Origin of the sequence: Paenibacillus sp. 7541 (genome assembly GCF_002276395.1) — a bacterium.
Lineage (GTDB): Bacteria > Bacillota > Bacilli > Paenibacillales > Paenibacillaceae > Paenibacillus_AQ > Paenibacillus_AQ campinasensis.
Window position 1 is genome coordinate 1 of the sequence record NZ_NQLZ01000039.1, and the last position, 55,582, is coordinate 55,582.

The following is a 55,582-nucleotide window of genomic DNA, read 5'->3' on the forward strand; positions in this document are numbered from 1 at the left end:
GGCGAACAACCGAATAAAGCCCGTTATCGAATATTCGATAACGGGCTTTATTATTTACAGCATGAATGGTTAAGGAAATGAAATTCATGTAGTCAGTCTAATTATTATTGAGTATGGAGTAGTCGGCTCAAATTTTTGCATGAAGAATATGGGGGAACTCTGCCGCCAGACAGGTATAAACTAAGTTCTCTCGGCTGGTGTCCGTTGACCGTAAGGCAAGACGGTGAGCGTCGTCTGCATCGGCTGTCCGTTTCTGATCCATGTTAGCGTGATAGGATCCCCGGGCTGCATAGAGGTTACTTTTTCCTCGAGTTGGTCATAGTTCTGGATACAATGATCATCCGCCTGCACTATGACATCACCTGCCTCGATAATGCCATCTGCAGACGTATTAGGAATAACCTCGAGGACCTTGGTGCCAGACACTTCGTGATCCTGGTATGTATAATGCTGAACACCGATCCAACTAGTCCAGAAGGAAGAGCGGATGTCTTTGCTATCCTCAAGCACATATTTCATATTCTGCATAAAACGATACGTACCAAACGCCATATTGTCCATCATCATATACTCTTGTTCACTGGCCCAGTGTCCAGTGTATTCAATCGCGACCAGTGTTCCATCAGCATGCTCTTCGAGCGTCCATATTGTGAACTCTCCGGCTTCGTTCTGAAGGGCCAGCTTCTTGTATGGAATCAGCTCAACGATCTTACCTCGGTAAGAGACGCCCCACCCATAATCCAGTTCGACAATCCCTCCTACGGTCAGGTCGATTCGACAATGACGTGTCTCCCAGCGGTTTCGCTCCTCGGGATCGGTTAATGCGCTCCATGCTCGTTCTGGTGTCGAGCGGATCAGAATCTCTCTTTTGACATGGTTAAAAATGTTTCCCATACTAAGACTCCTCCTCAAGATATTGTTTCAATCGATTCAGCTTGTTGTCCAGAATACGTCCGATTTCATTCTGAAGACGCTGATACTCTACTTCGAAAACAGGGGTATTTAATCGGTAAAAGCAATATTTACCTTCCCGTCGCTCGAGTACAAGCTTCTCTTCTAACAAAATAGCAAGGTGTTTCTTAATTGCAGGCTGTGAGATGGTAAACGACTTTACAATCTCCAATTGGGGAAGTTCCCGTTCAGCTAACATATTCAGAATCTGTCTTCGGATGGGATCGGATATAGCCCGGTATATATCGCTCATCCAGTATCTCCTTCCTGAATAAAATATAACCATAAGGTTATATGAAATAGATTAATCCTATTCAGCATAGATGTCAAATTTTTTATAAAAATAACTATTTACAATACCAAAACACTAGTGTACTATTTAACTATGACACCAACACGGATGAGGAGTGGAAACATGAACGGATCATATGCGCCCGCCGAGCGGGAGGCGCACGGGGGAGCCGGAAATGCAGCAATGGCGGTCTCGGAAACCAGCCAAGCGGTTCTGTCAGTAGCAGGCGTGACGAAAGCGATCGGCAATCGAAAGATTGTCGACGGGCTGACCTTTGATATTTACCGGGGGGAGGTTGTAGGTTTGCTAGGCCCTAACGGTGCAGGCAAGACAACAACCATCCGGATGATTGTAGGCCTGATTGAAATGACCAGCGGTGATGTGTTCGTCCAGGGGCATAGTATTAAGAAGGATTTTGTAAATGCAATTCGTTACATCGGTGGGATTATCGAGAATCCCGAGTTCTATCCATACATGAGCGGCTATGACAACTTGAGACAGTATCAACGCATGGCCGAGGGTGTGAGCATCGGAAGGATTATGGAAGTGGTGAAGCTGGTCGGACTGCAGGATGCGATTCATAAGAAGGTCCGCGCCTACTCGTTAGGGATGCGTCAGCGGCTTGGGATCGCCCAGGCATTGCTGCACAGCCCTTCCATCCTGATTCTGGATGAGCCGACGAACGGACTGGATCCGGCAGGCATTCGCGAAATGCGGGATTACTTGAAGAAGATTGCTAAGGAAGAGGGCATATCCATACTCGTCTCAAGTCACCTGCTGTCGGAGATGGAATTGATGTGCAGCCGGGTCGTGGTCATTCAGGAGGGCAAGCTGCTAACTGAACGCTTGATTGGAGATCATTCAGCGGATAATGCGAAGGAACAGCAAGTGATGATCTCGCTGCGAGTGAACGATGTCGGGCTCGCGCAGCAGACGGCCCAGCTTCATCAAGGAATTCAGGTGCTGGAGACGCAGCCGGATAACGGGACAGTCACAGTACAGCTCCCAGAGGAGGATATTCCTTCCCTTATCGACTCCCTGTCTGCAGCAAGAGTCAGAGTTTATCGTGTAGAAGAATGCAAGTCCTCGCTTGAGGATGAATTCCTGAAATGGACGGGAGGGAACCGCATTGCGTAGCTTTGGATATTTGCTCTGGAATGAGTGGCTGAAGATGTTTAAGAAACGCAGCTTCTTTATACCGTATCTTTTGCTGGCAGGGATGGTCATTTTTGTGGCGTTTATTCTGTCTGAGTTCGCGCAGGGAACAGTGGATGGCTATGGTTTTGCGGAGATGGCGCTGTCGACCAGGGGGATGGGGGCGATGCTGACGCTGCTTGCGATTGTTATGACGGCCGGCACCGTATCGAAGGAGCACAGCATGGGGACAATCAAGTTTTTGCTGATTCGAGCGCAGACACGGTCTCAAATTCTGGCTTCGAAATATGTTATGGTCCTGATTTATTCCGCAACCCTTGTCGTTTTTCTCGGGATAGCTGCGGTGTTGACCGGTCAATTGGTGTTTGGCCCAGTAGAAGGCCCCGGTGCGACTTCGCTTAGTGAAGTGCTTAGGGCAGGCGGATACAACATGGTGTACACCACCATCTATGTAACTTTGGCCTTCACAGCTGGCATTCTCACCCGCTCCACAGGATCTGCCATCGGGATCGGCATGTTTATGATCGTGGCGGAAAGCCTTGCGGTTCAGCTGTTAGCCCGATATAGCTGGGCGAAATATTTGCTGTTTTTCAACGTCGATCTGTCCATGTATGATGGAGGCGCCGGAGCAGTATTTCCGGGCATGAGTTTGATGTTTTCTATTATTGTTCTCGCTGCATACCTTCTCTTCTTTCTTATGGCTGGATTTATCACGTTTAATAAACGGGATGTCGCCTAGGAAAATGAGCTAGTTCAAACGACGCTAGTATAGGTGCATGTAGGGAAGAGTGGCCGAAAGGAGTAACGGGAGCATGAGTATTGAGTTCGATAATAACCTGCCGATCTATTTGCAAATTATGACTTACCTGAAGAAAGAAATCGTGATCGGAAAGCTTCGGCCCGGTGATAAAATTCCATCTGTCCGTGAGCTTGCAGCAGAGCTGCAAATCAATCCGAATACAGTGCAGCGAACCTTTCAAGAATTGGAGCGTGAAGGTATCGTGGAAACACGTCGCGGCTTGGGCCGATTCGTAACCAGTGAGGAAGAGAAAATTATGACGATAAAAAAAGAAATGGCTGGCGAACTGCTGGAGAATTTCATCAAAGGCATGCAGGAGCTGGGCTTTGAAGAGCAAGACATCGTAGCGATCGTAACCGATGCGGTGAAACCATAACCGGTAATATGAGAAGGGAGAATGTACAGCATGGATCAACTGCTTCAATTCGACCATGTCAGTAAAGTATATATGCGAGGAAGAACAGCTCTTAACAACGTATCCCTGAACATTGGCAGCGGAAAAATCATCGGACTGCTGGGGACAAACGGGAGCGGAAAGAGCACCTTTATGAAGATTGCCGCCGGACTGCTGCAGCCCTCCTCAGGCCATGTGACGATCAGCGGAACCCCGGTCGGGCTTGATACCAAGTCTATCGTTTCGTTCATGCCGGACCGGCCGCTGACGGAAGCATGGATGAAGGTGTCGGATGCGGTCGCATTTTTTCAGGATTTCTACCAGGACTTCGATGTCCAGAAGGCACACAACATGCTGGAATTTATGAATATTCAGCTTAACGATCGAATCAGCGCGCTGTCCAAAGGGATGAATGAGAGACTGCAGCTGACGCTGGCACTGTCCCGCAATGCCCGGCTGTATATGCTGGATGAACCGATCGGAGGGGTGGACCCGGTAGCCAGAGGCAAAATTCTGGACGCAATTGTGGAGTTCTATAATGAGGACAGCTCACTGATCATTTCCACACATCTTGTAAGGGACATTGAACGAATATTTGATGAAGTTGTGTTTATACGAAATGGTGAAATTGTGCTGCATGATGAAGTTGAGAATATCCGCATGAAGCATGGAAAAAGTGTAGATGAGATGTTCAAAGGGGTGTTCGCGGAATGATGAGACTTCTGAAATACGACTGGAAACGCAACTCTACCACGGTGCTAGGAGCACTCGTAGTTCTGATCATTGCTCAAATCGCCATCATGGTCATGGGATTCATGTGGGGATGGCTTCCGGCCGCTATGCTGGGTCTCGGTATCATGGCCTACAGCTCCGTTGGTGTGCTAATGGTAGTGCTTGTGGTGAAAACCTTCGACTATAACATCAAGAGCTATCAGCGGCGTCTGCTCCCCCTCCATTCCATATGGTCGATTCTGTCCCCTTTGCTGATGGGGTGTCTCGGTGTGCTGTGCTTAGGTGCAGTGGTTCTGCTTCACTTGTGGATGTACTTCAACCTGCTTGGTCTTCACGATTCCAGCTTGGCATTCCACACCGTTTTCGATAATTGGGACTACCTGAAGGCACTGATCATGCTCGTTTGGAACTTTATCTTCCTGATGCTGACGATTTTCTTTGCTACTGCAGTATCTAGAACTACATCAAGTAGAGCCGGAGTCTGGATCGGCATCCTTACATTCCTTGTGCTGCACTCTATCATCGGATGGGTGTCCCAAAAGCTGTTTGGAGATGGATACTGGTCGCAAAGCGGGTCTATTAACGAAGAAGGAGTGTTCTTTCAACTTGGCCCGGTGGGTCAGTCCTGGGGGGATGCGATACTTGAAGTTATAGTCTCCATCCTCCTCCTGTATGCAACAGCATATCTGATTGAACGGAAGGTAGCAGCCTGAGCAAGTCGCGGTTATTACGAAATATGGGTTTTAAAAATAGACAACGAAGGCAAGCTTGGTGACCGAATGGGCCGAGCTTGCCATTTCTTTTACCATCAAACATTATAACGTTATATTCACATCGCTATGAATCTATGCTATGCTAGGGAAGACAGTAAGATGGATAGCAGTAACTGGAACGGATTCATTAAGCAAGTGGCTCAGGACAGTCAGTATAGGAATTGCAACAGGGAATGGGAAAGGAAGGGATGAGGCCATCTTGGAAAAGCAACTCGTACTTCGCAATGTCCAGACGGTACAGGGTACATCTCTGGATATTGTCGTTGAGAACGGCCGGATTGCGGCTATAACCCCGGCTAACTCGGCCCAGGGGGATAAGGTGTATGACGGCTCGGGACAGTATGTCTCCAGCGGCTGGATCGATATGCATGTGCATGCGGTTCCCGGATTGGATCCCTACGGTGACGAAATTGATGAGATCGGCGTCAAGCAAGGGGTAGCCACCATTGTAGACGCAGGCAGCTGCGGTGCAGACCGTATCGGAGAACTGGCGCAGGATGCGGCGCGGGCCAAGACCAACGTGCTCGCATTCCTGAACATTTCGCACATCGGGCTGGAGCGCATTGATGAGCTGTCGAATTTGGACTGGATTGATGCTGAGCGCGTCATGGAAGCGCTCGGGTCTTACCGGGATATAATTGTCGGACTGAAGGCAAGGATTAGCCGGAGCGTCGTTAAGGAGCAAGGAGTGGAGCCGCTGCGGCGGGCGAGGAAGCTGTCGCTTGATACATCGCTGCCGCTGATGGTGCATATCGGCTCAGGCCCTCCCGGGATTGAACAGGTCATTTCCCTGCTGGAGAAGGGTGACATCGTCACCCATTACTTGAACGGGAAGGCGAACAATCTGTTCACCCCGGATGGTAACCCGTTGCCGGCGCTTCAGGAAGCTATTGCGCGCGGGGTACATCTGGACGTCGGGCATGGAACTGCCAGCTTCTCCTTCCGGGTCGCCGAATTTGCCAGAAGACACGGGATTGCCCCGAACACGATCAGTTCGGATATTTACAGAGGTAACCGGTTGAACGGCCCGGTGTACAGTCTGGCTCATGTGATGTCCAAGTTTTTGCTGCTGGGCTACAGCCTGAACGAAGTGATTGCAGCAGTGACTGAAGCAGCAGCCGTCTGGCTGGGAAGGCCTGAGCTTGGGCGGATCCAGGTTGGGGATCCTGCGCATCTGACGCTGTTTACCGTCACCGAGGGGGATATTGAACTGACGGACTCCGAGGGAGAGACGAGAATTGCCAAACGATATATTGAGCCAAAAGGAGTTGTGGTCCATGGATCATTCACTGCATGCTAAATACGGATTGAAGCGAGTTGTTAATGCGAGCGGGCGCATGAGCATTCTCGGGGTGTCAGCCCCGACGGATACGGTCATGGAAGCGATGAGAATCGGCGGACAGAGTTATGTGGAAATTGCCGATCTGGTGGACAAAGCTGGCGACTACATCGCCCGTATCCTTGGATCGGAGGCTGCGGTCGTGGTGAACTCGGCTTCCAGCGGCATCGCGCTGTCCGTGGCGGCGATTGTGACCCAGGGCAACCGCAGACGAAGCGACAGGCTGCATCAAGAACCGATCGCGAACAATGAGATCATCATGCTCAAAGGGCATAATGTTCAGTATGGGGCGCCGGTAGAGACGATGGTATACCTTGGCGGCGGCAAAGTCGTTGAGGTGGGGTATGCCAATGAAGGCCGCAAGGAGCATATTGAGGAGGCCATCGGCGAGCATACCGCGGCTATTTTATATGTGAAGTCCCATCACTGTGTTCAGAAGAATATGATATCGGTTGAGGAAGCCGCCGAGGTGGCACGGGCGCATGACATTCCGCTGATCATCGATGCGGCAGCCGAGGAAGATATCCATAAATATGTGAAGTACGGCGATCTGGCTATATACAGCGGGTCGAAAGCGATTGAAGGGCCCACCTCCGGCATCGTGGGCGGCAAGCGTCAGTATATCGAATGGGTGAAGGTACAGCTTCACGGCATTGGTCGCAGCATGAAGGTTGGCAAAGAGACCACGTTTGGCTTGCTGCAGGCGCTGGATGAATACATCGTCAAGGAAGACAAGAGTGAGCAGGAGAAGGCCGCGCTGGAAGCCCTGAAGGGGTTGTCTGTTCTCCCGGGCATCGAGGTTGCGATTGTGCAGGATGAGGCAGGACGCGCGATATTCCGAGGCCGGGTGAAGGTGAATCCGGATGAGGCAGGCGTGACAGCCAAGGAGATGAACGATCAGCTCCGCGAGGGCGAAATTGCCATCTACACGAGGGACTACGGCGTGCGTCAGGGTTATTTCGATATCGATCCGCGCTCTTTGGCGGGAGACGATTTGCAGGTCATTATTTCAAGAATTCAGCAAATAGCAGGAGGCAAATAATTATGGCAAACATCGATAACAGATTGTACAAGAACCGGACTGCGCTGAACGTCCTGGCTGGCAGCATTCAGAATGCAAAAGAAGTATTCGAAGCGGCGGAAGGATATGTGCTCGTTGGCGTTCTCTCGAAAAATTATCCCACTGTGCAGGAAGCGGTAGCTGCGATGAAGGAGTACGGGGCAGCGATTGAAGATGCCGTGTCCATCGGTCTTGGGGCAGGCGACAATCGTCAGGCCGCTGTCGTGGCCGAGATTGTAAAAAGCTACCCGGGCACGCATATCAATCAGGTATTCCCGGCGGTAGGAGCCACCCGGGCCAATCTTAACGGTGCTGACGGCTGGATCAACAGCCTGGTGTCCCCGTCCGGACAGGTCGGCTATGTGAATATCTCCACGGGGCCGTATAGCGCGGCTAACAGCGAGCATGCGGTTGTGCCGGTTAAGGCGGCAATTGCTCTTGTGCGTGATATGGGGGGCAATGCCCTAAAATACTTCCCGATGCAGGGGCTTAAGCTCGAAGATGAGTATCGAGCAGTTGCCAAGGCATGTGCCGAGGAGGGCTTTGCGCTTGAGCCGACCGGCGGCATCGACAAGGACAATTTTGAAGCGATTGTCCGCATCGCACTGGAAGCCGGGGTACAGCAGGTCATTCCGCATGTCTACTCGTCCATCATCGACGCCGCGAGCGGAGATACGATCGTGAGTGATGTTCAAGAGCTGCATCAGAAACTTAAAGCGCTGGTGGATCAGTATGCCTAAGGTTATCGCTGCGTTCGGCGAGGTCATGATGCGGCTTCAGGTTCCGGGCTACGCATCCTTGGCACAGGAGAGTCATCTGAATTATTCCTTCTCGGGAACGGGTGTCAATATTGCGTCTGCGCTGTCGCGCCTCGGACATACCGGTTATCTGATCAGCACGCTGCCGGATAATCCGCTGGGTGAGGCAGCCTTGGCCTACCTGCGTAAGCTTGGCATCCATACCGGATTGGTCAGCAGGGCTGGCAAATATATCGGCATGTATTTTCTGGAGAACGGCTTTGGCGTCCGTCCGGGCAGGGTCACTTACACCGACCGGCTCGGCAGCAGCTTCAACACCGCGGGAGACGATGTCTACGACTTTGAAGCGATCGCTGACAGCATTGATCTGGTGCATTTTTGCGGGATTACGCTTGCGATGAATGATCAGGTACGCTCTCAAATGAAAAGCCTCGCCCGTGCCGTCAAGGCCCGCGGCGGCAAGGTGGTCTTTGACTGCAATTATCGGCCTTCCTTGTGGGGGGCGGACCGCTATGCTTATGCCAGACCGCATTATGAAGAGATGCTGTCCTTGGCGGATGTGGTGTTCATGAATGAGAAGGATGCGATGTACATCCTGGGACTGACCACGACGAAGACGGAACGCCGGGCGCAGCTGGAGGAGTTGATTCCACAGGCGGCAACCAAGTATGATATAAAGGTTGCAGCCGGCACTCATCGCAGCATTAACGGCGATAATACGCATTCTTTGCAGGGATATATTTATACGGGGGGCGCTTTCGAATATTCGAAGCAACTCACCTTCTCGGTTCACGACCGGATCGGGGCCGGGGATGCGTATGCAAGCGGCATAATTCACGGCACCCTCGAAGGGTATGACCCGAAGCGCACCGTAGAGTTCGCAGCCGCTGCCGGAATGCTTGCGCATACCGTGACCGGGGATACGCCTACGGCCAATGAGCGCGAGATTGTCCAGGCGATGAATGAGCACATGTCAGATGTTGAAAGGTAAGATCAGAGATGACGATTACACGGAAGAACGGTCCGCTATATTTGCAGATCAAAAAAATTATAAAAGACCGCATTCTGCACGGCGTCTATCCGCTCGGGTCCCATATTCCGTCCGAGCCGCAGCTGGAGCGGGAATTCAACGTCAGCAAGATGACGATCCGCAACGCAATCCAGGAGCTGTACCAGGAAGGTTATGTGGACAAGCGAAGCGGCGTGGGCACCATTGTGATCCGCAACACCTCTTTTTCTAAGCTGTCCAAGGGCAAACGCTTCACCGAGATTCTGGTCGAGGAAGGTCATCAGATCCAGAAGCAGCACCTGAGCTTTGGCTGGACGCAGCCGGAGCCGGGCACCGAATTGTACGAGAAATTCGGCGAACGCTGCCGGTATATTGAGCGCCTGTATTTGCTGGACGGTCAACCGTACATTCACTATATTCATTATATTTCATCCAGAGTTGACCTGGGGGAGGAGCTTGATCAAAGCGAGCTTCCCTCACTATATGACAGGATTGAAGAGAGCAGAATCACGCTGGAGCAATTCCGTGACCGGTTCACGGTTGCACCGGCGCAGGAGGAGACCGAACGGCTGCTCGGGGTGAAGCCGGGCACACCGCTTCTGAAAAGGCTCCGCTCCTCCTATGATGCCGAAGGCTCGATTATAGAGTACAGCATTGGCTACTACAACACGGAGCTCCAGCATTATTTGATCACCTATGATCTGTAAGACCTCCAGTTCTGTCGATGGCTCCCGGTTATTGTCCGGGGTCGGCCCGGCACTAGGAGTTGAACAGCAGCACATAGATCAAGAGCATTCCCGTCCTTGCCATAAGGATTGGGGGATGCTCTTTTGTGTGTACAGGGGGCTGTGAGCGGAAGGCTGCCTTCAGGGCTATAAACAGGCTGGAAATGGGGTACAATAATGATGTGAGGCGTGAATGGAACATCATAATAGAAAGCCCTTGGCAAAATAAAAAAATGTGCTATAATAAAGTTAAAGTCAAAGAAAGTCAAAGTCAACGAAGGGTTCGCAGTTTTTGATTATGGTTAATTCAACCTATAAGCAAGGCTCTGTGCGGACGTGTAAGATCCCTATCCATCTTTACGTTTCAAGCAGTGGAGGATGAACAGACAATGCGTAATATCTCTGATATTATCGAACAATACCTAAAGAGCATTATACAGGAAAGCCCGGAAGGAACCGTTGAGATCCAGCGGAATGATCTGGCGGAGCAGTTCTCATGCGTGCCATCCCAGATCAATTATGTCATCAGCACACGGTTCACGCTCGAGAAGGGGTTTCTCGTGGAGAGCAAGCGCGGAGGCGGCGGCTATATTCGTATACAGCGTATCGAATTGCCGCAGCATTCGGCGCTTCATAAGCATCTTAACCACACGATTGGCAATATGATTGACCAGACGGTGGCAGAGGGGCTGATTTATCAGCTTGAGGAAGCCCGGTTGCTCACCAAGCGGGAGGCTTGCTTGATGCGCGCCGCAATTTCTCGGGAGTGCCTGAACGTCAAGCTTCCTTATCGGGATGAGCTGAGAGCCCGGATTATGAAGGCCATGCTTGTATCTTTATTAGGTAAGTGAGTCTGTCTGTTAAGGAGGCATGTGATATGTTATGCCAGGAATGCGGCAAACGGCCAGCAACGCTCCATTTCACCAAAATTGTGAACGGGGAGAAAACAGAATTTCATTTTTGTGAATTCTGTGCCCGAGAAAAAGGGGAATTGATCCCCGGAACGTCGAATGGTTTTTCTATACACAGTTTATTGTCGGGCCTCCTGGATCTGGATCCTTCCGGAAAAGGGCAGACGCCAGGTGCGATATCGGCACAATCTCTGCGGTGTGAAGAATGCGGCATGACCTACTCCCAGTTCAGCAAGGTCGGACGCTTCGGCTGCAGCTCCTGCTACAACTACTTCTCGGATCGTCTGGACCCGCTGTTCAAGCGCGTTCATGGGAATACGGCGCATATCGGCAAAGTGCCGAAGCGCAGCGGCGGCCGGATCAAGCTCAAGCGCAGACTCGACGAATTGAAGAAGGAACTTCAATATCGGATCGTGCGTGAAGAGTTTGAGGCTGCGGCCGAAATCCGGGATCAAATTCGAGAGCTCGAGAAGAACATGGCTCAAGGTTAGCGCTTCGTGAGCGATGAGCCAATGAAACTGGACTTGAAGTAGGAGGGATTGCGTGATGTCCAATCTTCGGTTTACGGAACATGCGCTCAGCGAATGGATGCGTGGAAGCGGTCAGGACTCCGACATTGTCATTAGCACTCGCGTCCGGGTAGCCCGCAACCTTCAGCATCTTCCTTTCCCGCTGTTGGCAACGAACCAGCAGTCCGGTGAAGTGCTTGAGCGCCTGACCAAAGTCATCGAGGATGAGCAGCTGTTGAACGACTTCGGCGTGCTGCATGTCATACCGTTAAATGAGATTAACGATCTGGACAAACAGGTGCTCGTTGAGAAGCATCTGATCAGTCCGAATCTGGCCAGCGAGTCCCGCAACGGCGCTGTGGTGCTGACAGATGATGAATCGGTAAGCATTATGATCAACGAGGAGGATCATCTCCGCATTCAATGCCTGTACCCCGGCTTTCAGGTTCATGAAGCCTGGGAGCGGGCATCGGCGCTGGATGATATATTCGAGTCCAGAGTCGATTATGCCTTTGATGACAAGCGGGGCTACTTGACCAGCTGTCCGACGAATGTCGGCACCGGGCTTCGGGCTTCGGTGATGATGCATTTGCCGGCGCTGGTCATGACGCAGCAGATCAACCGGATTCTGTCGGCGGTGTCGCAGGTAGGGTTGACGGTCCGAGGGATTTACGGAGAAGGCAGTGAGGCGCTGGGCAACCTGTTCCAGATTTCGAACCAGATTACGCTCGGGCAGACCGAGGCCGAAATTATCGAAAATCTGCACAGTGTCGTGCTTCAGATCATAGAACATGAGAAGAACGCCAGAGAGCGGCTTCTGAATGAATCCAAGATCCGGATTACGGACCGGGTGATGCGTTCCTACGGCATTCTGTCCTATGCGGCGGTCATGGATTCGAAGGAAGCGGCACAGCGCTTGTCGGATGTCCGGCTCGGGGTGGATCTGGGCATTCTGGAAGGACCGCCAAGCTCGGTCATGAATGAGCTGAATGTGAAGACACAGCCCGGCTTTCTGCAGAAGACATTCGGCGAGAACATGAATCCTTCGGAACGGGATGTCTACCGGGCGAAGCTGATCCGGGAAACACTTGGTCATACTTGTAGTTAATGATATGAAACGAACCGCAATACGATAATAACGATACGAATCGAACGTGGAGGTGCAATACGATGATGTTTGGCAGATTTACAGAACGTGCGCAAAAGGTGCTGGCACTCGCTCAGGAAGAGGCCGTTCGTCTGGGCCACAACAATATTGGAACAGAACATATCCTGCTCGGACTCATCCGTGAAGGGGACGGCATTGCAGCGAAAGCGCTGATCGGCCTCGGCCTTGGACTGGAGAAAATCCAGGACGAAGTGGAGAGCTTGATCGGACGCGGACAGGAGCAGCCGACGAATATTGCTTATACGCCTCGCGCCAAAAAAGTCATTGAGCTTTCGATGGATGAGGCTCGCAAATTAGGCCATACTTATGTAGGGACTGAGCATATTCTGCTCGGTCTGATCCGTGAAGGAGAAGGCGTCGCAGCACGCGTGCTGAACAACCTCGGCATCAGCCTGAACAAGGCGCGCCAGCAGGTGCTTCAGCTGCTCGGAAGCAGCGAAGCCGTGTCGAGCCATCACGGAACGCCACAGAACGTCAGCACACCGACGCTGGATAGTCTGGCCCGGGATTTGACGGCCATTGCCAAGGAAGGCAATCTGGACCCTGTCATCGGCCGCAGCAAGGAAATCGAGCGTGTCATTCAGGTGCTCAGCCGTCGTACGAAGAATAATCCGGTGCTCATCGGTGAGCCGGGCGTTGGTAAAACGGCGATTGCCGAAGGGCTGGCGCAGCGGATCATCAACAATGAAATTCCGGAGACGCTTCGCGACAAGCGGGTCATGACACTCGATATGGGCTCTGTCGTGGCAGGCACGAAATACCGGGGCGAGTTCGAGGACCGTCTGAAAAAAATCATGGATGAAATTCGTCAGGCCGGCAACATCGTTCTGTTCATCGATGAGCTGCATACGCTGATCGGCGCTGGCGGTGCGGAAGGCGCCATTGATGCATCGAACATTTTGAAGCCGTCCCTTGCTCGGGGCGAATTGCAGTGCATCGGTGCAACGACGCTGGACGAATATCGCAAATATATCGAGAAAGACGCAGCCCTGGAGCGCCGCTTCCAGCCGATTACGGTCGATCAGCCGTCTCCGGAGGAAGCGATCCAGATCCTGTACGGACTGCGTGACCGTTACGAAGCGCATCACCGTGTGAAAATAACGGATGAAGCAATCGAGGAAGCGGTAAAATTGTCGGACCGTTACATTACAGACCGCTTCCTGCCGGATAAAGCGATTGACCTGATCGATGAGGCCGGATCGAAAGTCCGTCTGCATACGTACACGATTCCGCCGAACCTGAAGGATCAGGAAGCGCGTCTGGAGGATATCCGCAAGGAGAAGGACGCCGCGGTCCAAAGCCAGGAATTCGAGAAGGCTGCCGCGCTTCGCGATACGGAACAGAAGCTTCGTGAAGAGCTTGAAATTACGAAGAATCAGTGGAAAGAGAAGCAAGGCCGCACGGACTCCGAGGTAACCCCTGAGGATATCGCGGACGTTGTAGCCAACTGGACCGGCATTCCGGTCAACAAGCTGAAGGAAGAAGAGACCGAACGTTTGCTGAAGCTGGAGGAGATTCTCCACAGCCGCGTCATCGGCCAAGAGGAAGCGGTGAGAGCCGTCAGCCGTGCTGTGCGCCGTGCGCGCGCCGGTCTGAAGGATCCGAAGCGCCCGATGGGCTCCTTCATCTTCCTCGGCCCTACAGGCGTCGGGAAGACGGAGCTGGCTCGTGCGCTGGCCGAAGCGATGTTCGGCGACGAGAACGCCGTGGTTCGGATCGATATGTCCGAGTATATGGAGAAGCACTCCACTGCGCGTCTCGTCGGAGCGCCTCCGGGATATGTTGGTTACGAAGAAGGCGGCCAGCTGACCGAGAAGGTTCGCCGCAAGCCGTATTCCGTTGTGCTGCTCGATGAGATCGAGAAGGCTCACCCGGAAGTGTTCAACATCCTGCTCCAAGTGCTTGAGGATGGTCGTCTGACCGATTCCAAGGGCCGCGTGGTCGATTTCCGGAATACGCTGATCATTCTGACGTCCAACGTGGGCGCAGAGGCGATCAAGCGCAACTCGACGCTTGGCTTCACCGCCGCGAGCGATGCCGGACGCGACTACAACAACATGAAGGGCAAAGTGATGGATGAGCTGAAGAAGAGCTTCCGTCCGGAGTTCCTGAACCGGATCGACGAGATCATCGTGTTCCACTCGCTCGAAGAGAAGCACATCGCCGAAATTGTGACGCTGATGTCCGACGAGCTGCGCAAACGGCTGCTGGAATTCAACGTGGAATTCGAGCTGACCGACAAAGCGAAGAGCTTCATTGCCAAGGAAGGGTACGACCCGGCCTTCGGTGCTCGTCCGCTCCGCCGGGCACTGCAGAAGCATGTTGAGGACCGGTTGTCCGAGGAACTGCTGAAGGGCAATGTGGTCAAAGGCGACTCGGTGGTCATCGACGAGGAGAACGGCGAACTGGTCGTTCGCAAGACAGGCAAAGTAACTGCCGCTGCCGAAGCGGAATGATCATATAGATCGATTGAATAGAAGAACTGCACTGAGCGTCCGGGGGGATTCGTCCTTGGGCGCTCATGCTTTTTTATCGGGATCAGCCAGGTTCCTCTGCGTATACTTGCGCAAATGTGTTTGCACTTTTCTAACGTGTGTTATGCAACGATCATCCTAAATCCGACGGCGATAGACAAATTTGTTAAACAACGGTTAATTATAGCTAAAAAAAGTGTGCCGCCACACCGAAATCAACAATAGGGACAACTTCCTTATAAAACCATGGGTATAGGCACCTAAAGTTACTGAATAGTCTTTACGATGAATTGTGTTCAATGGTAAACTTTGAGTAATGTCTGATTTTGCAGTCTTTTACGGAATCCGACAATGACCGAACGTGATAAAGGAGACATTCATGGCCAAAACTAAGACGAAATTTACTTGTACTGAATGCGGCTATGAAGCCCCTAAATGGTACGGTAAATGTCCGGGCTGCCAATCATGGAATTCCATGGTGGAGGAGACCGAGACAGTTGTCAAGACCCAGGGGAGGAACTCCCCTCTTTTTCATAGTAAAGAAAAACCTCTTTCGATCATAAATATAGAGAGTGGCAAGGAACCCCGTATCCAGACCGGGATTACGGAGCTGAATCGTGTTCTCGGCGGCGGGCTCGTTCCCGGCTCCCTTGTGCTTGTCGGCGGGGATCCCGGGATCGGTAAGTCCACGCTGCTGCTCCAGGCCTCGAACCGTTTGGCACAGAGTGGTGTGCGGGTGCTGTATATATCGGGAGAGGAATCGGTCCGCCAGACCAAGCTTCGTGCTGATCGGCTCGGGGCGCTGTCCGAAGAGCTGTTCGTGCTGTGCGAGACGAACCTGGAGGCGATTGAAGAGGCGATCGAGAGCGTGCAGCCGGGCTTTGTTGTCATCGACTCCATTCAGACGGTTTATCTGCCGGAGGTGACGAGTGCGCCTGGCAGTGTAGCTCAGGTGCGCGAATGCACATCCCGGTTTATGCGCCTAGCCAAGGTGAAGGGCATCGCCACGGTTCTCGTTGGCCATGTGACCAAGGAAGGGGCCATTGCTGGACCGCGCATGTTGGAGCATATGGTGGATTGCGTGCTGTATTTCGAAGGCGAGCGGCATCACACGTACCGCGTGCTGCGCGCCGTTAAGAATCGATTCGGCTCGACGAATGAAATCGGCATTTTCGAAATGGGCGAGGATGGGCTGCGCGAGGTCGGCAATCCTTCCGAGCTGTTCTTGTCGGAGCGTCCGCTCGGCGTGGCCGGCTCGACGGTGGTGGCGAGCATGGAGGGCACGCGGCCGGTGCTTGTGGAACTGCAGGCGCTGATCTCAACCACCCATTTTCCTTCGCCAAGACGAATGGGCACCGGGGTCGATCATCACCGGATGAATCTGATCATCGCCGTTCTGGAGAAGCGAATGGGCATGTTCCTCCAGACGCAGGACGCATACCTGAACGCAGCCGGGGGCGTCAAGCTGGATGAGCCGGCGGTGGATCTGGCGATTGCCGTCAGCATTGCCTCCAGCTTCCGCGATATTCCGACCAAGCCCTATGATGTCATCTTTGGCGAAGTGGGTCTGACCGGTGAAGTTCGGGCGGTGTCCCGGGCAGAACAAAGGGTGAAGGAAGCGGAGAAGCTTGGCTTCAAGCGTGTCATCCTGCCGGAGAAGAGCCTGAAAGGCTGGAAACATCCGAAAGGAATTCAAATTATAGGAGTTAATACCGTTGCAGATGCACTGGCGGTTGCGTTAGATTAGGGGGCATATGAAGGTGAAGGAATCGAGCCAACTGGATAAAATGAATGATCTGCTTAAGCTGGTAGCTCCGGGAACACCGTTTCGCGACGGCCTGGAGAACGTGCTGCGGGCGAAGACAGGGGCGCTGATCGTGGTCGGCTACAGCCCGGAAGTGATGGAGGTTGTGGATGGGGGATTCTCCATTAACTGCGATTTCTCGCCCAACTATTTATATGAGCTGGCGAAGATGGACGGCGCCATCATTCTCAGCGAAGACCTGAAACGAATTTTGTACGCCAACACCCAGCTGATCCCGGATTCCTCCATCGCCTCCATCGAGACGGGGATCCGTCACCGGACTGCGGAACGGGTGGCCAAGCAGACAGGCAAGCTCGTTGTGTCCATCTCTCAGCGCCGGAACATTATTACGCTGTATCAAGGCTCGCTACGGTATGCGCTGAAGGAAATCGGCGTCATTCTGACCAAGGCGAACCAGGCGATTCAGACGCTGGAACGCTATCGGGCAGTCCTCAATCAGACGCTGACCAACCTGTCGGCATCGGAGTTTGAAGAACTGGTCACCATTCCGGAAGTGGTCAACGTTATTCAGCGAGTGGAGATGGTGCTTCGGATCAAGAAGGAGATCAAGCGCTATATTAATGAGCTTGGCAATGAGGGCCGGCTGATCAGCATGCAGATGGATGAGCTGGTCAGCAATATGGAGGAAGAAGCCTGGCTGCTGTATGCGGATTACGTGCGCGAGTACAGCGAGGAGAAAATCCGCGAAATCATACTGGCTTTGAAACGCTCAACGGATGAAGAACTGCTCGACATTCATCACATTGTGCGTCTACTCGGATATCCGGCCTCGGCGGCGGCCTCCGAGGAGGAGATTCTGCCGCGGGGCTATCGCATTTTGAATAAAATTCCCCGTCTGCCGAATGTGATTATCCGCAACCTGGTGGACCGGTTCCAGGATCTGCCGAGCATTATGGCTGCTTCCATCCACGAGCTGGATGAAGTGGACGGCATCGGAGAGGTTCGCGCACGGACCATCAAGGAAGGGCTCAAGCGTTTGCAGGAACAAGTATTCATTGACAGGCAAATTTAAAACCCCTACAATCAATGGATGTCTGCACGTACACTGTTAGACGACGAGGTGAATATACACATGACAAAATCAATTCCGAACATGTTTACGTTAGGTAATCTGTTTCTCGGAATGATTGGTATTATCCTGGCTTTTGAAGGCCGGACCAGCATGGCTGCGATTATGATTATTATCGCCATGCTGCTCGACGGACTCGACGGGCGTGTCGCCCGGGCCTTGAACTGCCAGAGCGAACTGGGCAAGGAACTGGATTCATTGTCCGATGTTATATCGTTTGGTGTTGCGCCTGCTTTGATCATGTACACAGCTGTTTTCAGCGATTTGAATAACGCATTGGCCTGGACCGTGACAGCCATCTTCCCGATGTGTGGAGCGATGAGGCTGGCAAGATTTAATGTTCGTCCCGGCATACCTGGGTATTTTATCGGACTGCCGATCCCGGCAGCAGGCGGCGTACTGGCTACGCTGGCATTGTTCAACGAAGAGATTATGGCGCCTTACATGATCGTGGCGATGCTGCTTCTGTCTTATCTGATGGTCAGCAGCGTCAAGTATCCGAATTTCAAAAAAGTCGGAATTCCAAAGACTGCCATCAAATTTACTCCGATTGTCATTATCGGCGCTGTCATGGTTGCCGTGTTCTTCCCGGAGCAGACATCGATGCTGATCTTTGTGCCGCTTGTGCTGTATGCAGGCTACGGGCTGCAGCAGAACCTGCGCAGATTCAGAAGAAAAAAGCGCAAGAAGGACAACAATTCCGAAGAAGCTTACCAATCTTCCGATCACTAGCAACCTGCCATTATTCATCATTCGAATATTTCCAATAATAAAAAGCATTTATTTCCTGCCCTTAAGCAGTGAAATAAATGCTTTTTATATGCATATAAAAGGCCGTTCCTTATATCGAAGAACAAAATGATCGTCTGGTGCTGCCAGCGCAAGTGCTGATTATGACAAGTTAAACAGACCGAGCGTCGAGCATTTCTGGGACTCTTTGCTCACAACATCATCCAGCTGGATGTCCAGCAGATTAGCCAGGGCGGACATGTAGAAAAGGCTTCGTCCAAGCTCGGAGCTGACGGCCTCACGGCAGTTCTCGCACAGCTCACCCTTCACATGCGTGCCGGCGAGTTCCCGGGCATGCTCAAGGTCAGCGCCGATATCGAAGGTCTGCTTCGTGGCGTGAAGCTCGATGCATCCGCATTCCGTAACAGCCTTGGTGACAGCTCGGTTAACGGATGCGCTGCTTTGACCATTTTTGGACAATACATCCATCAAGCTGCGATGACGGAGCAACAATTCGGAAACTTGATCCTGAAAAGCCTGTAAACTAGGAGCGCTCATTTTTACATCCACCTCGATATTTATGAATTGAGTTCATTATATTCCACACGTTCAGCCGATTTCAACCAATTTAGGGATTGGCAGGGCGGTAAGGCACAGGGGGAGGCAGCAACAGAACGGCGGCTGGCAAGGAAACGAACATGACAAGGAAACATTTTCAAAAAAAGCTAACCAAGACGATTATGCTGTAAAAAATTGGACCATACTGGAAAGTAAGAAGAGGGAAATATTGATTTCTGAAGTAAAAGGAGGTGCGAAAGCTCATGATTAAAAAAGCTATCTTAGCATTTGCGGTTTTATGCGGAGCATGGTGCGGATATACGCTGTACCATACGGTCCCGCAATCATTCTCGGAGCTCTCGCCGATATTTGATCAAGGTGTATTCGCGGCAGGCAGCGGGGCATCCGCGCTGCTGGGGGGATTGTTGTTTGGCGTGATTGGCATGCTCGTGGCTGACAAGGTGGCAGGCCGTCTGCAAACGATGATTTCCGCTTTCTCGCGGATTCCGATGAATGAGCTGGCTGCCGGTACGGCAGGACTTCTGGGCGGATTGCTGCTGTCGCTGTTAATGTCGCCGGGGCTGCTGTGGCTTGGACAAGCCGGGAAGCTGATGCAGGTCGGAATTACGCTCTTGGGCGGATACATTGGTCTTAGGATCGGGCTGGAGAAGAAGGAAGAGCTGGCTTCGCTATGGATGTCCGGCAAATGGAGCCAGGTGGCCGAGCCGGAAGGCAGACGCATTGAGGAGCATAAGATTCTGGATACGAGTGTCATTATTGATGGCCGCATTGCCGACATTTGCAAAACCGGATTTATTGAGGGGACGATTGTCATCCCGGAATTCGTACTGGAGGAGCTCCAGCATATTGCGGATTCCTCGGATCTGCTGAAGCGCAATCGTGGTCGGCGGGGACTGGATATTTTGAATAAAATTCAGAAAGAGCTCGAAGTGAAGGTACTCATCTATGAAGGGGATTTCGAAGAAATATCCGAAGTGGACAGCAAGCTGGTCAAACTCGCCAAAGTGCTTCAGGGGAAAGTGGTAACCAATGACTTTAATCTGAACAAGGTGTGCGAGCTTCAAGGCGTATCCGTGCTGAATATCAACGATTTGGCCAATGCGGTCAAGCCGGTGGTGCTGCCAGGGGAAGAAATATTGGTTCAAATTATTAAGGACGGGAAAGAACACGGCCAAGGCGTGGCCTATCTGGATGACGGTACGATGATCGTTGTCGAGGGAGGACGGGAATATATCGGCACCATGATGGAGGTGCTGGTGACAAGCGTGCTGCAGACCTCGGCCGGCCGAATGATCTTCGCCAAACCGAAACTGTTGGAAAAAGCCCAGTAAACGGAGTATGATGAAGGTATACATATGTCCGTTTTCGCCACGTCGTGGTTGAGAGTGGGAAAGACAGGAGTTTTGGGTATGTTGTCGAGCTTCGGGGCCGTCATTGTGGCGGCGGGGAAAGGGTCCCGCATGGGGACCCGGGAGAGCAAGCAATATCTCATGTTGAATGAGAAGCCGATTATGATTCATACGCTGGAAGTGTTCAACCGGCTGCCCTGGCTGCGGGAAATCGTACTCGTCACGGGCGAGGGCGAGGTGGAGCGCTGCCGGAGGTGGATTCAGGAATACCGATTGGACAAGGTGTCAGCCGTCATTACCGGCGGCAGCGAGAGACAGCAGTCCGTTTACCAAGGAATCAAGCAAATTTCTTCAGATTGGGTAATGATACATGACGGTGTCAGACCGTTTGTCACATCGGAAGAAATTGAACGGTGCCGGGACGCGGCGCTCCGCGAGGGCGCATCGGTGCTGGGGGTTCCTGTCAAGGACACAATCAAGCAGGTGAACGGTCAAGGCTTCATTGCAGGAACGCCGGATCGCCAAAGCTTGTGGGCCGTTCAGACCCCACAGGCTTTTCGTCTTTCCGATCTGCTGCAGGCTCACCAGTCAGCGGAGCAGGAAGGGTTTGTCGGCACGGATGACGCCATGCTGGTCGAGCGTATGGGCGTTCCGGTGGCGGTGGTCGAGGGGAAATACAGCAACATCAAAATCACCACACCAGATGATCTGGAGTATGCAATGTTCTTACAGAAACGCAAGGGAGAGAGCAGGGAATGATTCGTATTGGACAAGGATTTGACGTGCATCAGCTGGTGGAGGGGAGGCCGTGCATCATTGGCGGTGTGACCATTCCTTATGAGAAAGGGCTGCTCGGGCACTCGGATGCGGATGTGTTGCTGCATGCCATTTCGGATGCCATTCTGGGCGCGCTGGCGCTTGGGGATATCGGGCGGCATTTTCCAGATGACGATCAGGCTTTTAAGGATGCCGACAGCCTGGAGCTGCTGCGCCAGGTATGGGCGATGGCCAAGGAGCGGGGTTACTCGCTTGGCAATGTCGATGCAACGATTATTGCACAGAAGCCGAAGATGGCGCCGCACATCCCGCAGATGGTCGAGATTATAGCGGGAGCGCTTGAAGCGAGTGCCGAGCAAGTCAATGTCAAGGCTACAACAACCGAGCAGCTGGGCTTTACCGGACGCGGCGAGGGGATTGCCGCACAGTCTGTTGTGTGTCTCGTGAAAGGTATGCTATCATCTTGAAGGAATCTTTGAAGTAAGCGAACGGAGGGGTTGGAAATGACCGGAGAAGTCCGTGTGCGCTATGCACCGAGTCCAACGGGACATTTACATATCGGAAATGCTAGAACGGCTTTATTTAATTATTTATTCGCCCGCAAGCATGGGGGCAAATTTATTATTCGGATTGAGGATACGGATGTTAAACGCAACGTGGAGGGCGGAGAACAGAGCCAGCTGAAATATTTGAAGTGGCTGGGGATGGAATGGGACGAAAGCGTTGATGTCGGCGGAGCGTATGGACCATACCGTCAGACAGAGCGTCTGGATATATACAAGCAATACTGGCAGGAGCTGCTGGATCGCGGTCTGGCTTACCGCTGTTATTGTACAGAGGAAGAGCTGGAGAAGGAGCGGGAAGAGCAGATGGCCCGCGGTGAAACGCCGCGCTATTCCGGCAAGCACCGGAATCTGACGGAGGAGGAGCGCCGCGCGTTCGAGGCGGAAGGCCGTGTCGCCAGCATTCGCTTCCGCGTGCCGGAGGATCGGGTATACACGTTCGACGATATGGTGAAAGGAACGATTTCCTTCAACAGCAAGGAGACCGGAGACTTTGTCATCGTGAAGAAGGACGGCATTCCGACGTATAACTTTGCCGTGGCGGTGGACGATCATCTGATGAAGATCAGCCACGTGCTGCGCGGTGAGGATCATATCTCCAACACGCCTCGCCAGCTGATGATCTACGAAGCGTTCGGATGGGAGCCGCCGAAGTTCGGGCATATGACCCTTATTGTCGGCGAGGATCATAAGAAGCTGAGCAAGCGGAACGAATCGATCATTCAGTTCATTGAGCAGTATGATCAGCTCGGCTATTTGCCGGAAGCGCTGTTTAACTTCATCGCCCTGCTCGGCTGGTCTCCGGAAGGAGAGGAAGAGGTGTTCTCGAAAGACGAGCTGATCCGCATCTTCGATGAGCACCGTCTCTCGAAGAGCCCGGCTGTATTCGATACGAACAAGCTTGCGCATATGAACAACACGTATATCAAGAATGCCGATCCAGATCGTGTGGCTGCGCTGGCTATTCCGCATCTGCAGAAGGCGTCCCGCCTGCCAGACGTGCTCTCGCCGGAAGAGGATGCTTGGGCGCGTGCGCTCGTGGCGCTGTATCAGGAGCAGATGACGTCTGCGTCCGATATCGTGGATCTGTCCGAAGTGTTCTTCCGGACGCATCTGGAGCTGGATGAAGAGGGGATTGAGGTCATGAGCGGCGAGCAGGTGCCGGCCGTGCTCTCTTCGTTCCTCGGCAAGCTGGAGCAGTCCGATGAATTCAGTGCCACGAAGATTGCGGCGCTGATCAAGGAAGTGCAGAAGGAAACCGGATTTAAAGGCAAGCAGCTGTTTATGCCGATTCGTGTAGCCTTGACGGGACAGACCCATGGACGCGACCTGAACCAGACCATCTGGCTGCTTGGCCGTGACCGCGTGCTTGATCGTCTGCGCTCCCAGATCAAGGGAGCCTGAGATGTCCGCTGAAACAGGCGCATAATCCGCCTTGTCAGCTCCTTGCTTCATCGGGTATAATTACACTCAAACTAAAGTGAATTATAAGATATAAGGTGTATGGCGGTGGCTCGTATACCGGGCTTACAGGCCGCTCCTTATATTGCCAATATCATCTTGCAAAAAGCTACGATCAGGAGAAGTACGCATACAACAGACACGCCCAGAGAGGATAACCGGCTTAAAGGACAAGATCAGCTTGACGAAGCCGGCTGAGAGTTATCCCGTTCGTCTGCAGCGGAAATGCACCTGTGAGCTGCGTGGTTGAAGCGAATCACATTCGTTAGATCATGCCGGTTGTCTGCCGTTAATGACTTGAGTGGAACCGTAGAAACCCGTCCCTGACCGGGGAGGAGCTATTGACGGTTCAAGCAGAGTGGAACCGCGGATCTGGCGCCTCTGCAGCGAAAGCTGCAGGGGCGCTTTTTTCTAAACAACAATTTGTCGACATTTGCGGGGAGGCTGTGACCCACACATCTTGATCAGCAGCTATGCATGTGGTCTTTTCACCGCCGTGCTTGGACTCGAATAGCAGAAGGAGAGAGGGAGCGCACATGTTCAAACAAATCAAGTCGGACATTCGGGCCGTGTTTGAGAATGACCCGGCTGCCCGCGGACTTTTTGAAGTCATCTTTACCTACTCGGGCCTGCACGCCCTCTGGGCGCATCGGGTGGCACATGCGCTGTTCAAGCGGCGCTGGTATACACTGGCCCGCATCATATCGCAGATCAGCAGATTCATGACCGGGATCGAGATTCACCCCGGGGCCAAGATCGGGAATAGACTGTTTATTGACCATGGCATGGGCGTTGTGATCGGGGAGACATGCGAGATCGGCGACGACGTGGTTATCTACCAGGGGGTAACTCTGGGCGGTACGGGGAAGGAAAAAGGAAAGCGGCATCCGACCATCGGCAACAACGTGGTCATCGGTTCGGGCGCGAAAGTGCTGGGATCGTTTACGATTGGAGACAATTGTAATATCGGATCCAATGCCGTCGTTCTGCGGGAGGTTCCCCCGAACAGCACTGTGGTTGGCAACCCGGGGAAGGTGGTCAAGCAGAATGGGGAGCGGATTCGAGATCGCCTCGATCACACGAACCTGCCGGACCCGATCGTCGATATGCTTCGTTCGATGCAGAAGGAGATCGATCAGCTTCGGGCAGAGATAGAGGAGGTCCGTGGAGAGAGCGGGCATAAGGAAAGAGAGCCGGAGGCATTGGTATCCTCGGTCAAGAAGGAATAGCCGAAGAAGCGGCCTGTCCGGCCGGAAGGGAGCCGCAAACCGCTTGGGCAGATTGATAACGAGCAAGAGGAAAGGATTGTGACCTGACCATATGGCACTGCAAATTTATAATACATTAACCAGGAGCAAGGAAACCTTTGTGCCGGCGCAGCCGGGCAAGGTGAAGATGTACGTGTGCGGACCGACCGTATACGACTATATTCATATCGGAAATGCGCGTCCGATGATCTTTTTCGACGTAGTTCGGGCATACTTCGAGAATCAGCGCTATGATGTCAACTATGTGGTGAACTTTACCGACGTCGATGACAAAATGATCCGCAAAGCCGAACAGACCGGGACGACGGTGCCTGAGGTTGCGGAGAAATTTATCGCAGCTTATTACGAAGATTTGGACGGCCTGGGCATTCCGAGAGCGACGCTGAATCCCCGCGTCACGGAAAACATGGAAGAGATCATTGATTTCATCCAGGAGCTTGTGGACCGGGACTTTGCTTATGAGAACGGCGGCGACGTCTTCTTCCGGACCCGGAAGTTTGATGATTACGGCAAGCTGTCCCAGCAGAAGCTGGACGAACTGCAGTTTGGCATCCGGATCGAAGTGGATAAGCGCAAGGAAAGCCCGGAAGACTTCGTGCTGTGGAAAGCGGCGAAGCCGGGAGAGATCTACTGGAGCAGCCCTTGGGGCGACGGCCGTCCGGGATGGCACATCGAGTGCTCGGCCATGGCTCGCCGTTATCTCGGCGACACGCTGGACATTCACGGCGGTGGCCAGGACCTGCAGTTCCCGCACCATGAGTGCGAGGTGGCCCAGTCGGAGGCGCTCACAGGCAAGCCTCTGGCCAATTACTGGATGCACAACGGCTATATCCGCATCAACAATGAGAAAATGTCGAAATCGCTGGGCAACGGGGTGCTGGTGAAGGACCTGCGCGAGCAATATGCCAAAGAGGTCATCCGTTATTTCATGCTGTCCACGCATTATCGCAATCCGCTGAACTACAGCGATGAGGTGATGGCGCAGGCGATCAGCAGTGTCGAGCGGCTGGCGAATGCTGCCGGGAATGTGAAGCATCGGCTGAGCGCTGCCGTCGGTCTGCCTGATGAGGCGCCGAGCGAGGCTGTTGCTGCGAAGATGTCGGCTGTGCTTGCAGAGTTCCATGAGAAAATGCAGGATGACTTCAACACGCCAGATGCGATTACGGCAATGTTCCTGTGGGCGAGCGAGGCCAACCAGCTTCTGCAGGAAGCTTCGGTTCCGGCGGCTGATCTGCAGGCGGTGCTCCGCGCCTTTGAAGAGATGAACGGCGTGCTTCGCATCGTGGATTCGGCAGAGGCCGAGGAGATGCTGGATGAGGAGATCGAGCAGCTGATCGCCGAGCGCACGGAGGCCCGGAAGAACAAAAACTGGGCGCGTGCGGATGAAATTCGCGACATGCTGGCTGCACAGGGCATCCTCCTTGAGGACACGGCGCAAGGCATGCGCTGGCGGCGGAAATGAGCGGGCCAGGACCAGACGTGCCGGATTTTGGATGGTTTGATTTTCCGCCATCCAAGCCGGCGCGGCTCATCCCCCCGATCGTGCTCGCTTATATCGGAGACGCCATCTACGAGGTGGCGGTTCGACAATATTTGATCTCCAAGGCGAATCTGCGGCCGCATCATCTGCATCGCTTGGCCACCGGGCTGGTCTCGGCCAAGGCGCAGAGCCGGATCATCGCTTATCTGGAGCCGATGCTGACCGATGAGGAGCGGGATGTCGTGCGGCAAGGGCGCAACGCCAAGTCGGGCACGATGCCCAAGAATGCGAATGTGCTGGAATATCGCCATGCGACTGCGTTCGAGTGCCTGATCGGGTATTTGTATTATACGGGCAATCAGGATCGGCTCCGCGAGCTGATTGGCACAAGCATCGAATACATTGAACAATAAACGGGGCGGTCTGTCGGCTTCGGTATGATAACAACATTTTGGCTGGGGCCTGTATTCGGGTCCCGGTTCAAGCAGGAGGAGCAAATCAGTTATGCAGGAAGAAGAAATTGTCGCCGGCAAGCATTCCGTGACGGAAGCGCTGCGATCGGGACGAACGATTAATAAAATATGGATTGCGGAAACCGCGCAAAAGCATCTGACATCGCCGATTATCGCCGAGGCGAAGAAGCTTGGCATCGTGATCCAGCATGTCGACAAGCGCAAGCTGGATCAGCTTGCCCCCGGGGTTCAGCATCAGGGCGTTGTCGCGCAGACAGCGCCATACGCATACGCCGAGGTGGATGATCTGCTCAAGGTGGCGGAGGAGAAGGGGGAGCCGCCGTTTCTGCTCATTCTGGATGAGATCGAGGACCCCCATAATCTCGGCTCTATCCTGAGAACGGCAGATTGTACCGGAGTCCACGGCGTCATATTGCCGAAGCGCCGCTCGGCGCAAATTACGGCGACGGTCTCCAAAACCTCGGCCGGCGCGGTGGAATATGTGCCGGTGGCGAGAGTCACCAATCTGGCCCAGACGATTGAGCAGCTGAAGGAGCTGGGCGTGTGGATTGTCGGCACCGTGGTCGATGCGGATTCGGATATTTACGACGCCACCGTGTTTGACGGCCCGGTTGCGGTCGTGATCGGGAATGAGAATAAAGGCATGGGGCGTCTGATTCGGGAGAAATGCGACGTGCTCGCCAAATTGCCGATGGCTGGCAGAATCAACTCGCTGAACGCGTCGGTTGCCGCTGGTGTCGTCATGTATGAAGTGCTTCGCCGCCGCCATATGAAGGGTTAGAGATCCATGGCCGATTGGCGCGATGTGCTGCTGGTGGACGGCTACAATATGATCGGCGCCTGGCCGTTTCTTGCAGAGCTGGCCAAGTCCAGCATGCAGGATGCGCGGGATGCGCTTTTGGAGAAGCTGGCCGATTACCAGGCCTTCTCGGGCCGGCGGGTCGTGGCGATCTTTGACGCCTACCGGGTGCCTGGCCTCGGTAAATCCTACACCCAGGGCAAGGTTCAGGTGTATTTTACGAAAGAGAAGGAAACGGCTGATGAATGCATCGAGCGCCTGGTCGGGGAGTTTAGTCACCGCCGGCGCAAAATTTATGTCGCAACGAGTGATCTGATTGAGCAGCACGTTATTTTTGCGCTGGGGGCGCTCCGGGTGTCTGCCAGAGAGCTGCTGATCGAGGTGGAGCAAAGCGAGCAGGAGGTGCAGCGTCAAATCCGGAAGGAAGAGACGAAAAACCGGAATACGCTTGATTCCACGCTGCCGCCGGATGTGAGGCAGATGCTGGAACGCTGGCGCCGGGAATGAAGCCTGGAAGAAAGGACGCTTTGGCAGCCGCAGGTTGCGCATGATCTCCCGCAATAAAAAAATTTATACTTGACATTAAATGTTAATATCGGTCTATTTAGGCAATCTGTGGTTGACGGTCTGATAGACATCATATATACTTGTCATATATTTCAAGCGAGTGACGGACTACCGTGCGTTCCGGGCCGGAGGGATTCTATTGAGTGTAGACCTCAGAGAAGTCGTGTTGTCAGGGTATGATGTGATTAGTGATGAAGACATTGTCGAGGCGGTCCGCGAGGGTGACAGCGGTGCGCTTGAGTATTTGATCAACAAGTACCGGAATTTCGTGCGCGCCAAAGCACGCACCTATTTTCTCATTGGCGCTGACCGGGAAGACATTGTCCAGGAAGGCATGATCGGCCTTTACAAGGCGATCCGTGATTTTAAGGGAGACAAGCTTTCCTCGTTCAAGGCTTTTGCCGAGCTGTGCATCACAAGGCAGATCATTACGGCGATCAAGACGGCCACGCGGCAGAAGCATATCCCGCTCAATTCCTATATTTCGCTGGACAAGCCTATTTATGATGAGGATTCGGACCGTACCCTGCTTGACGTCATTTGCGGCACAGCAGTCAGCGACCCGGAGGAACTGATCATTAACCAGGAAGAATTCGTTGGCCTGGAAGATAAGATGTCCGAAATTTTGAGCGACCTCGAGCGTAAAGTGCTCATGTTGTATTTGGACGGTCGTTCATATCAGGAAATTGCGGTAGATCTCAGACGTCATGTGAAATCGATTGATAATGCGCTCCAGAGAGTCAAGCGCAAGCTTGAGCGTTACCTGGAGGTAAGGGATAACGGATAGAACTCATTCATTTATTTTGCTATCGTACATGTTACTTGGATCAGGAAAGGCTCGAACAGAGCCTTTTTTCATTTTTTGGATAGTCTGTTTTAGGTTTTTGTAAGATTGAACATAATGGTATAGAATGATCAGCAATACCGGTTTACCAAGTTCTGTACCTTGCAATCAGAGAGAAAAAGGCTTGAAATGGCGCTACCCTTGTGATAAAGTGATTTAGGTAGGCCTAAATTCGCGTGTTTTATGAATGAATCGTTGTTGCTTATGCGGGCACAGCGGTTTTATTCATCTCGCAGAAATAACCGCGTTTTACGTAATGCTAAGGCGATGTTATTTCTACTAGGATCAATATCGGTTCTTCTGATAAAGAAGGACGTCTTCGGGAGGTGCACATCATGCGGGTAATTATCACTTTGGCTTGTACAAGCTGCAAACAAAGAAACTACACAACCACCAAAAACAAGCGAAATCACCCCGACCGCATGGAGATGAAGAAATTTTGCAAGTTTTGTAACGAGCAAACTCCTCATCGCGAAACAAGATAGTTTTCTTTTGGAGGTGTAGTCGGCGTGAAACGTGGTTTCAAGTCTCTGTTTTCCTTTTTCTCTGAAAGCTGGGCGGAACTTAAAAAGGTTCGCTGGCCCAATCGTAAAGAGCTGACGAACTATACGTTGATTGTTCTTGGCACCATAGTGTTTGTCGCGATTTATTTTTGGGTTGTAGACATCGGTATTTCCGCTGTGATCGAAGCGATAATTTAGAAGGGTCCCAGGTGGCTTGATATGGAAAAAAGATGGTACGTGGTTCATACCTATTCCGGGTATGAGAATAAAGTCAAAGCCAATTTGGAAAAACGTGTCGAGTCCATGGGCATGGAGGACAAAATATTCCGGGTTCTTGTTCCGATGGAAGAAGAGGTCGTAAGCAAGGACGGAAAGAAGAAAACCGTCATGCGTAAGGTTTACCCGGGATATGTCTTGGTCGAGATGATTCAGACCGATGATTCTTGGTATGTTGTTCGCAATACGCCAGGGGTAACGGGCTTTGTCGGTTCGACAGGCTCAGGCTCCAAGCCGACGCCTTTGCTTCCAGAAGAAGTTGAACAGATTCTGAAGCATATGGGTATGGAAGAGCCGAAACCGAAGATCGAATTCGATATCAAGGAATCCGTTCGAATCAAGGTTGGTCCTTTTGCGAATTTTGTGGGCTCCGTGGAAGAAATATTGGCTGATAAGAGCAAGCTGAAGGTTCACGTCAACATGTTTGGACGGGAAACCCCGCTGGAGTTGGACTATACTCAAGTGGAGAAGATATAGATTTTTTGTTCTTCGGGTTTCTTGTGGGAGGGCGCTTTGCCGCGTCCGTTAACCACTATTGAGGCAAGGAGGTGTCTATCATGGCTAAAAAAGTAATCAAGGTAGTTAAACTGCAAATTCCTGCAGCTAAAGCGAACCCGGCTCCTCCGGTAGGTCCAGCATTGGGTCAAGCGGGTGTCAACATCATGGCATTCTGTAAAGAATTCAATGCGCGTACCGCCGATCAAGCTGGTCTGATTATTCCGGTTGAAATTTCGGTATTTGAAGATCGTTCCTTTACGTTCATTACCAAAACTCCACCGGCTGCTGTTCTGCTTCGTGTTGCTGCCAAGATCGAAAAAGGATCCGGCGAACCGAACAAGAAAAAAGTGGCTACGGTTAAGCGTGACGCAGTTCGTCAAATCGCTGAAACCAAAATGCCTGACCTGAACGCTGCATCTGTTGAAGCTGCAATGAAGATGGTTGAAGGTACTGCTCGCAGCATGGGCATCACAATCGAAGACTAAGGTCTCGTGAACCCGGACGTTCTTCGTCCGGAAATATGTGGGAGGATTTTCCGCTATCACCACAAAGGAGGAAATACGAATCATGGCTAAACACGGTAAGAAATACCTTGAAGCTGCCAAGCTGATCGACAGCGAAGCAGTGTATGAGCCTTCTGAAGCCGTTGGACTGGTGAAAAAGGCAGCTACAGCTAAGTTCGACGAAACTGTCGAAGTAGCAGTGCGTTTGGGTGTTGACCCTCGTAAACAAGACCAGGCTGTTCGTGGTGTTGTTGTCCTGCCGCATGGTACGGGTAAAACACAACGCGTTCTGGTATTTGCAAAAGGTGACAAAGCGAAGGAAGCGGAAGCGGCTGGCGCTGATTTTGTAGGCGATCAAGATATGATCAACAAAATCCAGCAGGGCTGGTTCGAGTTCGACGTCTGCGTAGCTACACCTGATATGATGAGTGAAGTTGGTAAACTGGGCCGTCTGCTCGGCGGTAAAGGCCTGATGCCTAACCCTAAAGCCGGTACGGTTACTTTCGACGTTGCCAAAGCGGTTCAAGAAATCAAAGCTGGTAAAATCGAGTACCGTCTGGACAGAGCAGCTCAAATTCACGCGCCAATCGGCAAGGTGTCCTTCACTGAAGAGCAATTGAATGAGAACCTGAAAGCTCTCATCGATGCTTTGAACCGTGCGAAACCAGCTGCTGCTAAAGGTGTATACCTGAAAGGCATCGCCGTTTCGTCCACGATGGGACCGAGCGCTCGTGTGAACACAGCAACGTTCAAGTAATAAATACCGTTGACTTTGGTCAATGATGTTTGTTATGATGAAACAGTTGTGAGTTTATGAGACTGTTCGTTAAAGTTGAATATGCTTACCGTAGACAGTAGGTGCCCTAAGCAGGCTTAATTTCCTACCGAGGTGTTATGATAGAATGTCAGCAGCTTGTCCGGCTATGCCGGTCAAATGATGATTTCATCAGGCCTTCGTGATTCTACGGAGGCTTTTTTAGTGCCCGTAGGAAGAGAGCGGGGGGCTTGGCCTCAATCGCTACTTAGTACAACCAGGAGGTGTAATCATTGGCAAACGCAAAAGTGATTCAAGCGAAACAAGAAGCGGTTGATGTGATCGCAACGAAGCTGCGCGAGAGCGTAACGACCGTTGTTGCTGACTACCGTGGATTGAACGTTGCGCAGGTTACTGAACTGCGTAAACAGCTTCGCGAAGCTGGCGTTGAATTTCAAGTTTTGAAAAACTCGCTGCTTCGTCGTGCAACTGCGGCTGCAGAACTGACAGAACTCGATGAAGTGCTGACAGGTCCTACAGCTGTTGCATTCAGTGTCAATGACGCCGTCGCTCCGGCAAAAATCCTGAACGATTTTGCTAAACAGAACGACGCGTTGAAATTGAAAGGCGCCGTAGTAGAAGGTCGTGTAATTGGAGAAGGCGAGATCAAAGCTCTGGCTGAGCTTCCATCCCGCGAAGGTCTCCTTTCCATGCTCCTCAGCGTCCTTCAAGCTCCAGTTCGCAACTTCGCGCTTGCAGTTAAAGCTGTGGCAGAGAAGGAAGAGCAAGGCGCATAAGCAGTGTGAACGATTCGCTGTATGATTGTAACTATACAAAATTCTTATAATAAACGGAGGTTCAACTTAAATGAGCAAAGAGCAAATCTTGGAAGCAATTAAAGGCATGTCCGTTCTGGAACTGAACGATCTCGTTAAAGCAATCGAAGAAGAATTCGGCGTAACTGCTGCAGCTCCAGTAGCTGTTGTAGGTGGCGGCGGCGCTGCTGAAGCTGCTGAGCAATCCGAATTCGACGTAGTACTGGCTAACGCTGGTGCATCCAAAATCAACGTTATCAAAGTGGTTCGCGAAATCACTGGCCTCGGCTTGAAAGAAGCAAAAGAGCTGGTTGACAACGCTCCTAAAGCTCTGAAAGAGAAAGTATCCAAAGACGAAGCTGAAGCTGTTAAAGCGAAGCTTGAAGAAGCAGGCGCAACTGTAGAGTTGAAGTAATTTCTCTCTAACGGATATGTCAGCATGATGCAAACCCCTTGAATTTAGGTTCAAGGGGTTTGTTATTGTGAGGCGTTAACCCAAGACAGGTCTGTTTGAAATCAGCCGGGGGTATACTGGTACAATTGGCGCTCTTTGCTCCTTGTTCGGGGGAAAGAGGGGAAACTGGATTCAGATGGAGGGGCGTATGCCGAATCAGCACTATTACTCTAATCAGCCGGAGACGGCGCATGATCGCAAAGAGCTGAGCGCAGTCCTTCGGGGAAACACGTTCCGTTTTATCAGCGATGCGGGGGTATTTTCCAAGGGCGGCGTAGATTATGGCAGCAAAGTTTTGATAGAAGCGATGGACATTCGGCCAGATGCTTCCGTGCTGGATGTCGGGTGCGGTTATGGGCCCATCGGTTTGGCTGCGGCGAAGCTCGCTGCTGCCGGACATGTGACGATGATCGACATTAACAGCAGAGCTGTCGAACTGGCGAAGGAAAACGCGATTCGCAACAGTATAGCGAATGTCACGGTGATGGAATCGGATCTGTTTGCTGCGGTGAAAGGCCAGCAGTTTGATGTGATCCTGACGAATCCTCCGATCCGTGCGGGAAAAGAAACGGTGTTTGCGATTTTTGAAGAGGCGTGGCATCATCTTCGCGACAATGGCGAGCTGTGGATCGTGATCCAGAAGAAGCAGGGCGCTCCTTCGGCGAAGGCGAAGCTGGAGAGTCTGTTCAAGAAGGTGGAAGAGGTAACGAAGGATAAGGGTTATCGCATCTTCAAGGCGACAAAGGCTTGAGGAAATGAACGCAAATGCATGAAATGAAAATTAATGTTTCAAAATACGGCAGGGCTGTTGACTCGGTTGACCCGCTGTGTTATTATTATAAAATGTCAGTATTAGGATGGTCTCTTTGTCTTTAGTTTGCTGAAATGTCAAGGCCTAATGTGAAGGGAACTGCATAAAGTCCGTCGCATTAACGTATAATATGTACATTTTGGGCAAATCTACTGGATATGAGATGATTATCATAACCATGGATAAGCTGCTCTTTTTTCGAAAGTTGATTCGATAAGGGCTTTTCTCTATTTATGGGAGTGTCCTCTGTATGTACCATTATAGTGTTACAAACAGAGGTTCGCAATGAATTTTTAAAGTGAGTAGACATGAGGGGTGAGTTTAAGTTGGCAGGACATCTTGTTCAATATGGTCGACGCACTCGGCGCAGTTATGCTCGTATCCACGAGGTACTCGAAGTTCCGAACCTGATCGAAATCCAACAAAAATCTTATGAATGGTTTTTGGAGGAAGGGCTTCGCGAAATGTTTCAGGACATCTCGCCAATCCAGGATTTCACAGGCAACTTGGTTCTGGAGTTCATTGACTACAGCCTTGGAGAACCGAAATACACCGTCGATGACGCAAAAGAACGCGACGTTACTTATGCGGCGCCGCTCCGCGTGAAGGTCCGTCTCATCAATAAGGAGACTGGAGAGGTCAAGGAGCAGGAAGTGTTCATGGGGGATTTTCCGCTCATGACGGAAACCGGAACATTCATTATCAATGGTGCCGAACGGGTTATTGTCAGCCAGTTGGTTCGCTCTCCCAGCGTCTATTTCAGCACGAAAGTGGATAAAAACGGTAAGTCAACCTACACTGCTACAGTGATCCCGAACCGCGGCGCATGGCTGGAACTCGAAATGGACGCGAAGGACATCATCTATGTCCGGATCGACCGCACCCGCAAAATCCCTGTAACCGTGCTTTTGCGTGCGCTTGGTTTTGGTACGGATGCCGAGATTCTGGAGTTGCTGGGCAATGATGAATATATTCAAAACACGCTGGACAAGGACAACACGGACTCTACCGAGAAGGCGCTGATCGAGATTTACGAACGTCTTCGTCCGGGCGAGCCGCCGACGCTGGAGAATGCGAAGAGCCTCCTGGTCGCGCGTTTCTTTGATCCGAAGCGTTATGACTTGGCTAATGTGGGTCGCTACAAGATCAACAAGAAGCTTCATATCAAGAATCGTTTGTTCAACCAGCGTCTGGCTGAAAGCCTGATCGACGTTGAAACTGGCGAGATTATCGCAGAAGCAGGACAAACGGTAGACCGTCGTCTCCTCGACGAGATTATGCCACACCTCGAGAAGAGCGTTGGCTTCAAGAACTACCATGTGGCCGGTGGTGTGCTGGATAGCGATGATATCCCGATGCAAACCATTGATGTCTTCTCTCCAATTGAAGACGGCAAGGTAGTGAAAGTGATCGCGAACGGAAATATCGACAAATCCGTGAAACATATTACGCCGGCGGATATCATCTCCTCCATCAGCTATTTCATCAACCTGCTGCATGGAATCGGGAACACGGATGATATCGACCATCTGGGCAACCGCCGTCTGCGTTCTGTTGGCGAGCTGCTGCAGAACCAGTTCCGTATCGGTTTGTCCCGCATGGAGCGCGTTGTGCGTGAAAGAATGTCGATTCAGGATGCGAATGTGATTACGCCGCAGGCATTGATCAACATTCGTCCTGTTATCGCATCCATCAAGGAGTTCTTCGGAAGCTCCCAGCTGTCCCAGTTTATGGATCAGACGAACCCGCTGGCAGAACTGACGCACAAGCGTCGTCTGTCTGCACTCGGACCTGGCGGTCTGACGCGGGAGCGCGCAGGCTTCGAAGTCCGCGACGTTCACCACAGTCACTATGGTCGTATGTGTCCGATCGAGACGCCGGAGGGACCGAACATCGGTCTGATCAACTCCTTGTCTACCTTTGCCCGCATTAACGAATACGGCTTTATTGAAGCTCCGTATCGCTGGGTGGATCCGAAAACAGGCAAGGTAACCGAGCAAATTGATTACCTGACTGCGGATGAGGAAGACAACTACGTGATCGCCCAGGCGAATGCCGAACTGAACGAAGACGGCAGCTTTACAGATGATGTCGTTATCGTTCGTTACAACAAGCAATCCGATAACATCCTGCCGATGCCGAGCGACCGTGTGGACTACATGGACGTATCGCCGAAGCAGGTTGTATCCGTGGCGACGGCGCTCATTCCGTTCCTTGAGAACGATGACTCCAACCGTGCCCTGATGGGATCGAACATGCAGCGTCAGGCGGTTCCTCTGCTCGTGCCTAAAGCTCCGCTTGTCGGAACAGGCATGGAGCATAAAGCTGCTAAGGATTCCGGTGTATGTATTGTAACCAAATACGACGGGATTATTGAACGTTCGTCCGCTGACGAAATCTGGCTCCGCCGCGTGGAGAACGTGGACGGACAAGAAGTCAAAGGCGACATCATTAAATATAAACTGCACAAGTTTATGCGTTCCAACCAAGGAACCTGCATTAACCAGCGTCCGATCGTCAAGCGCGGCGACGTGGTGAAGAAAGGCGACATTCTGGCCGACGGTCCTTCAACCGAGATGGGCGAATTGGCGCTTGGCCGCAACGTTGTTGTCGCGTTTATGACTTGGGAAGGTTATAACTACGAGGATGCGATCCTTCTTTCCGAGAAGCTCGTGAAGGAGGATGTGTACACTTCGATTCATATCGAGGAGTACGAATCCGAGGCTCGCGACACGAAGCTGGGGCCGGAAGAAATTACGCGCGACATTCCGAACGTCGGTGAAGAAGCGCTGAAGAACCTGGATGAGCGCGGCATTATCCGCATCGGTGCCGAGATTAGCGCCGGAGATATTCTCGTCGGCAAGGTTACGCCTAAAGGGGTAACGGAACTGACGGCGGAAGAGCGTCTCCTGCATGCGATCTTCGGTGAGAAGGCTCGCGAGGTTCGCGATACGTCACTTCGCGTGCCTCACGGAAGTGACGGCATCATCGTTGACGTGAAGGTGTTTACCCGTGAGAACGGCGATGAGCTGCCTCCAGGCGTCAACCAATTGGTTCGCGTCTACATCGCGCAGAAACGGAAAATCTCTGAAGGCGACAAGATGGCAGGACGTCACGGTAACAAAGGTGTCGTTGCCCGGATCTTGCCTGAAGAAGACATGCCGTTCCTGCCGGATGGCACACCGGTACAGGTTGTACTTAACCCGCTCGGGGTTCCATCGCGTATGAACATCGGTCAGGTGCTTGAGGTCCATCTGGGTATGGCTGCCCTCCAGCTCGGCATTCACGTTGCAACGCCGGTATTTGACGGTGCAAGCGAGTATGACGTGTTCGATACGATGGAGGAAGCAGGCATGCAGCGCAACGGTAAGACCGTGCTGTATGACGGCCGGACTGGCGAGCGCTTCGAGCGTGAAGTTACGGTGGGCGTCATGCACATGATCAAACTGGCGCACATGGTTGACGACAAAATCCATGCCCGTTCCACAGGCCCTTACTCTCTCGTTACGCAGCAGCCGCTGGGTGGTAAAGCTCAGTTCGGCGGTCAGCGCTTCGGTGAGATGGAGGTGTGGGCGCTTGAGGCCTACGGTGCAGCGTACACGCTGCAGGAAATCCTCACAGTGAAATCCGATGATGTTGTCGGCCGGGTAAAAACGTACGAATCGATTGTCAAAGGCGAGAACGTTCCGGAACCAGGTGTTCCTGAATCGTTCAAGGTATTGATCAAGGAGCTTCAGTCTCTCGGTATGGACGTCAAAATCCTAAGCGAGGACGAAGAAGAAATCGAGATGAAAGAACTCGATGATGAAGATGATGCCGCAGGTGATAAACTGAGCCTTAACTTGGAAGGCGCTGAAGTCGGAGTGGAATAACGGCTGCTGTTCACCCCGTCGGTCTTTGGCCGGCGGCGGTGTTGCGACCGTAGCACATAATTAGGACTAGGTTGAGGAGGGTTGCTCCTTGTTGGACGTTAACAATTTTGAGTATATGAAAATCGGTCTTGCTTCCCCGGAGAAGATTCGTTCTTGGTCCCGCGGCGAGGTGAAGAAGCCGGAAACGATTAACTACCGGACATTGAAGCCGGAAAAGGAAGGCTTGTTCTGTGAACGGATTTTCGGTCCTCAAAAGGACTGGGAATGTCATTGCGGTAAATATAAGCGTGTCCGTTATAAAGGCGTTGTCTGCGATCGCTGCGGCGTCGAAGTTACGCGTGCCAAAGTCCGCCGCGAGCGGATGGGACATATTGAGCTGGCCGCTCCTGTATCCCATATCTGGTACTTCAAAGGCATTCCAAGCCGGATGGGTCTGGCGCTGGATATGTCTCCAAGATCTCTTGAGGAGATCATCTATTTCGCATCTTATGTCGTAACCGATCCAGGCGATACGCCGCTGGAGAAAAAACAGCTGCTGTCCGAGAAAGAATATCGCAGCTATCGTGAGAAGTACGGTTATGGTTTCCAGGCTGGCATGGGTGCTGAGGCTGTGAAGAAGCTTCTTCAGGATCTGGATATTGAAAAAGAACTGGAATTCCTGAAAGAAGAGCTGCGTACGGCACAAGGCCAGCGCCGCAACCGCGCCATTAAGCGCCTTGAAGTCATTGAGGCGTTCCGCAATTCCGGCAACAAGCCGGAGTGGATGGTGATGGATGTACTGCCGGTGATCCCGCCTGAGCTTCGTCCGATGGTTCAGCTGGATGGCGGACGTTTTGCCACTTCTGACCTGAATGACCTGTATCGCCGTGTTATTAACCGGAACAACCGTTTGAAGCGTCTGCTGGATCTCGGAGCTCCGGACATCATCGTACAGAACGAGAAGCGTATGCTTCAGGAAGCGGTTGACGCGCTCATCGATAACGGCCGTCGCGGCCGTCCGGTTACAGGACCGGGCAACCGTCCTCTGAAATCCCTCAGCCACATGCTGAAAGGTAAGCAAGGGCGCTTCCGGCAGAACCTGCTCGGTAAACGGGTAGACTACTCCGGTCGTTCCGTTATCGTCGTAGGTCCGTACCTGAAGATGTATCAGTGCGGTCTGCCTAAGAAAATGGCGCTTGAGCTGTTCAAGCCATTTGTGATGAAAGAGCTGGTCAACAAAGGTCTGGCTCACAACATCAAGAGTGCAAAACGCAAAGTTGAACGTGTAAGCCCAGAGGTCTGGGACGTGCTTGAAGAAGTGATCAAGGAGCATCCGGTACTGCTTAACCGTGCCCCTACGCTTCACAGACTCGGTATCCAGGCGTTTGAGCCGATTCTCGTTGAAGGTCACGCGATTCGTCTTCACCCGCTCGTATGTACAGCGTACAACGCGGACTTTGACGGTGACCAAATGGCGGTTCACGTGCCGTTGTCTGCAGAGGCACAGGCGGAAGCTCGTCTCCTTATGCTGGCATCCGGCAACATTTTGAACCCGAAAGACGGCAAGCCTGTCGTTACCCCTTCCCAGGATATGGTCCTTGGTTCCTTCTATCTGACGATGGACAACAAGGAAGAGAAGGGCACCGGCATGATTCTGGGCAGCGTGAACGAGGCGGTATCCGCATATCAGCGCGGTGTTGCAGGTCTTCATGCACGTGTTGCCATCCCGGTTAAAGCGCTTGGCAAAACCAGCTTTACCGAGAAACAGCAGCAAGCGATGCTCGTAACGACGATCGGCCGGATCATCTTTAACGAGATTTTCCCGGCAAGCTTCCCGTATATTAACGAAGCTACGCGTACGAACTTGCTTCAAGGTACGCCGGAGAAGTATTTCATTTACGAAAAAGGCACCGATATTCAAGAAGTGATTCAGAATCTTCCGATCAGCGGTGCTGTCGGTAAGGAATATCTGGGTCAGATTATTGCTCGCTGCTTCGAAACGTACCATACAACCGAAACCTCCATCATTCTGGACAAAATCAAGCAGCTCGGCTTCACGTACTCGACACGTGCCGGCGTGACCGTAGCGGTCTCCGACGTTATCGTGCCGGAAGAGAAGAACGAGATTCTGAGAGAGTCCGATGAGAAGGTTAACGTCGTTACGAACCAATACCGTCGCGGTCTGATCACCAATGAAGAACGCTATGACCGCGTTATTGATATCTGGTCCAAAGCGAAGGACGACATTACGGAAGTTCTGATGAAATCGATGGACCGCTTCAACTCCATCATGCTCATGGTGGACTCCAAAGCGCGGGGTAACAAATCGCAGATCACCCAGCTGGGCGGTATGCGGGGTCTGATGGCCAACCCGTCCGGTCGAATCATCGAATTGCCAATCAAATCGAACTTCCGCGAAGGACTGACGGTACTCGAGTACTTCCTGTCCACGCACGGTGCGCGTAAAGGTCTGGCCGATACCGCGCTTCGTACCGCTGACTCCGGTTACTTGACACGTCGTCTGGTCGATGTCGCCCAGGACGTGATTGTACGCGAGGACGAGTGCAGCACGGATAAAGGCTTTACCGTAAGCCGCATCCAGGACGGCAAGGAAGTCATCGAGGATCTGTATGATCGTATCGAAGGCCGTTATTCCTTCGAAACCGTTCGTCATCCGGAAACAAAGGAAATTATCGTGAACCGCAACGAGCTGATCGATTCGGACAAAGCGGCCGAAATCGTGAAGGCTGGCGTAGAGAAAGTTCAGATTCGTTCGATTCTCAGCTGCCGCGCTCGCTATGGCGTCTGCAAAAAATGCTACGGCCGCAACCTGGCTACCGGCAAACATGTTGAAATTGGTGAAGCGGTTGGTATCATCGCCGCCCAATCCATCGGTGAACCGGGAACCCAGCTTACGATGCGTACATTCCACACAGGCGGTGTTGCCGGTGACGATATTACGCAAGGTCTTCCGCGTATCCAGGAGCTCTTCGAGGCCCGTAACCCTAAAGGTCAAGCGACCATTAGTGAGATCGACGGCGTCGTCAAAGAGATCCGCGAGACGAAAGACCGTCGTGAGATTGAAGTTCAGGGCGAAGCGGAAACGAAAGTCTACTCCGTCACATACGGCTCCCGTCTGCGCGTAAGCGAAGGACAGCATATTGAAGCCGGTGACGAGCTGACAGACGGATCCATCGATCCGAAAGAAATGCTTCGCATCAAAGGGATTCGCGGTGTGCAGAACTACATTCTGCAGGAAGTACAGCGCGTTTACCGGAACCAGGGTGTGGAAATCAACGATAAACACGTTGAAGTGATGATCCGGCAGATGCTGCGCAAAATCCGTATCGTTGATGCGGGAGATACGAACCTGCTGCCAGGCTCTTACGTGGATATCCATGAATACGAGTCAGCGAACAAGGAAGCGATTCTGTCCGGTAAAGAGCCGGCAGTTGCCAAGCCGGTGCTGCTCGGGATTACAAAAGCGTCTCTGGAAACCGACTCATTCCTGTCCGCAGCCTCCTTCCAGGAGACTACGCGCGTGCTGACCGACGCCGCCATCAAAGGTAAAGTCGACCAGCTGCTCGGTCTGAAAGAGAACGTCATTATCGGTAAGCTGATTCCTGCCGGTACCGGTATGAACCGCTACCGCAGCGTGAAATTCGAAGGTCAGGATCTTCTGAACGACGAAAATCAGGAACTGGAGCCAGCTTCCGTAGAGTAACAAGAAAGAAAGGATGGGACGGGATGTGAAAGCAGCCGTAATCCGGCGCTTTGCTCCCGTCCCAGAGTTTCTTTTTTTATCCGATTTAATAGCTTGACATCGTTTGGGGCAGATGCTAATATAGCAAAGGTGCGTGAATAGTTGCCTTGTTCCCTGATCTTTTGGAGGAATGCTTGTGTCTAATGAAAAAGGATTACAGGATGCACATGTCAAGATCGGCACCAAACAAACGATGAAGGCCGTGGAAACAGGCCAGGCCGCAGAAGTCTATGTGGCTGAAGATTGTGATCAGCGTCTGATAACCAAGATCGTATCCCTGTGCAGCAAGCATCAAGTGCATATCAATTATGTGCCTACGATGAAGGGGCTTGGGGAAGCGTGCGGTATAGAAGTCGGCGCAGCCATGGTCGCAGTCTTAAAATCATGAGTAGGAAACTGTTTTTGTTGGAGGAGCGTACTTCTCTCGGCAAAAACTTTTCATTTGTTCTTTTATGAACCGCCTGGGTCTGTGGACTTAAAACTTGGTTTGTAACAGGATGATAATTACGGGAAGGGGGTGGCTAGAATGCCAACAATTAACCAACTGGTTCGCAAAGGCCGTCAAGCAAAAGTGTACAAGTCGAAATCTCCAGCTCTTCAAAAAGGATTCAACGCTTTGAAACGTGAGGAGACGAACTTGAGCGCTCCGCAAAAACGCGGTGTTTGCACTCGTGTAGGTACAATGACGCCGAAGAAACCGAACTCCGCACTTCGTAAATATGCCCGTGTTCGCTTGACGAACCGCATTGAGGTGACGGCATACATTCCGGGTATCGGTCATAACTTGCAGGAGCACAGCGTTGTATTGGTTCGCGGCGGACGGGTAAAAGACCTTCCGGGTGTACGTTACCACATCGTTCGCGGTGCGCTTGATACCGCTGGTGTTAACAACCGGATGCAAGCTCGTTCCAAATACGGTACGAAGCGTCCGAAAGCAAAAAGCAACTAATGCTCATGTGACAACAATAGCATGACCATGATTGAAGAAAGGGGGATATCCATGCCACGCAAAGGTCCAGTTACAAAAAGAGACGTGCTGCCGGATCCGGTGTACAACAGCAAGCTGGTTACTCGTCTGATCAACCGTATCATGTTGGATGGTAAAAGAGGTGTTGCTCAAAGCATCCTTTACAATGCATTCAACATCATCAAGGAACGTACAGGCAATGATCCGATGGAAGTATTCGAAGCTGCTATCAAGAACATCATGCCAGTACTGGAAGTTAAAGCTCGTCGTGTCGGCGGTGCAAACTACCAGGTTCCGATCGAAGTTAAACCAGAGAGACGTACATCCCTTGGATTACGTTGGCTCGTAAACTACTCTCGCACACGCGGTGAGAAAACAATGGAAGAACGTTTGGCAGCAGAGATTATCGATGCTTCCAACAACACAGGCGCTTCCGTTAAGAAGCGTGAAGACACGCACAAAATGGCTGAAGCAAACAAAGCGTTTGCTCACTACCGCTGGTAGGATTAACAGTCACATTAAACTTCAATTTTGAAGGGAGACTATTCGCATGGCAAGAGAGTTCTCCTTGAAAAATACACGTAACATCGGGATCATGGCGCATATTGACGCTGGTAAGACGACCACCACAGAGCGGATCTTGTTCTATACCGGTCGTACGCACAAAATCGGGGAAGTTCACGAGGGTGCTGCTACGATGGACTGGATGGAGCAAGAGCAGGAGCGCGGAATCACAATTACGTCCGCTGCTACAACCGCTCAGTGGAAAGGTCATCGCGTTAATATTATCGACACCCCGGGGCACGTTGACTTCACAGTAGAAGTTGAACGTTCCCTTCGTGTATTGGATGGGGCAGTAGGTGTATTCAGTGCGAAAGAGGGCGTTGAACCTCAGTCGGAAACCGTATGGAGACAAGCAGACCGTTACGGTGTACCGCGGATCGCATATGTGAACAAAATGGATATTATCGGCGCTGACTTCTTGAATGTTGTAAAAGACATGAGAGATCGTCTGCAAGCGAATGCGGTAGCGATTCAGCTTCCGATCGGTGCAGAAGCTGACTTCATCGGCATCATCGATCTTGTCGAGGAAAAAGCTTATATGTATAAGGATGACCTCGGCCAGAACATCGAAGAAGCTGAGATTCCAGCCGAATACAAAGATCAAGTTGAAGAGCTTCGCAACGAGCTTATCGAGAAGGTAGCTGAGCTGGACGAAGATCTGACCATGAAATACCTTGAAGGTGAAGAAATCACGGTTGAGGAGCTGAAAGCTGCTCTGCGCAAAGGTGTAGTAGAGGTTAAAATCTTCCCTGTAATCTGCGGATCTTCTTATCGTAACAAAGGTGTTCAGCTGATGCTTGACGCTGTTATCGACTATCTGCCGGCTCCAGTTGACGTACCGGACATCAAGGGTACCCTTGAAGACGGAACGGAAGTAAGCCGCAAATCTGCCGATGAAGAGCCATTTGCTGCTCTGGCGTTCAAAATCATGACGGACCCTTATGTTGGTAAGCTGACGTTCTTCCGTGTGTATTCCGGTATTCTGCAATCCGGCTCTTACGTACTGAATGCAACGAAAGGCAAGCGCGAGCGTATCGGTCGTATCCTTCAGATGCATGCGAACAGCCGTCAAGAAATCAACCAGGTTTATGCTGGTGATATCGCGGCAGCTGTAGGTTTGAAAGATACCGGTACAGGTGATACACTGTGTGATGAGAAGCATCCAGTTATTCTGGAGTCCATGAACTTCCCGGATCCGGTTATCGAAATCGCAGTTGAGCCTAAAACAAAAGCCGACCAGGATAAAATGGGTGTGGCCCTCGGTAAGTTGACAGAAGAGGATCCAACGCTTCGCGCTCATACGGATGAGGAAACCGGCCAAACGATTCTGGCAGGTATGGGTGAGCTTCACCTTGATATCATCATCGACCGTATGCGTCGTGAGTTCAAGGTTGAGACCAACGTTGGTAAGCCTCAGGTTGCTTATCGCGAAACCTTCCGCAAGCCAGGGCGTGTTGAAGGTAAATTCGTCCGTCAGTCCGGTGGTCGTGGTCAATACGGTCACGTATGGGTTGAGTTCGAACCTCTCGAAGCGGGTAGCGGCAACCAGTTCGACAGCAAGATCGTCGGCGGTGCTGTACCTAGAGAATATATTGGACCAGCACAACAAGGTATTGAAGAGCAGATGAAGAACGGTGTACTTGCCGGCTTCCCGCTTGTAGACGTTAAAGCTACAATCGTTGACGGTTCTTACCATGATGTTGACTCCAATGAAATGGCGTTCAAAATCGCCGGTTCTATGGCTTTGAAAGCGGCGAAGGATGTATGTAGTCCTGTCCTGCTTGAGCCAATCATGAAAGTAGAAGTTACCGTGCCTGAGGAATACATGGGCGACGTAATGGGTATGCTGAACTCCCGCCGTGGACGTATCGAAGGTATGGACTCCCGTGGCGGTACGCAAATTATCCGTGCGAAAGTGCCTCTCTCCGAAATGTTCGGTTACTCTACAACTCTTCGTTCCGGTACACAAGGCCGCGGCGTATTCTCGATGGAACTCTCCCATTACGAAGAAGTTCCTAAGAATATCTCCGATGAAATTGTGACCAAGTTCAAAGGCGCAGAGTAATAAGTTTCACCTGCTGGATTAGGAGACGGGATGATCGTCCCGTTCATTCCGTTCCAGCCTAACATATATATCCCCTTAAGGAGGAATTGTTCAAATGGCAAAGGCTAAATACGAACGTACGAAACCCCATGTTAACATCGGTACTATCGGTCACGTTGACCATGGTAAAACAACTTTGACTGCTGCAATCACTACTGTATTGTCCAAAAGATACGGCGGTGCTGCTGTAGCATTCGACCAAATCGACAAAGCTCCTGAAGAGCGCGAGCGCGGTATCACAATCTCCACAGCTCACGTTGAATACGAAACTGATACTCGTCACTATGCACACGTTGACTGCCCAGGTCACGCTGACTATGTTAAAAACATGATCACTGGTGCTGCTCAAATGGACGGCGCAATCCTGGTTGTATCCGCAGCTGACGGCCCAATGCCGCAAACTCGCGAACACATCCTGCTGTCCCGTCAGGTAGGCGTTCCTTACATCGTTGTATTCCTGAACAAATGCGACATGGTAGAAGACGAAGAGCTTCTGGAACTGGTTGAAATGGAAGTTCGTGACCTGCTGAGCGAATATGACTTCCCAGGCGACGACACTCCAATCACTCGTGGTTCCGCTCGTGAAGCGCTGCAAAACCCAGATGGTCCTTGGGCTGACAAAATCGTTGAAATGTTCAAAACCATCGACGAGTACATCCCACTGCCAGAGCGCGACACTGAGAAGCCTTTCTTGATGCCTGTTGAGGACGTATTCTCCATCACAGGTCGTGGTACTGTTGCTACTGGTCGTGTAGAGCGCGGTACGATCAAAGTTGGTGACGAGATTGAAATCGTGGGTATCGCTGAAGAGACTCGCAAATCCGTTGTTACGGGCGTTGAGATGTTCCGTAAATTGCTGGATTCCGCACAAGCTGGTGACAACATCGGCGCATTGCTTCGCGGTGTTGAGCGTACTCAAATCGAGCGCGGTCAAGTACTTGCTAAGCCTGCATCCGTTAAACCACACACGGAGTTCACTGCTCAAGTATACGTACTGAGCAAAGAAGAGGGTGGACGTCATAAGCCTTTCTTCACTGGCTACCGTCCACAGTTCTACTTCCGTACTACGGACGTAACTGGCGTAATCAACCTGCCAGAAGGAACTGACATGGTAATGCCTGGTGACAACATCACCGTTACCGTTCAACTGATCGCTCCAATCGCGATCGAAGAAGGTACGAAGTTCTCCATCCGTGAAGGCGGCCGTACTGTAGGTGCTGGTTCCGTTGCTTCCATCATTAAGTAATTAACGCTTATTCCATAAGCGATCGATATGCAACAGTGTACTGTAACGAGCAACAATGTGATGTAACGATAAGAGAGTCCGGCCCTCAAGGCCGGGCTCTTTTTCTGTGACAACTTCCTTCTATATATATGATAGAATTTGCGAAGCAATTCCTGTCCCGTGTTTAAGACGGGGGGCGGAGATCTATACTGATAACAGCCAATACATGGCTTTTCATGAATTATGATTTAATGCTTGCAATACGCCTATCTTTTCTATATAATAGTGAATGTTGTTCTGCGACGTTGCGATGATGTGAGAGGTTACCGACACACCCGGCCCCTTTGCCATGAGGAGGGTGATCGGAAAATTTTCACGGAGTATGTCCGATACCAAATTGGGCGATAGAAGGAGGGAATAAAATGGCAAAGCAAAAAATTCGTATTCGCTTGAAAGCATACGACCACAGAATTCTTGATCAATCCGCTGAGAAAATCGTTGAGACAGCTAAACGTTCGGGTGCTGGTGTTTCCGGTCCGATCCCGCTTCCAACTGAGAAACAAGTAATTACCATTCTCCGTGCGGTGCACAAGTATAAGGATTCTCGGGAACAGTTCGAGATGCGTACTCATAAACGCTTGATCGATATCGTGAACCCGACTCCACAAACTGTGGATGCCTTGATGCGCTTGGACCTGCCGTCCGGTGTAGATATCGAAATCAAACTGTAATTGCATAATGAATTAGTGAAGAGAAAAGAGGTGTCAACATGAAAGGTATCTTAGGTAGAAAACTCGGAATGACTCAAGTGTTTACTCCAGAAGGTAATGTAATCCCTGTAACGGTTATCGAAGCAGGTCCTTGTGTTGTTCTGCAGAAAAAAGATCTTGAGAACGATGGATACGAAGCGATCCAGGTTGGTTTCGCTGATAAGAAAGAGCAACGTGCCAACAAACCAGAAGCAGGACATGCGAAAAAAGCAAATACTGCACCTAAGCGCTACGTTCGCGAAATTCGCGGTGTTGACCTCGCGAGTGTCGAGGTCGGCCAGGAGCTGAAGGCAGATGTCTTCTCCGAAGGCGAATTTGTTGACGTAACCGGTATTTCCAAGGGTAAAGGTTTCCAAGGTGTTATCAAGCGTTGGGGACAAAGCCGCGGACCAATGTCTCACGGTTCCCGTTATCATCGCAGACCAGGTTCCATGGGTTCGATCCAGGCTAACCGTGTTCCTAAAGGAAAACGCCTGCCAGGTCACATGGGCCACGAAACAGTTACCATCCAAAAGCTTGAAGTTATCAAGGTAGACGCTGAGCGTAACGTTATCCTTGTTAAAGGTTCCGTTCCAGGACCGAAAAAAGGCTTTGTGCAAATTAAAGAAACGGTGAAGAAATAATCACCTAAAGAAAGGAGGAGCAAACAATGCCTAAAGTAGCACTTTATAATGTCAGCGGTAGCCAAGTTGGCGAAGTAGAACTGAATGAAGCGGTATTCGGGATTGAGCCGAACGTGCATGTTATGCACAGTGCAGTATTGCTGCAGCGCGCTTCCCTTCGTCGCGGTACGCATAAAGTAAAAGGACGTTCTGAAGTACGCGGCGGCGGTCGTAAGCCTTGGAAACAAAAAGGCACAGGACGCGCTCGTCAAGGATCGATCCGTGCACCACAATGGAAAGGCGGCGGTACCGTATTCGGACCAACTCCGCGCAGCTATTCCTTCAAACTTCCTAAGAAAGTTCGTCGTCTGGCGATCAAATCCGCTTTGTCTTCTAAAGTGAACGACAATGCAATTATCGTACTGGATCAATTGACGCTGAATGCGCCAAAAACAAAAGAGTTTGCAAGCATCCTGAGCAACCTTAAAGTAGGACGTAAAGCTCTGATCGTTGCTCCTAGCTACGATGACAACGTTGCCCTTTCCGCTCGTAACATTCCGGGAGTGAAGTTTGTAGCGGCTGATGGCATTAATGTTCTTGACGTACTGTCGTACGATCAACTGATCATTACGAAAGAAGCAGTTCAGAAGGTAGAGGAGGTGCTCGCGTAATGAAGGACCCACGCGATATTATCAAGCGCCCGGTGATCACGGAACGTACGGCTGACTACATGGCAGATCTGAAATATGCTTTTGAAGTTGATATTCGTGCGAACAAAACCGAGATCAAACAAGCTGTTGAATCCATTTTCAAAGTGAAAGTTTCGAATGTGAATACGATGCGTGTTCCGGCGAAGCCGAAACGCTATGGCCGTTATTCCGGTTACACTTCCGAATGGAAGAAAGCGATCGTAACGCTTACTCCGGACAGCAAGCCGCTCGAATTCTTTGAATCTGCAGAATAACAATTTCTTGAGTAAGGAGGGAAAACACAGTGCCTATTAAAAAGTATAAACCGACATCCCCGGCTCGCCGTAACATGTCCGTGTCGACTTTCGAAGAGATCACCACGAACAAGCCGGAGAAATCGCTTTTGGCGCCGCTGAGCAAAACAGCTGGCCGCAATAACCAAGGTAAAATTACGGTTCGTCATCATGGCGGCGGACATAAACGTAAATACCGGATCATCGACTTCAAACGTAACAAAGACGGCATTCCAGGTCGCGTTGCTACGATTGAGTACGATCCAAACCGTACTTCCAATATCGCTCTGATTCACTACGCAGACGGAGAGAAGCGCTACATCATCGCTCCTAAAGGTCTGAAAGTAGGAGATCAAGTTGTTTCCGGCGTAGGTGCCGACATCAAAATCGGTAACGCACTGCCGCTTGAGAACATTCCGGTGGGTACTGTTATCCACAATATCGAATTGAAGCCAGGCAAAGGCGGACAATTGGTTCGCGCTGCTGGTACAGAAGCACAGCTTCTCGGTAAAGAAGATAAATACGTAACGATTCGTTTGTCTTCCGGTGAAGTTCGTCACATCCTGAAAACTTGCCGTGCAACCATCGGTTCTGTGGGTAACCAAGACCATGAGTTGATCAAAATCGGTAAAGCAGGCCGCAGCCGCTGGCTCGGACAGCGTCCTGAAGTGCGCGGGGTTGTTATGAACCCTAACGATCACCCTCACGGTGGTGGTGAAGGCCGCGCTCCAATCGGACGTAAGTCTCCTATGTCTCCTTGGGGTAAACCAACCCTTGGTTACAAAACCCGTAAAAAAGGCAAAGCTTCTGACAAATATATCGTTCGCCGCCGCACGAAGTAATGCGCTCACTCGCATAGCTTCGTGAAGTGCCGAAGGTAACGAGATCATTTGGTGAAGGGAGGATTTCTATATGAGCCGCAGTTTGAAAAAAGGACCTTTCGTCGACGGATACCTGCTTAAAAAAGTAGAGGAAATGAACAGCTCGAACAAAAAGGCTGTGATCAAAACTTGGTCCCGCCGTTCCACTATTTTCCCGCAATTTATCGGTCACACGTTCGGTGTATATGACGGCCGCAAGCATGTGCCTGTATATGTAACAGAGGACATGGTAGGACACAAGTTGGGTGAGTTTGCTCCAACTCGTACTTACAAAGGTCACGAAGACGATAAGAAAACGAGAAGATAATTAACGAAGCTCTTTGTTTGAGAGGAGGTTAAACAATGGAAGCAAAAGCACATGCAAGATCGATTCGGATTGCTCCTCGTAAAGCTCAACTCGTAGTTGACTTGATCCGCGGCAAGCAAGTCGGCGAAGCGATCGCAATTCTTCGTCACACTCCAAAGGCTGCATCTCCAATCGTGGAGAAGTTGCTGAACTCGGCTGTTGCGAATGCTGAGCACAACTACTCTTTGGATGTTAATAAATTGGTTGTAACCCAAGCTTATGTTAACCAAGGTCCGACCATGAAACGTTTCCGCCCACGTGCGATGGGACGTGCAAGCCGGATTAACAAACGCACCAGCCATATTACTTTGGTGGTAGCTGAAAAATAAGGAGGGAAAACGTGTGGGCCAAAAGGTAAATCCAGTAGGACTCCGTATCGGTATTATCCGTGATTGGGAATCCAAATGGTATGCAGGCAAAGATTTCGGTGATCTTTTGCTGGAAGACGTGAAAATCCGTGAATACCTGAAAAATAAATTGAAAGACTCCGCTGTATCCCGTATTGAAATCGAGAGAGCGGCAAACCGTGTGAACGTGACGATCCACACTGCGAAACCAGGCATGGTTATCGGTAAAGGTGGTTCCGAGGTAGAAGTGCTGCGCGGACAAGTGACTAAAATCGCTGGCGGCAAAAAAGTTCACATCAACATTTCTGAAATTAAAAACCCTGAACTGGACGCAATTCTTGTTGCTGAAAGCATTGCACAACAGCTGGAACGTCGTGTATCTTTCCGTCGTGCACTGAAACAAGCAATTCAAAGAACGATGCGTGCAGGAGCGAAGGGGATCAAAACATCGGTCAGCGGACGTCTTGGCGGAGCCGAGATTGCTCGTACGGAAGGCTACAGTGAAGGAACTGTTCCACTTCATACGCTTCGTGCAGACATCGACTATGGTACAGCAGAAGCGCATACGACTTACGGCCGTATCGGCGTGAAAGTATGGATCTATCGTGGAGAGGTTCTTCCTACGGCTAAGAAACAAGCTGCTCAGGAAGGAGGCAACTAATCATGTTGGTACCAAAGCGCGTAAAACACCGCAAGCAACAACGCGGTAATATGAGAGGTAGAGCTAAAGGCGGTACTGAAGTACTCTTCGGTGAATTCGGTCTGCAAGCTACGGAACCAGGTTGGATCACCAACCGTCAGATCGAAGCTGCCCGTATTGCTATGACTCGTTACATCCGCCGGGGTGGTAAAGTATGGATCAAAATCTTCCCGGATAAGCCGATCACTCAGAAGCCTCTCGAGGTTCGTATGGGTAGCGGTAAAGGTAACGTTGAGAAATGGGTTGCTGTTGTTAAACCAGGCAAAGTCATGTTTGAACTTGGAGGCGTGTCCGAGGAAATCGCCCGCGAAGCGATGCGTCTCGCCGCTCACAAGCTGCCTGTGAAAACGAAGTTTGTGAAACGAGAAGAAGTGGGTGGTGAAGCAAATGAAAGCTAATGAACTGCGCAACTTAACCACTGCAGAAATCGAGCAAAAAATCGCCGGATTTAAAGAGGAACTCTTTAACCTCCGTTTTCAATTGGCTACAGGCCAGCTTGACAATCCAACTCGGATTCGTGACGTTCGCAAAGAAATAGCTCGTGCTAAAACCGTTATCCGTGAAAGAGAACTTGGGATTAGTTAATGAAACGGACATGTGAGTGTCTGGATTCAGGAAGGAGGCTAACAAATGAGCGAAGAACGCAATGCTCGTAAAGTGCAAATCGGTAAAGTCGTCAGTGACAAAATGGATAAAACCATCGTTGTAGCTGTTGAGACGTATAAGAAGCATGACTTGTACCACAAGCGCATTAAATACACGAAGAAATTTAAAGCGCATGATGAGAACAATGAAGCTCAAATCGGAGATACCGTTAAAATCATGGAAACTCGCCCTCTCTCCAAAGACAAGCGCTGGAGACTGGTTGAAGTGGTCGAAAAAGCGGTTATCATCTAACTTGTAATCAGTTTGTCCGAAAGGAGGAAATTGAAATGATTCAACCATTTACACGTTTGGCTGTGGCCGACAACTCTGGTGCGAAGGAACTGATGTGTATCCGCGTATTGGGTGGAACGGGTCGCCGTACAGCTCAAATCGGTGATCTGATCGTATGCTCCGTCAAACAAGCAACACCAGGAGGCGTTGTCAAAAAGGGTGACGTTGTTAGAGCGGTTGTTGTTCGTACGAAACGTTCTGTGCGTCGTAAGGACGGATCCTACATCTCTTTTGACGAGAATGCAGCGGTTGTAGTGAAAGAAGACAGAAGCCCACGCGGAACTCGTATTTTCGGACCAGTTGCTCGCGAACTTCGCGAAAGAGACTACATGAAAATCGTTTCCTTGGCTCCGGAAGTTATCTAATAGCACGGACAAGTAAGAAGAACTGGCTAGTCATAGGAGGTGTAACGAATGGCTAATGTGAAAAAAGTTCTGGAATCCCATAACAATAAACTGCACGTGAAGAAGGACGACACAGTTATTGTTATCAGCGGTAAGGACAAAGGCAAGAAAGGCCGTGTCATTGCTGCGTACCCTCGGGAGAACCGCGTTCTGGTTGAAGGTGTGAACATGATCAAGAAGCACCAAAAGCCGAACCAAGCGAACCCTCAAGGCGGGATTATTGAAAAAGAGGCTCCGATCCATGTCTCGAACGTCATGCACGTTGATCCGAAGAGCGGAAAAGTAACCCGTATCGGTTACAAGGTACTCGACAACGGCAAGAAAGTTCGCGTCGCGAAAAGATCCGGAGAAGTTCTTGATAAATAAGACTTGTTAAGAAAGGAGGTCCTTGAATCATGGCAGCAAGAATGAAAGAACGTTTTCTGAACGAAGTAACTCCTGCGCTGATGCAGAAGTTTAACTATAAAACAGTAATGCAAGTACCAAAAATCGAGAAGGTTGTCATCAACATGGGTGTAGGTGACGCTGTAGCGAACTCGAAGGTGCTTGATTCCGCTGTAAACGACATGCAGCTGATCGCTGGTCAAAAGCCGGTTATCACTCGTGCGAAAAAATCCATCGCAGGCTTCAAACTGCGTGAGAACATGCCAATCGGGGTAAAAGTAACCCTGCGCGGTGAGCGCATGTACTACTTCCTCGACAAGCTGTTCAACGTTACGCTTCCGCGTGTACGTGACTTCCAAGGTGTATCCACCAAGGCGTTTGACGGACGTGGAAACTATACGCTCGGCTTGAAAGAACAACTCATTTTCCCTGAAATTGAGTATGACAAAGTGGATAAAGTTCGCGGTATGGACATCGTTATCGTAACGACAGCAAAAACCGACGAAGAATCCCGTGAACTGCTTGCTCAACTGGGCATGCCTTTTGCGAAATAAGACGGTTGTCCCTTTTCTCCGAAACTATTTAGGAGGTGTCAGGCTAAGTGGCAAAAACTTCGATGAAAGTTAAACAACAACGCACACCTAAGTTCAAAGTACGGGCTTATACTCGTTGTGAGCGTTGTGGTCGTCCACATTCGGTACTGCAGAAGTTTAAGATTTGCAGAATTTGTTTCCGTGAATTAGCTTATAAAGGCCAGATTCCTGGCGTGAAAAAAGCAAGCTGGTAAGAAGTTTATAACCGGGAAGGAGGTTTATCCTACATGACTATGTCCGATCCAATTGCAGATATGCTAACTCGTATTCGTAACGCGAACACGGTTCGCCACGAAACGGTAGAAATGCCTGCTTCGACGATTAAGAAACAAATCGCTGAAATTTTGAAGCGTGAAGGTTTCATCCGTGATGCGGAGTTTGTGGAAGATAACAAACAAGGGATCATCCGTGTATTCCTTAAGTACGGCGCAAACAACGAACGTGTCATCACAGGTCTGAAAAGAATCAGTAAACCAGGTCTTCGCGTTTACACGAAGAGCAATGAAGTTCCTCGTGTTCTCGGTGGACTGGGTATCGCGATCATCTCCACATCCAAGGGAGTTATGACCGACAAAGAAGCTCGTCAAGCCAAAGCTGGCGGAGAAGTTCTCTGCTACGTATGGTAATCAACGTCACAAGATAGGAGGTGTAACTGTATGTCCCGTATTGGTCGTAAACCAATTGCAATCCCAAGCGGTGTAGATGTTACATTGGATAACAATGTCATCACGGTGAAAGGACCGAAAGGAACCCTGACTCGTGTACTGCATAAAGATATGCAAATTACTGTAGAAAATAACGAAATTAATGTTGTGCGTCCATCCGACAACAAAATGCATCGTTCTCTTCACGGCACAACCCGCAGCGTTGTCTCGAATATGGTTAGCGGTGTAACAGAAGGCTTCTCGAAGAACCTTGAACTGGTTGGCGTCGGATACCGTGCCAGCAAGTCCGGAGACAAAATCGTACTGAACGTGGGTTACTCCCACCCAGTAGAAATTGCACCGGAAGCCGGCATCGAGTTCGAAGTAGCTGGAAACACCAAAATTACAGTTAAAGGTATCGATAAAGAGCGTGTAGGTGCATACGCTGCTAAGATCCGTTCTGTACGTGAGCCTGAGCCTTACAAAGGCAAAGGGATCAAATACGAAGGCGAACGCATTATCCGTAAGGAAGGTAAAGCCGGTAAGAAGAAATAAGCTGCTTGACGCTTCGGTTATCCGATGGCTGGTTAAGCAATTTCTTCTTACTTACCCCATGCGTCTAAAAGTGAAGCTGTCATGGCAAAACTGAAGGGAGTGAAAGGGAAGCATGATCACGAAACAAGACAAGAACAAAGCGCGCTTGAAAAGACACCTTCGTGTCCGTAAGAAAATTCAAGGCACGGCTGAGCGTCCTCGTCTGAACGTATTCCGTTCTTCGAAGCACATCTACGCTCAACTGATCGATGATGTAGCTGGCGTAACATTGGCATCGGCTTCTACGCTTGATAAAGAATTGAGCGGTGACATTCAAAACGGCGGTAACGTTGAGTCCGCACGCAAAGTCGGAGCTCTTGTAGCTAAACGCGCTACGGAAAAAGGCTATAAGTCGGTTGTATTCGACCGCGGTGGATACTTGTACCATGGACGTATTCAAGCACTGGCAGAGGCTGCTCGTGAAGAAGGCCTTGAATTCTAACTTATTTACAAAAGGAGGTAAACGACTTGCGTATAGATCCTAACACTTTGGAACTGACTGAAAGAGTAGTAAACATTAACCGCGTCGCTAAGGTTGTTAAAGGCGGACGCCGCTTCAGCTTTAGCGCACTGGTAGTTGTCGGTGACGGTAAAGGTTGGGTAGGAGCAGGTATCGGTAAAGCAGGCGAAGTACCGGATGCCATCCGCAAAGGTATTGAGGATGCTAAGAAAAACCTGATCCATGTTCCACTCGTTGGAACCACCATTCCTCACCTTGTACAAGGTCACTTCGGAGCAGGTAAAGTATTGCTTAAACCAGCTTCTGAAGGTACCGGGGTTATCGCTGGCGGACCGGTTCGTGCCGTGCTCGAGCTGGCTGGCGTAGGCGACATTTTGACAAAATCTCTAGGTTCTTCGAACTCCATGAACATGGTCAATGCGACTTTGGAAGGGTTGTCCCGCCTGAAGCGTGCTGAAGATGTTGCCAAGCTTCGCGGCAAATCCGTCGAAGAGCTGTTGGGTTAAGGAGGGAATCTCATGGCTAAACTTGAAATCACCCTCGTGCGCAGCGTGATTGGACGTCCAGAGGATCAGCGTGCAACTGTGAAAACACTTGGACTTCGTAAAATCAACCATTCCGTGGTTCAAAACGACAATCCTGCGATTCGCGGAATGATCAAGAAAGTAAATCACCTGGTTTCTGTTAAAGAAATCGAAGGTTAATCCCGGGTGCTTCCCGGATACATTAAGGAGGTGCAACGAACGATGAAGTTACATGAGCTGAGCCCAGCGGCTGGTTCCCGCAAAGAGCGCAAACGCGTTGGTCGCGGTACGAGCAGCGGCACGGGTAAAACATCAGGTCGAGGTCATAAAGGACAAAACGCTCGTTCCGGCGGTGGTGTACGTCCAGGCTTCGAAGGCGGACAGAACCCGTTGTATCGTCGTCTTCCGAAGCGCGGTTTCGTAAACCCTACACGGAAAGAGTACGCGATTGTGAACATCGAAGAGCTTAACAGCTTTGCAGCAGGTACTGAAGTG

The 55,582-nt window shown here is 51.2% G+C and carries 66 protein-coding genes and 1 other annotated feature (1 of these 67 cut by a window edge); of the genes, 63 read left to right on the forward strand and 3 right to left on the reverse strand.

Going from position 1 to position 55,582, the window contains the following annotated elements:
- Positions 1-180: 180 nt before the first annotated feature.
- The gene (locus CHH75_RS20995) at positions 181-894 is read right to left on the reverse strand and encodes an SRPBCC domain-containing protein (protein WP_095399109.1); all 714 of its coding nucleotides are present in this window, start codon (positions 892-894) and stop codon (positions 181-183) included.
- Between the two features lies 1 nt (position 895).
- The gene (locus CHH75_RS21000) at positions 896-1,204 is read right to left on the reverse strand and encodes a metalloregulator ArsR/SmtB family transcription factor (protein ID WP_095267497.1); all 309 of its coding nucleotides are present in this window, start codon (positions 1,202-1,204) and stop codon (positions 896-898) included.
- Positions 1,205-1,426: 222 nt separating this feature from the next.
- Here CHH75_RS21000 and CHH75_RS21005 point away from each other — a divergent pair, with 222 nt between their 5' ends.
- The 17 genes from CHH75_RS21005 to pssA all read left to right on the forward strand — a co-directional run bounded on the left by CHH75_RS21005 (position 1,427) and on the right by pssA (position 18,675).
- A complete protein-coding gene (locus CHH75_RS21005) occupies positions 1,427-2,380 on the forward strand; it encodes an ABC transporter ATP-binding protein (protein ID WP_230875819.1) in 954 nt (317 codons plus the stop codon).
- Positions 2,373-3,137, forward strand: a complete 765-nt coding sequence (locus CHH75_RS21010; RefSeq protein ID WP_095399111.1) for an ABC transporter permease — start codon at positions 2,373-2,375, stop codon at positions 3,135-3,137. Before CHH75_RS21005 ends, CHH75_RS21010 begins: the two co-directional genes overlap by 8 nt.
- Before the next feature lie 73 nt (positions 3,138-3,210).
- On the forward strand, positions 3,211-3,573 hold the full coding sequence (locus CHH75_RS21015; RefSeq protein WP_095267500.1) for a GntR family transcriptional regulator: 363 nt from the start codon (positions 3,211-3,213) through the stop codon (positions 3,571-3,573).
- A gap of 30 nt (positions 3,574-3,603) precedes the next feature.
- Positions 3,604-4,305, forward strand: coding sequence for an ABC transporter ATP-binding protein (locus CHH75_RS21020; protein WP_095267572.1), 702 nt, complete (start codon positions 3,604-3,606; stop codon positions 4,303-4,305).
- The gene (locus CHH75_RS21025) at positions 4,302-5,036 is read left to right on the forward strand and encodes a hypothetical protein (protein ID WP_095399112.1); all 735 of its coding nucleotides are present in this window, start codon (positions 4,302-4,304) and stop codon (positions 5,034-5,036) included. The genes CHH75_RS21020 and CHH75_RS21025 overlap by 4 nt, the downstream gene beginning before the upstream one ends.
- 259 nt (positions 5,037-5,295) lie before the next feature.
- Complete coding sequence (locus tag CHH75_RS21030; RefSeq protein WP_095399113.1) at positions 5,296-6,396, forward strand: amidohydrolase/deacetylase family metallohydrolase; 1,101 nt, start codon at positions 5,296-5,298, stop codon at positions 6,394-6,396.
- Complete coding sequence (locus tag CHH75_RS21035; protein WP_095399114.1) at positions 6,374-7,477, forward strand: DgaE family pyridoxal phosphate-dependent ammonia lyase; 1,104 nt, start codon at positions 6,374-6,376, stop codon at positions 7,475-7,477. Before CHH75_RS21030 ends, CHH75_RS21035 begins: the two co-directional genes overlap by 23 nt.
- A gap of 2 nt (positions 7,478-7,479) precedes the next feature.
- Complete coding sequence (gene dagF / locus CHH75_RS21040; RefSeq protein ID WP_095399115.1) at positions 7,480-8,235, forward strand: 2-dehydro-3-deoxy-phosphogluconate aldolase; 756 nt, start codon at positions 7,480-7,482, stop codon at positions 8,233-8,235.
- Positions 8,228-9,244: a sugar kinase gene (locus CHH75_RS21045; RefSeq protein ID WP_095267505.1), complete on the forward strand. Its 1,017-nt coding sequence runs from the start codon at positions 8,228-8,230 to the stop codon at positions 9,242-9,244. The genes dagF and CHH75_RS21045 overlap by 8 nt, the downstream gene beginning before the upstream one ends.
- A gap of 8 nt (positions 9,245-9,252) precedes the next feature.
- Positions 9,253-9,969, forward strand: coding sequence for a GntR family transcriptional regulator (locus CHH75_RS21050; RefSeq protein ID WP_095267506.1), 717 nt, complete (start codon positions 9,253-9,255; stop codon positions 9,967-9,969).
- A 407-nt stretch (positions 9,970-10,376) separates the two neighbouring features.
- A complete protein-coding gene (locus tag CHH75_RS21055; protein ID WP_095267507.1) occupies positions 10,377-10,838 on the forward strand; it encodes a CtsR family transcriptional regulator in 462 nt (153 codons plus the stop codon).
- 26 nt (positions 10,839-10,864) lie between these two features.
- Positions 10,865-11,389, forward strand: coding sequence for a protein-arginine kinase activator protein McsA (gene mcsA, locus CHH75_RS21060; protein ID WP_095267508.1), 525 nt, complete (start codon positions 10,865-10,867; stop codon positions 11,387-11,389).
- 55 nt (positions 11,390-11,444) lie between these two features.
- Positions 11,445-12,515, forward strand: coding sequence for a protein-arginine kinase McsB (mcsB, locus tag CHH75_RS21065; RefSeq protein WP_095267509.1), 1,071 nt, complete (start codon positions 11,445-11,447; stop codon positions 12,513-12,515).
- 62 nt (positions 12,516-12,577) lie between these two features.
- Positions 12,578-15,031, forward strand: a complete 2,454-nt coding sequence (gene clpC / locus CHH75_RS21070) for an ATP-dependent protease ATP-binding subunit ClpC (protein ID WP_095267510.1) — start codon at positions 12,578-12,580, stop codon at positions 15,029-15,031.
- 397 nt (positions 15,032-15,428) lie between these two features.
- Positions 15,429-16,796, forward strand: coding sequence for a DNA repair protein RadA (radA, locus tag CHH75_RS21075; protein ID WP_095267511.1), 1,368 nt, complete (start codon positions 15,429-15,431; stop codon positions 16,794-16,796).
- 7 nt (positions 16,797-16,803) lie between these two features.
- Entirely contained in the window at positions 16,804-17,886 is a 1,083-nt protein-coding gene (gene disA / locus CHH75_RS21080) for a DNA integrity scanning diadenylate cyclase DisA (protein WP_155618807.1), read from the forward strand.
- A gap of 60 nt (positions 17,887-17,946) precedes the next feature.
- A complete protein-coding gene (gene pssA / locus CHH75_RS21085; protein WP_095267512.1) occupies positions 17,947-18,675 on the forward strand; it encodes a CDP-diacylglycerol--serine O-phosphatidyltransferase in 729 nt (242 codons plus the stop codon).
- Positions 18,676-18,834: 159 nt separating this feature from the next.
- Here the strand turns inward: pssA and CHH75_RS21090 are convergent, their stop codons facing one another.
- Complete coding sequence (locus tag CHH75_RS21090; RefSeq protein ID WP_095267513.1) at positions 18,835-19,230, reverse strand: nucleoside triphosphate pyrophosphohydrolase family protein; 396 nt, start codon at positions 19,228-19,230, stop codon at positions 18,835-18,837.
- 263 nt (positions 19,231-19,493) lie between these two features.
- Here CHH75_RS21090 and CHH75_RS21095 point away from each other — a divergent pair, with 263 nt between their 5' ends.
- The 46 genes from CHH75_RS21095 to rplO all read left to right on the forward strand — a co-directional run.
- Positions 19,494-20,582 carry a PIN/TRAM domain-containing protein gene (locus tag CHH75_RS21095; protein WP_095399116.1) on the forward strand — a complete coding sequence of 363 codons (1,089 nt, stop codon included), beginning with the start codon at positions 19,494-19,496 and terminating at the stop codon, positions 20,580-20,582.
- Between the two features lie 78 nt (positions 20,583-20,660).
- The gene (ispD, locus tag CHH75_RS21100; protein WP_176475631.1) at positions 20,661-21,359 is read left to right on the forward strand and encodes a 2-C-methyl-D-erythritol 4-phosphate cytidylyltransferase; all 699 of its coding nucleotides are present in this window, start codon (positions 20,661-20,663) and stop codon (positions 21,357-21,359) included.
- Complete coding sequence (gene ispF, locus CHH75_RS21105) at positions 21,356-21,844, forward strand: 2-C-methyl-D-erythritol 2,4-cyclodiphosphate synthase (RefSeq protein WP_095399117.1); 489 nt, start codon at positions 21,356-21,358, stop codon at positions 21,842-21,844. The genes ispD and ispF overlap by 4 nt, the downstream gene beginning before the upstream one ends.
- Before the next feature lie 36 nt (positions 21,845-21,880).
- On the forward strand, positions 21,881-23,344 hold the full coding sequence (gltX, locus tag CHH75_RS21110) for a glutamate--tRNA ligase (RefSeq protein ID WP_095267516.1): 1,464 nt from the start codon (positions 21,881-21,883) through the stop codon (positions 23,342-23,344).
- A gap of 593 nt (positions 23,345-23,937) precedes the next feature.
- Positions 23,938-24,630, forward strand: coding sequence for a serine O-acetyltransferase (gene cysE / locus CHH75_RS21115; protein ID WP_095267517.1), 693 nt, complete (start codon positions 23,938-23,940; stop codon positions 24,628-24,630).
- Between the two features lie 91 nt (positions 24,631-24,721).
- Complete coding sequence (cysS, locus tag CHH75_RS21120; protein WP_095267518.1) at positions 24,722-26,131, forward strand: cysteine--tRNA ligase; 1,410 nt, start codon at positions 24,722-24,724, stop codon at positions 26,129-26,131.
- Positions 26,128-26,562, forward strand: a complete 435-nt coding sequence (locus tag CHH75_RS21125; RefSeq protein WP_095267519.1) for a Mini-ribonuclease 3 — start codon at positions 26,128-26,130, stop codon at positions 26,560-26,562. The genes cysS and CHH75_RS21125 overlap by 4 nt, the downstream gene beginning before the upstream one ends.
- A 91-nt stretch (positions 26,563-26,653) precedes the next feature.
- Positions 26,654-27,403 (forward strand): 23S rRNA (guanosine(2251)-2'-O)-methyltransferase RlmB, encoded by a 750-nt coding sequence (rlmB, locus tag CHH75_RS21130; RefSeq protein ID WP_095267520.1) that lies wholly within the window; start codon positions 26,654-26,656, stop codon positions 27,401-27,403.
- A gap of 6 nt (positions 27,404-27,409) precedes the next feature.
- Entirely contained in the window at positions 27,410-27,928 is a 519-nt protein-coding gene (locus CHH75_RS21135) for an NYN domain-containing protein (RefSeq protein WP_095267521.1), read from the forward strand.
- Between the two features lie 199 nt (positions 27,929-28,127).
- Entirely contained in the window at positions 28,128-28,775 is a 648-nt protein-coding gene (gene sigH, locus CHH75_RS21140; RefSeq protein ID WP_095267522.1) for an RNA polymerase sporulation sigma factor SigH, read from the forward strand.
- Between the two features lie 392 nt (positions 28,776-29,167).
- Positions 29,168-29,317 (forward strand): 50S ribosomal protein L33, encoded by a 150-nt coding sequence (gene rpmG / locus CHH75_RS21145; protein WP_006212941.1) that lies wholly within the window; start codon positions 29,168-29,170, stop codon positions 29,315-29,317.
- Between the two features lie 24 nt (positions 29,318-29,341).
- Entirely contained in the window at positions 29,342-29,533 is a 192-nt protein-coding gene (secE, locus tag CHH75_RS21150; protein WP_095267523.1) for a preprotein translocase subunit SecE, read from the forward strand.
- Between the two features lie 21 nt (positions 29,534-29,554).
- Complete coding sequence (gene nusG / locus CHH75_RS21155) at positions 29,555-30,088, forward strand: transcription termination/antitermination protein NusG (protein ID WP_095267524.1); 534 nt, start codon at positions 29,555-29,557, stop codon at positions 30,086-30,088.
- Positions 30,089-30,168: 80 nt separating this feature from the next.
- A complete protein-coding gene (rplK, locus tag CHH75_RS21160) occupies positions 30,169-30,594 on the forward strand; it encodes a 50S ribosomal protein L11 (RefSeq protein WP_095267525.1) in 426 nt (141 codons plus the stop codon).
- Positions 30,595-30,676: 82 nt separating this feature from the next.
- Entirely contained in the window at positions 30,677-31,369 is a 693-nt protein-coding gene (gene rplA, locus CHH75_RS21165) for a 50S ribosomal protein L1 (RefSeq protein WP_095267526.1), read from the forward strand.
- A gap of 70 nt (positions 31,370-31,439) precedes the next feature.
- Positions 31,440-31,599, forward strand: a sequence feature (ribosomal protein L10 leader region).
- A gap of 60 nt (positions 31,600-31,659) precedes the next feature.
- The gene (gene rplJ / locus CHH75_RS21170) at positions 31,660-32,163 is read left to right on the forward strand and encodes a 50S ribosomal protein L10 (protein ID WP_095267527.1); all 504 of its coding nucleotides are present in this window, start codon (positions 31,660-31,662) and stop codon (positions 32,161-32,163) included.
- Between the two features lie 70 nt (positions 32,164-32,233).
- Positions 32,234-32,596 (forward strand): 50S ribosomal protein L7/L12, encoded by a 363-nt coding sequence (gene rplL / locus CHH75_RS21175; protein WP_095267528.1) that lies wholly within the window; start codon positions 32,234-32,236, stop codon positions 32,594-32,596.
- Between the two features lie 187 nt (positions 32,597-32,783).
- Complete coding sequence (locus CHH75_RS21180) at positions 32,784-33,386, forward strand: class I SAM-dependent methyltransferase (RefSeq protein WP_095399118.1); 603 nt, start codon at positions 32,784-32,786, stop codon at positions 33,384-33,386.
- 386 nt (positions 33,387-33,772) lie between these two features.
- A complete protein-coding gene (gene rpoB, locus CHH75_RS21185; protein ID WP_095267530.1) occupies positions 33,773-37,318 on the forward strand; it encodes a DNA-directed RNA polymerase subunit beta in 3,546 nt (1,181 codons plus the stop codon).
- 88 nt (positions 37,319-37,406) lie between these two features.
- Positions 37,407-41,021: a DNA-directed RNA polymerase subunit beta' gene (gene rpoC / locus CHH75_RS21190; RefSeq protein WP_095267531.1), complete on the forward strand. Its 3,615-nt coding sequence runs from the start codon at positions 37,407-37,409 to the stop codon at positions 41,019-41,021.
- A 175-nt stretch (positions 41,022-41,196) separates the two neighbouring features.
- The gene (locus CHH75_RS21195; protein WP_095267532.1) at positions 41,197-41,448 is read left to right on the forward strand and encodes a ribosomal L7Ae/L30e/S12e/Gadd45 family protein; all 252 of its coding nucleotides are present in this window, start codon (positions 41,197-41,199) and stop codon (positions 41,446-41,448) included.
- A gap of 138 nt (positions 41,449-41,586) precedes the next feature.
- A complete protein-coding gene (gene rpsL / locus CHH75_RS21200; RefSeq protein ID WP_095267533.1) occupies positions 41,587-42,009 on the forward strand; it encodes a 30S ribosomal protein S12 in 423 nt (140 codons plus the stop codon).
- A 51-nt stretch (positions 42,010-42,060) separates the two neighbouring features.
- On the forward strand, positions 42,061-42,531 hold the full coding sequence (rpsG, locus tag CHH75_RS21205) for a 30S ribosomal protein S7 (RefSeq protein ID WP_095267534.1): 471 nt from the start codon (positions 42,061-42,063) through the stop codon (positions 42,529-42,531).
- Positions 42,532-42,577: 46 nt separating this feature from the next.
- Positions 42,578-44,656 (forward strand): elongation factor G, encoded by a 2,079-nt coding sequence (gene fusA, locus CHH75_RS21210; protein WP_095267535.1) that lies wholly within the window; start codon positions 42,578-42,580, stop codon positions 44,654-44,656.
- Between the two features lie 94 nt (positions 44,657-44,750).
- Entirely contained in the window at positions 44,751-45,941 is a 1,191-nt protein-coding gene (tuf, locus tag CHH75_RS21215; protein ID WP_095267536.1) for an elongation factor Tu, read from the forward strand.
- 401 nt (positions 45,942-46,342) lie between these two features.
- Complete coding sequence (rpsJ, locus tag CHH75_RS21220; RefSeq protein WP_006676490.1) at positions 46,343-46,651, forward strand: 30S ribosomal protein S10; 309 nt, start codon at positions 46,343-46,345, stop codon at positions 46,649-46,651.
- A gap of 38 nt (positions 46,652-46,689) precedes the next feature.
- Positions 46,690-47,313, forward strand: a complete 624-nt coding sequence (rplC, locus tag CHH75_RS21225; RefSeq protein ID WP_095267537.1) for a 50S ribosomal protein L3 — start codon at positions 46,690-46,692, stop codon at positions 47,311-47,313.
- 26 nt (positions 47,314-47,339) lie between these two features.
- Positions 47,340-47,963, forward strand: coding sequence for a 50S ribosomal protein L4 (rplD, locus tag CHH75_RS21230; protein ID WP_095267538.1), 624 nt, complete (start codon positions 47,340-47,342; stop codon positions 47,961-47,963).
- Positions 47,963-48,256: a 50S ribosomal protein L23 gene (rplW, locus tag CHH75_RS21235; protein ID WP_095267539.1), complete on the forward strand. Its 294-nt coding sequence runs from the start codon at positions 47,963-47,965 to the stop codon at positions 48,254-48,256. The genes rplD and rplW overlap by 1 nt, the downstream gene beginning before the upstream one ends.
- Before the next feature lie 29 nt (positions 48,257-48,285).
- Positions 48,286-49,116, forward strand: coding sequence for a 50S ribosomal protein L2 (gene rplB / locus CHH75_RS21240; RefSeq protein WP_095267540.1), 831 nt, complete (start codon positions 48,286-48,288; stop codon positions 49,114-49,116).
- A gap of 70 nt (positions 49,117-49,186) precedes the next feature.
- Positions 49,187-49,462 carry a 30S ribosomal protein S19 gene (gene rpsS / locus CHH75_RS21245; RefSeq protein ID WP_095267541.1) on the forward strand — a complete coding sequence of 92 codons (276 nt, stop codon included), beginning with the start codon at positions 49,187-49,189 and terminating at the stop codon, positions 49,460-49,462.
- Positions 49,463-49,497: 35 nt separating this feature from the next.
- Positions 49,498-49,830, forward strand: a complete 333-nt coding sequence (gene rplV / locus CHH75_RS21250; protein WP_095267542.1) for a 50S ribosomal protein L22 — start codon at positions 49,498-49,500, stop codon at positions 49,828-49,830.
- A gap of 13 nt (positions 49,831-49,843) precedes the next feature.
- On the forward strand, positions 49,844-50,509 hold the full coding sequence (gene rpsC, locus CHH75_RS21255; RefSeq protein ID WP_007132563.1) for a 30S ribosomal protein S3: 666 nt from the start codon (positions 49,844-49,846) through the stop codon (positions 50,507-50,509).
- Between the two features lie 2 nt (positions 50,510-50,511).
- Positions 50,512-50,946, forward strand: a complete 435-nt coding sequence (gene rplP / locus CHH75_RS21260; protein WP_095267543.1) for a 50S ribosomal protein L16 — start codon at positions 50,512-50,514, stop codon at positions 50,944-50,946.
- Entirely contained in the window at positions 50,936-51,133 is a 198-nt protein-coding gene (gene rpmC, locus CHH75_RS21265; protein ID WP_007132561.1) for a 50S ribosomal protein L29, read from the forward strand. Before rplP ends, rpmC begins: the two co-directional genes overlap by 11 nt.
- 45 nt (positions 51,134-51,178) lie before the next feature.
- A complete protein-coding gene (rpsQ, locus tag CHH75_RS21270; protein WP_007132560.1) occupies positions 51,179-51,445 on the forward strand; it encodes a 30S ribosomal protein S17 in 267 nt (88 codons plus the stop codon).
- A 35-nt stretch (positions 51,446-51,480) separates the two neighbouring features.
- Positions 51,481-51,849, forward strand: coding sequence for a 50S ribosomal protein L14 (rplN, locus tag CHH75_RS21275; protein ID WP_095267544.1), 369 nt, complete (start codon positions 51,481-51,483; stop codon positions 51,847-51,849).
- Between the two features lie 48 nt (positions 51,850-51,897).
- A complete protein-coding gene (rplX, locus tag CHH75_RS21280) occupies positions 51,898-52,254 on the forward strand; it encodes a 50S ribosomal protein L24 (RefSeq protein WP_095267545.1) in 357 nt (118 codons plus the stop codon).
- A 29-nt stretch (positions 52,255-52,283) separates the two neighbouring features.
- Complete coding sequence (gene rplE / locus CHH75_RS21285; RefSeq protein WP_095267546.1) at positions 52,284-52,826, forward strand: 50S ribosomal protein L5; 543 nt, start codon at positions 52,284-52,286, stop codon at positions 52,824-52,826.
- A 47-nt stretch (positions 52,827-52,873) separates the two neighbouring features.
- A complete protein-coding gene (locus CHH75_RS21290; protein WP_013312154.1) occupies positions 52,874-53,059 on the forward strand; it encodes a type Z 30S ribosomal protein S14 in 186 nt (61 codons plus the stop codon).
- A gap of 33 nt (positions 53,060-53,092) precedes the next feature.
- A complete protein-coding gene (gene rpsH / locus CHH75_RS21295; RefSeq protein WP_095267547.1) occupies positions 53,093-53,491 on the forward strand; it encodes a 30S ribosomal protein S8 in 399 nt (132 codons plus the stop codon).
- Positions 53,492-53,521: 30 nt separating this feature from the next.
- A complete protein-coding gene (gene rplF / locus CHH75_RS21300; protein WP_095267548.1) occupies positions 53,522-54,064 on the forward strand; it encodes a 50S ribosomal protein L6 in 543 nt (180 codons plus the stop codon).
- Positions 54,065-54,176: 112 nt separating this feature from the next.
- On the forward strand, positions 54,177-54,545 hold the full coding sequence (rplR, locus tag CHH75_RS21305; protein ID WP_095267549.1) for a 50S ribosomal protein L18: 369 nt from the start codon (positions 54,177-54,179) through the stop codon (positions 54,543-54,545).
- 26 nt (positions 54,546-54,571) lie between these two features.
- Positions 54,572-55,069, forward strand: a complete 498-nt coding sequence (rpsE, locus tag CHH75_RS21310; protein WP_095267550.1) for a 30S ribosomal protein S5 — start codon at positions 54,572-54,574, stop codon at positions 55,067-55,069.
- Positions 55,070-55,081: 12 nt separating this feature from the next.
- Positions 55,082-55,267, forward strand: coding sequence for a 50S ribosomal protein L30 (gene rpmD, locus CHH75_RS21315; RefSeq protein WP_007132553.1), 186 nt, complete (start codon positions 55,082-55,084; stop codon positions 55,265-55,267).
- 42 nt (positions 55,268-55,309) lie between these two features.
- Positions 55,310-55,582: the 5' portion of a 50S ribosomal protein L15 gene (rplO, locus tag CHH75_RS21320; RefSeq protein ID WP_095267551.1), read on the forward strand. Its footprint extends 168 nt past the window's final position; only the first 273 of its 441 coding nucleotides appear in the window; the start codon lies at positions 55,310-55,312; the stop codon falls past the right edge of the window.

What these genes read in the sequence shown, in the direction of transcription:
- tuf (WP_095267536.1), top strand. Translation starts at nt 44,751, where the DNA reads ATGGCAAAGGCTAAATACGAACGTACGAAACCCCATGTTAACATCGGT.
- CHH75_RS21125 (WP_095267519.1), top strand. Translation starts at nt 26,128, where the DNA reads ATGAGCGGGCCAGGACCAGACGTGCCGGATTTTGGATGGTTTGATTTT.
- ispF (WP_095399117.1), top strand. Translation starts at nt 21,356, where the DNA reads ATGATTCGTATTGGACAAGGATTTGACGTGCATCAGCTGGTGGAGGGG.
- CHH75_RS20995 (WP_095399109.1), bottom strand. Translation starts at nt 894, where the DNA reads ATGGGAAACATTTTTAACCATGTCAAAAGAGAGATTCTGATCCGCTCG.
- CHH75_RS21095 (WP_095399116.1), top strand. Translation starts at nt 19,494, where the DNA reads ATGATTAAAAAAGCTATCTTAGCATTTGCGGTTTTATGCGGAGCATGG.
- CHH75_RS21000 (WP_095267497.1), bottom strand. Translation starts at nt 1,204, where the DNA reads ATGAGCGATATATACCGGGCTATATCCGATCCCATCCGAAGACAGATT.
- CHH75_RS21135 (WP_095267521.1), top strand. Translation starts at nt 27,410, where the DNA reads ATGGCCGATTGGCGCGATGTGCTGCTGGTGGACGGCTACAATATGATC.
- mcsB (WP_095267509.1), top strand. Translation starts at nt 11,445, where the DNA reads ATGTCCAATCTTCGGTTTACGGAACATGCGCTCAGCGAATGGATGCGT.
- rpsS (WP_095267541.1), top strand. Translation starts at nt 49,187, where the DNA reads ATGAGCCGCAGTTTGAAAAAAGGACCTTTCGTCGACGGATACCTGCTT.
- CHH75_RS21020 (WP_095267572.1), top strand. Translation starts at nt 3,604, where the DNA reads ATGGATCAACTGCTTCAATTCGACCATGTCAGTAAAGTATATATGCGA.
- CHH75_RS21180 (WP_095399118.1), top strand. Translation starts at nt 32,784, where the DNA reads ATGCCGAATCAGCACTATTACTCTAATCAGCCGGAGACGGCGCATGAT.
- rplK (WP_095267525.1), top strand. Translation starts at nt 30,169, where the DNA reads ATGGCTAAAAAAGTAATCAAGGTAGTTAAACTGCAAATTCCTGCAGCT.
- mcsA (WP_095267508.1), top strand. Translation starts at nt 10,865, where the DNA reads ATGTTATGCCAGGAATGCGGCAAACGGCCAGCAACGCTCCATTTCACC.
- rplR (WP_095267549.1), top strand. Translation starts at nt 54,177, where the DNA reads ATGATCACGAAACAAGACAAGAACAAAGCGCGCTTGAAAAGACACCTT.
- nusG (WP_095267524.1), top strand. Translation starts at nt 29,555, where the DNA reads ATGGAAAAAAGATGGTACGTGGTTCATACCTATTCCGGGTATGAGAAT.
- rplW (WP_095267539.1), top strand. Translation starts at nt 47,963, where the DNA reads ATGAAGGACCCACGCGATATTATCAAGCGCCCGGTGATCACGGAACGT.
- rplX (WP_095267545.1), top strand. Translation starts at nt 51,898, where the DNA reads ATGGCTAATGTGAAAAAAGTTCTGGAATCCCATAACAATAAACTGCAC.
- CHH75_RS21045 (WP_095267505.1), top strand. Translation starts at nt 8,228, where the DNA reads ATGCCTAAGGTTATCGCTGCGTTCGGCGAGGTCATGATGCGGCTTCAG.
- cysS (WP_095267518.1), top strand. Translation starts at nt 24,722, where the DNA reads ATGGCACTGCAAATTTATAATACATTAACCAGGAGCAAGGAAACCTTT.
- ispD (WP_176475631.1), top strand. Translation starts at nt 20,661, where the DNA reads ATGTTGTCGAGCTTCGGGGCCGTCATTGTGGCGGCGGGGAAAGGGTCC.
- CHH75_RS21005 (WP_230875819.1), top strand. Translation starts at nt 1,427, where the DNA reads ATGGCGGTCTCGGAAACCAGCCAAGCGGTTCTGTCAGTAGCAGGCGTG.
- CHH75_RS21035 (WP_095399114.1), top strand. Translation starts at nt 6,374, where the DNA reads ATGGATCATTCACTGCATGCTAAATACGGATTGAAGCGAGTTGTTAAT.
- rplV (WP_095267542.1), top strand. Translation starts at nt 49,498, where the DNA reads ATGGAAGCAAAAGCACATGCAAGATCGATTCGGATTGCTCCTCGTAAA.
- rpmG (WP_006212941.1), top strand. Translation starts at nt 29,168, where the DNA reads ATGCGGGTAATTATCACTTTGGCTTGTACAAGCTGCAAACAAAGAAAC.
- rlmB (WP_095267520.1), top strand. Translation starts at nt 26,654, where the DNA reads ATGCAGGAAGAAGAAATTGTCGCCGGCAAGCATTCCGTGACGGAAGCG.
- pssA (WP_095267512.1), top strand. Translation starts at nt 17,947, where the DNA reads ATGACAAAATCAATTCCGAACATGTTTACGTTAGGTAATCTGTTTCTC.
- rplL (WP_095267528.1), top strand. Translation starts at nt 32,234, where the DNA reads ATGAGCAAAGAGCAAATCTTGGAAGCAATTAAAGGCATGTCCGTTCTG.
- rpmC (WP_007132561.1), top strand. Translation starts at nt 50,936, where the DNA reads ATGAAAGCTAATGAACTGCGCAACTTAACCACTGCAGAAATCGAGCAA.
- rpsG (WP_095267534.1), top strand. Translation starts at nt 42,061, where the DNA reads ATGCCACGCAAAGGTCCAGTTACAAAAAGAGACGTGCTGCCGGATCCG.
- rpmD (WP_007132553.1), top strand. Translation starts at nt 55,082, where the DNA reads ATGGCTAAACTTGAAATCACCCTCGTGCGCAGCGTGATTGGACGTCCA.
- rplD (WP_095267538.1), top strand. Translation starts at nt 47,340, where the DNA reads ATGCCTAAAGTAGCACTTTATAATGTCAGCGGTAGCCAAGTTGGCGAA.
- gltX (WP_095267516.1), top strand. Translation starts at nt 21,881, where the DNA reads ATGACCGGAGAAGTCCGTGTGCGCTATGCACCGAGTCCAACGGGACAT.
- fusA (WP_095267535.1), top strand. Translation starts at nt 42,578, where the DNA reads ATGGCAAGAGAGTTCTCCTTGAAAAATACACGTAACATCGGGATCATG.
- rpsL (WP_095267533.1), top strand. Translation starts at nt 41,587, where the DNA reads ATGCCAACAATTAACCAACTGGTTCGCAAAGGCCGTCAAGCAAAAGTG.
- CHH75_RS21055 (WP_095267507.1), top strand. Translation starts at nt 10,377, where the DNA reads ATGCGTAATATCTCTGATATTATCGAACAATACCTAAAGAGCATTATA.
- disA (WP_155618807.1), top strand. Translation starts at nt 16,804, where the DNA reads ATGAAGGTGAAGGAATCGAGCCAACTGGATAAAATGAATGATCTGCTT.
- rplP (WP_095267543.1), top strand. Translation starts at nt 50,512, where the DNA reads ATGTTGGTACCAAAGCGCGTAAAACACCGCAAGCAACAACGCGGTAAT.
- cysE (WP_095267517.1), top strand. Translation starts at nt 23,938, where the DNA reads ATGTTCAAACAAATCAAGTCGGACATTCGGGCCGTGTTTGAGAATGAC.
- rplN (WP_095267544.1), top strand. Translation starts at nt 51,481, where the DNA reads ATGATTCAACCATTTACACGTTTGGCTGTGGCCGACAACTCTGGTGCG.
- rplE (WP_095267546.1), top strand. Translation starts at nt 52,284, where the DNA reads ATGGCAGCAAGAATGAAAGAACGTTTTCTGAACGAAGTAACTCCTGCG.
- CHH75_RS21050 (WP_095267506.1), top strand. Translation starts at nt 9,253, where the DNA reads ATGACGATTACACGGAAGAACGGTCCGCTATATTTGCAGATCAAAAAA.
- CHH75_RS21025 (WP_095399112.1), top strand. Translation starts at nt 4,302, where the DNA reads ATGATGAGACTTCTGAAATACGACTGGAAACGCAACTCTACCACGGTG.
- CHH75_RS21015 (WP_095267500.1), top strand. Translation starts at nt 3,211, where the DNA reads ATGAGTATTGAGTTCGATAATAACCTGCCGATCTATTTGCAAATTATG.
- rpsH (WP_095267547.1), top strand. Translation starts at nt 53,093, where the DNA reads ATGACTATGTCCGATCCAATTGCAGATATGCTAACTCGTATTCGTAAC.
- clpC (WP_095267510.1), top strand. Translation starts at nt 12,578, where the DNA reads ATGATGTTTGGCAGATTTACAGAACGTGCGCAAAAGGTGCTGGCACTC.
- radA (WP_095267511.1), top strand. Translation starts at nt 15,429, where the DNA reads ATGGCCAAAACTAAGACGAAATTTACTTGTACTGAATGCGGCTATGAA.
- dagF (WP_095399115.1), top strand. Translation starts at nt 7,480, where the DNA reads ATGGCAAACATCGATAACAGATTGTACAAGAACCGGACTGCGCTGAAC.
- rpsJ (WP_006676490.1), top strand. Translation starts at nt 46,343, where the DNA reads ATGGCAAAGCAAAAAATTCGTATTCGCTTGAAAGCATACGACCACAGA.
- rplC (WP_095267537.1), top strand. Translation starts at nt 46,690, where the DNA reads ATGAAAGGTATCTTAGGTAGAAAACTCGGAATGACTCAAGTGTTTACT.
- CHH75_RS21090 (WP_095267513.1), bottom strand. Translation starts at nt 19,230, where the DNA reads ATGAGCGCTCCTAGTTTACAGGCTTTTCAGGATCAAGTTTCCGAATTG.
- rpsQ (WP_007132560.1), top strand. Translation starts at nt 51,179, where the DNA reads ATGAGCGAAGAACGCAATGCTCGTAAAGTGCAAATCGGTAAAGTCGTC.
- rplA (WP_095267526.1), top strand. Translation starts at nt 30,677, where the DNA reads ATGGCTAAACACGGTAAGAAATACCTTGAAGCTGCCAAGCTGATCGAC.
- rplF (WP_095267548.1), top strand. Translation starts at nt 53,522, where the DNA reads ATGTCCCGTATTGGTCGTAAACCAATTGCAATCCCAAGCGGTGTAGAT.